Origin of the sequence: Pseudomethylobacillus aquaticus (genome assembly GCF_003730115.1) — a bacterium.
In the GTDB taxonomy this organism is placed as follows: domain Bacteria; phylum Pseudomonadota; class Gammaproteobacteria; order Burkholderiales; family Methylophilaceae; genus Pseudomethylobacillus; species Pseudomethylobacillus aquaticus.
This window is the reverse complement of record NZ_RJVP01000008.1, coordinates 1-57,671: the sequence shown is the minus strand read 5'-3', so window position 1 is coordinate 57,671 and position 57,671 is coordinate 1. Positions and strand designations below refer to the sequence as shown.

The following is a 57,671-nucleotide window of genomic DNA, read 5'->3' as shown; positions in this document are numbered from 1 at the left end:
CTTCATCGTACTCAGTGAAGAAACCGGCGATCTGCCTGCGCTGCAAACTGTGCAGGTACAACTGCTGGAAGGTTTGATCTAAGACCACGGTGAGACCGTCGTGGTGAACAGGACCGCGCGACACATGTGCTGTTGATGCGCGCGCATGTGCTGTCTGTCTTGTTGGCGCGTGTCTTCTGGACATTCACTATAAGGAATCATGATAATCCTGATGTATTTATAGCGCGGAATGTTATACGCTCCGCAGTCAAAAATTAATTGCATCCAGGTCTACCATGTTCACAAGAAAAACACTCCCCTGTGCCGTGCTGTTCGCGTGCGCTTTCTCCAGTTACAGCGTTGCTGAACCAGCCCAGCCAACCGCCGCTGCAGATAAACCGGCACCGGCTAAGACAGCCATCATCCTTGCTCCAGTGGTGGTGACGGCAACGCGACAAGCAACCGACAGCTTTGATCTGCCCGTGGCGATCGATCTGGTCGAACAAGACAAGATCCAGGATGGCCAGGCCAAGATGACCTTGTCTGAAAGCCTGATCCGCGTGCCCGGCATCACCGCCCAGAGCCGCACCCAGATGGCACAGGACCCGCAGATCTCCACACGTGGCTTCGGCGCACGCTCCGCATTCGGGGTACGTGGTGTGCGTGTCTATGTCGACGGCATCCCGTTGACCATGCCGGACGGGCAAGGTCAGCCCGGCATCGTGGACCTGGGCGTAGTCAAAGGCATCGAAGTCATGCGTGGCCCGTTCTCTGCGCTATACGGCAACTCCTCGGGCGGGGTGATCCAGATGCTGACCGAAGATGCACCGCGCTCACCTGAATTGTCCGGCGGCCTGTTATTGGGCAGTTACAACACCCATCAGGAAACGCTGCGCGCGGCGGGTACCGAAGATGGCATGGAATACCTGCTCAATTACTCTCAATACTCATCCGACGGTTACCGCGATCGCAGTGCCAACGAAAAAAAACAGGGCACTGCCAAATTCAGGTTCAACCTCAATGAAGACACCCAGCTGACCACGCTGGTCAACTGGTTCGAGCAGGATGCACAAGATCCACTCGGGCTGACGCGTGCGCAAGCCTTCAGCCAGCCCAAGAGTGTGGTCGATGCGGCCATCAATGCCAGAACCCAGGTCAGCCGCAGCCACGCGCAAGTGGGTTTCAAGCTTGATCATCAAGTGAACGAACACAATGCTGTGGTCATCACCAACTATCTGGGCACTCGCGAGAACGAACAGTTGCTGCCACGCAATGCCCTGGGCACGCTAGGCCGTACCAGCCAGATCTCGCGCGAGTTCTGGGGCATGGATGCACGCTGGGACAACCGTGGCATGCTGCTGGGCCAACCCTACAGCTTCAGCCTGGGCACCACGTACGGCAGGATGGAAGATGACCGCACCGACACCAACACCGCCAGCGGTTCCAACCTGGGGATATTGAACCGTGACGAAAAGAACATCGCGCGCAATTTTGATCAGTACGCACAGGCCAAATGGTCAGTGCGTGACGATGTGGACCTGCATCTGGGGGTGCGCCGCACCAAGATCAGCCTGGACATCGACGACCAGCTGATCAACAACGGCAGTGGCGATAACAGCGGTGGCGTCAGCTACCGCAAGACCACGCCAGTGATCGGTGCCGTCTGGAAACTCAACCCGGCCTTCAATCTGTATGCGAACTACGGCACCGGTTTTGAAACACCGACCTTTATTGAAGTGGCTTTCGCCAACCCCGCCAACACCAGTACGCCGAACCTGCGCCTCAAGCCCAGCGAAAGCCGCAATTTCGAGGTGGGTGCCAAGGCTTTCCTGAGCGACAACACACGCGCCAACCTCAGCCTGTTCAAGATCACCACGGACGATGAGATCGTACTGGACAACAACGTCAATGGCATCGCCACCTATGCCAATGCGAACAAAACCAGTCGCAACGGTGCCGAGTTGTCCATCGAGTCGCAGCTACCGCACAACGTCACGCTGTATGGCGCTTACACCCTGCTCAACGCCAAGTTCGACTCGGATTTCACCACGGCATCCGGCAACACCATCACCGCTGGCAACGTGATCCCGGGCACCTACCATACGCAGATCTATGCTGAAGCCGCGTGGAAACATGTCGCCAGCGGCTTCCGTACCGCCATCGAGGCCCGTCACAACAGCAAAGCCTACGTCAACGACACCAACACGGACAGCGCGCCGTCCTACACCATCTTCAACCTGCGCGCCGGTTTCGAACAGAAGCTGCAGAACTGGCGCTTCAGCCAGTATCTGCGTGTGGAAAACATCTTCGACAAGAACTACATAGGCTCGGTACGCGTCAATGATGGTAACGCCCGTTTCTTTGAACCAGCAGCGGGCACCAACTGGTTGCTAGGCCTGAATGCCACTTACCGTTTCTGATGATGATGCGGTATCGTATCTGGCTTAAGTAACCTAAGTCACAGACCAGTGCGCAGGTCTGGCCTATGCTTGATATTAAGTCTTGTGTAGCGTGTCTCAGCAAGGCTGGCGCTGGGAATCACAGGCGCTGGGAATCACATCCGCAGAGTAATGAACGACCGGCACGCACGACCAAGTGATAGCACGGCGTGTAATGCCCGCCTGGTGACTGGCTGGATACTAAAAATAGCGTATTAAGGAGATGGCAATCGTGGTCAAACATTTACTGTTCGTCAAAATCGCGTTGGCTGGCATGCTGGTCAGCCTGAGCTCTGGAGCGTGGGCTGAAGCCGACCCCAAGTTGTGGCCAGTGGTCAAAGAAGCGTTCTTTGCCCAGCGCCCCATCGAGGATAATGTACCGTTCATTGTGCTGACCGCACCCAAACGGGCAGAAAGCGGTGCTCAAGTACCGTTCTCTATCGCCGTCGACCAGACCCAGGCAGATGCCAACGCCATCAAAAAGATCTACATCATCGTGGATGCCAACCCTATCCAGCTGGCAGCCACTTACCATCTGACCGAGCAACTGGGCAAGTTCAACCTGTCCACGCGCATCCGCCTGGAAACTGATTCCTTTGTACGTGCCATCGGCGAAACGGCAGATGGCAAACTGTATATGTCGGCGATCCCTATCCGCGCTGCAGGCGGCTGTGGTGGCACCATAGATAACGACGAAGCCGCTGTGCGCGCCAGTGCCGGCAAGATCAAGATGAACATAGAAGCGCCAGCCAGCTTCGGCAGCCCAACCGCGGCCACCTTCATCATCAAGCATCCGATGCGCACCGGTCTGCAGCGTGATCTGGTTTCGCAAGGATTCCTGCCTGCGTTCTATATCAAGAAAGCTGATTTCGTCTATAACAAGAAGCCGGTGATGACCGTGGATTTTGGGGTGGGGACCAGTGAAGATCCTTATCTTAAGTTCAATTTCATCCCGGCCACCGCAGGCACACTGGAAGTTCAGGCCGTCGATAATGAAGGCAAGTCCTTCAGCCATCAGACCGAGTTGAAAAGCTAGGGTCAATCAGACAAAAAGGGCGCTGTGAGCGCCCTTTTTCATCTGCGGATATTCAATGTATCGACATGCGCTTCAGCGTATCGTCCCTATTGATGAATCTATGCTTGAGCGCACCCAGGATGTGCAACACGATGAAGGTGATGAACACAACGCCAACAAGCTCGTGCACCTCCACAAAGATCTCGCGCAAACCCTTGTCGTCCAGGCCGCTCAGCAAAGGTAGTCCGAACCATTTGACACCATATTTACTGGCCACCGCCATGATGAGACCGCTGACCGGCATCGCCACCATAAGCAGATACAGCAAGGTGTGCACCTTGTTGGCCAGTGCTTTTTCCCATGCCTTGAGCGTGCCCAGTAGCGCAGGTGGTCGATGCGTCAAACGCCATACTACGCGGATAAGGATCAATGCCAGCAAGGTCACGCCTATGGACTTGTGCAGGTTGAAATAGAAAGTGCGGGGTGAGGCTTCTTCTGCAAGATGCCAGGTATAGAGCCCCAGGTCGAACAGATCGTAGCTCATGGCTTTGGCGCCGTCCTTGGGCAGTTCGCTCATGTACCAGCCCAGCGCGAACATGAACAGCACGCCGAAGGCGATCAGCCAATGCAGTATCACGGCTGTTCGGGTATAGCGTTCAATGGATGCAGTCATTCACGTGTCCTCATATGGCTAAGATTGGATAATAAATTGGCAATAGACTCAGGCATTGCATCTAAGCTCATGCATACGCATGCGACTCTGCGCTGCAGGCTTGGTTCGCTTGACTACATTTTACCGGCAATTGTATGTCGATTTCATCAAAACCACGGCATCGCGCCATGGATACACTAGAATGCCCGACAACCCTGTTCTGCAAGGAGGCGCCATGTCAGCCCTGATCCGATTGCTACTATTATTGCTCGTGTCCACGAACGTGCACGCTGAACTGTTATTCGAACAGGCGGCCCCTGGCGTGTTCGTACACCATGGCGCCCATCAGGACCTGTCTGAAGGCTATGCAGGCGACATCTGCAACATCAGCTTCATCGTCGGCAGCAAGGGCGTGGCGGTCATCGACAGTGGCGGCAGCCTCAAGGTCGGACAACAACTGCACGCCGCCATCCGCAAGGCCACAGCACTCCCGATCCTGTATGTGATCAACACCCATGTCCACCCGGATCATATCTACGGCAACGCGGCGTTCCTCGCTGACCGGGCCACCTTCGTCGGGCACGCCAAGCTGGCTGGCGCGATGGAGCAGCGCAAGGAAGCTTATGCCCGCCTGAATCAGCAGTGGATGGGGGATGCGTTCGCAGGCAGCGAACTGGTCAAGCCTGCACTAGAGGTTGCTGACATGGCAACACTGGATCTGGGCGACCGCCAGCTGCAACTGCAGGCACATCCATTGGCCCACACCAACACCGACCTCACCGTGCAAGACAGTCTCAGCGGCACGTTGTGGACTGGCGACCTGCTGTTCGTGGAGCGTACGCCCTCCATTGATGGCGACATCAAGGGCTGGATAGCGGTCATCGATGGGCTTAAGAAAAGTACCGCCACGCAGATGGTGCCCGGGCATGGTCCGGTGGTAAAAGACTGGCTAAGCGCTTTGGATCGAGAACAAGGCTATCTGAAGCGCTTGCTGGACGATGTGCGTACCAGCATCAAGAATGGCGGCACCATGGAGAAAGCCATGGACACCGCGGCGGCGGATGAGAAAAACAACTGGCAGTTGTTCGACATCGTCAACCGCCGTAATGTGAACATGATCTACCCGGCGCTGGAATGGGAATAGCACCTCGTGTGGTAGCGGCGGCCAGCATGTATAATCCTTGAAAATAACGATGACGTTGCCTGGCAACGTTGCCAGATAAACCAGCCACATCGATTCAATCCTGCCACTTTAGCCGTGATGTCTGCCCATAGTCTGCCAGCTGCGCCGCAACCCAGGCTTGCCTGGATGATTGCTATTTCGCTACTGCTGCACCTGATCCTGGCTACACAGATGCCGAATCTTGACGCGCCTGTGCCAGAAAAGCCCAAGCCACTGACCATCACGCTGCTAGAACCACCACCGCCGCCAGCACCGGAACCTGTGGCTCCACCGCCACCGGAGCCACCACCACCTCCGCCGCCCAAGCCGGTTCCGGTGAAGACACCGTCACCGCCCAAACCTCAAGTCAAGCCGACTGAGATCGCGGAGCCTCCACCCACTAACACACCACCGGCTGAAGCCCCCAGCACGCCGCCTGTACCCGCCATTATTGCGACGGAACCCGTGCCTGATGCACCACCGCCGCCAGTGGTGGTTCCCCCTGCACCACCGCCACCGAAGCCGACCGGGCCAAGCCAGGTCGACCTGGATGCGGCACGCGCTCGCTATGGCAGTCTGCTCGGGTCCGAGCTTGCCAGACACAAGGACTACCCCCACATCGCCAGAGTGCGTAAATGGGTAGGCGTGGTGACGGTGTTCCTGGAACTGGATGACCAGGGCAGAGTGCTCAGCAGCAAGATCATCGAGTCTAGCGGTCACAACGTACTGGATAAACAGGCGCTGGAAATGGTGGCAAAATCCAGCTTCCCGCCCTTACCGGAGGTTCTTAAAGGCAGCAGCTTCGGGGTTAGCATTCCCATCAGCTTCGACCTCAAAGATTGAGGTCTGCCAATATGAAACGCACCCGATCACTCAAGCACCTGCTGCTGATACACGAGCTGGCGTTTATCGGCCTGATCGTGCTGGCAGGCGCTGCGGGGGTGCTTGGCATACGGCTATGGGACGACTCTTCGCAAGAGTCGCAGCGCATTCATGTGCTGGTACAGGAGATCCAGCAAACGCGCGGCGACCTGTACCGGCAGATGAAGGAACTGTTCGATGCTTTCTTCCTGGCTGACTCCACAGCGCAGATCGAGTACGACACTTACACCATCTCCATCCGTCAGCATTTCGAAAAGCTCGATGCACTCGCGGAGGGCGAGGCCGAGCATGCGGCGATCAACAATCTGCGCGCCAGCTATACTGAGTTTCTGGAATTGACCCGCGATATCTTCCGTCAACCCAGTCGACTTAGTGACGAGTCCCTGAACAAGACGCTGAATATCGATCTTGAGTCAGGCATCTTTCAGCGTTATGAGGATGTCGCGGCCGAAGCCGAACGTCTGCTCGCAGCCAAACAGCAGGAGTTGGAACAACGCCTGCAGGACGCCAAGCGCACCTCCATCACCCTGTTCATCATCCCGATTGCGTTTGCCATCCTGCTGCTGCTGTTCTCGCGCATGTTCCTGCTGCGGGCATTGGTGCGTCCTATCGAAGGTATCGTACATGCCACCACCGAGATCAGCGCTGGCCGCCTGGAACACAAAGCGCCTGAAGCGGGCGCAGCCGAACTGGCCACCCTGTCGCGGGCGATCAACCACATGGCCGAAGAACTGGCACATAGCCAGGAAGCCTTGATCCGCAGTGAGAAGCAGGCGGCCATGGGCTTGCTGGTACCCATGCTGGCACACAACATCCGCAACCCGCTGGCCAGCATACGTGCCACGGCACAAGTCGCTGACAGCGTAGAACTGGACCGTGACACGCGCGAATCACTGGAAGGCATCATCAGTAGTGTGGACCGGCTGGAGCGCTGGACTGGCTCACTGCTGGCATATCTGCACCCACTCAAACCGCAACTTAGCCACAGCCATTTGCGTCAGATCGTTGAAGGCGCGCTGGTTCCGCTACAACACCGTGTGCGCGAGAAATCGCTGAAATTAAAACTGCCAAGCTGGCAAAAACAGGATGACAGCCTGTTCACCGACGAGCATTTGCTGGAACAAGCCCTGTATAACCTGTTACAAAACGCCGTGGAGGCTGCGCCCAATCAGAGCGTGCTGGAGATCAATGTCTTGATGTCTGCGGCCACAGTACGCCTGCAGTTGGCAGACCGTGGCCCAGGCATGCCATTCAAACCAGACCCACATGCCATCAGCCCAGGCCCTTCTACCAAGCGCTTTGGTACTGGCCTCGGTATTCCGTTTGCGTTCAAGGTGTGTGAAGCGCTTTCCGGCAGCGTTGAGTTCAGTGAACGCGAAGGTGGTGGCACGCTGATCACGCTGGAACTGCCGCGCCGTCATCATGTCATCTGACCGTACTGCAAATTTGCTGCCCGGCATGTACCAGCTGGCTGTTTATCAGCCATAATGTACTTAATCGGGCGATTCCTTTAACTGCTAGTTAACGTTGATAAGCGAATACTTATAATGTCCGAACCTCAATTGCACGACTTCACGCTGGCCGCCACAAGCGGCAAATCCTTTCAGCTTGCCGCTTATCAAGGCAAGACGCTGGTGATCTACTTTTATCCCAAAGATGCCACGCCCGGCTGTACCACGCAGGCTGTCGCATTCCGCGATGCTTATGCTGAATTCCAGGCATTAGGCGTCGAGATCGTTGGTATCTCACGTGACAGCCTCAAATCACACGAGAACTTCCGCACCAGGTTCGGCCTGCCGTTCGAACTGGCGTCCGACAGTGAAGAGATCGCCTGCGGCTTATTCGATGTGATCAAAATGAAAAGCATGTACGGCAAACAGGTGCGCGGTATTGAACGCAGCACCTTTATCATCGGCCCGGATGGCCAGATTGCCAAAGCCTGGCGCAAGGTGAAAGTAGATGGCCACGCCGGGGATGTACTTGCTAGCTTGCGAGCTCTGTTGAATTCCTAACCCTTGTTCACCTGAAAGCTGGTATTGATGAGTCTACTGCGCACTGCCACCACCAAACTGTTCGTGCTCGACACCAATGTGCTGATGCACGACCCATCCAGTCTATTTCGTTTTGAAGAACATGACGTCTACCTGCCTATGGTGACGCTGGAAGAACTGGACAACCACAAGAAGGGCATGACGGAAGTGGCGCGAAATGCGCGCCAGGCCAGTCGCAATCTGGAGCAGATCGTCGGCGCTTCGCTGGACAAGCTGGAGAACGGCTCTCCGCTGGGCATCAATGGCAACACCTTCGTCACCGGCCGTCTGTTCCTGCAAACGGCCGCTGTGAGCGTGGAACTGCCCATGCTGGCGGGTGGCAAAGCAGATAACCAGATCCTGAGTGTAGTGGCAGACCTGCAGAAGCAATGCCCGCAACGCCAGGTCATTCTGGTCAGCAAAGACATCAATATCCGCATCAAGGCACGCGCGATCGGTGCGCCAGCGGAAGATTACTTCAATGACCAGGTGCTGGAAGATACCGACCTGCTATACACCGGTATACGCGAACTGCCGGAAGATTTCTGGGAAAAGCATAGCAAGGACATCGAATCCTGGCAGGAAGCCGGCCGCATGTATTACCGCGTCACCGGGCCGATCTGCAAGAGCCTATTGATCAACGAATTTGTGTATTACGAATATGACAAGCCTTTCCATGCCATCGTCCGTAATGTGAAGGGCAATATCGCGGTGCTGGAAGTGGTCAAGGACTACATGCAGCCCAAGCACAGCGTGTGGGGCATCACTGCACGCAACCGCGAGCAGAATTTCGCGCTGAATCTATTGATGGACCCGGAAGTGGATTTCGTCACCTTGCTGGGCCAGGCTGGTACAGGTAAGACGCTGCTCACACTGGCATCCGCACTGACGCAGACACTGGATAAAAAGATCTACAGCGAGATCATCATGACACGGGTGACCGTGCCCGTTGGTGAAGATATCGGCTTTCTGCCTGGTACCGAAGAAGAAAAGATGGCGCCATGGATGGGCGCGCTCGAAGACAACCTCGACGTGCTCAACAAGTCAGACGACGATGCTGGTGAATGGGGGCGCGCCGCGACACAGGATCTGATCCGCACACGCATCAAGATCAAGTCGCTTAATTTCATGCGTGGCCGCACTTTCTTGCATAAATTCCTCATCATCGATGAAGCGCAAAACCTCACGCCCAAACAGATGAAGACTCTGATCACACGCGCAGGCCCTGGCACTAAAGTCGTTTGTCTGGGTAACATCGCCCAGATCGATACGCCTTACTTGACGGAAGGCAGCTCTGGCCTCACCTACGTAGTAGACCGCTTCAAGGGCTGGGAGCACAACGGCCATGTGACCTTGATACGTGGCGAACGCTCACGATTAGCGGATTTTGCAGCAGAAGCACTGTAATGTTTCTACTGGCTGTCACACAGGCTAGGTAAGATGAGTTCACTGATGCAGTGCGGCGTTCGGCTCGCAGGCAATAATGGGTTGGAGCGCCGCAAACTGCGATGAATCTAGGTTTTTACACCATACTGTTGGCGCAGTTCCTGTCTGCGCTGGCAGATAACGCGCTGCTATTTGCCGCGATCGCCCTGTTACAAGCCCAGCATGCGCCAGACTGGCATACGCCGCTGTTGTTGCAGTTCTTTGTGATCTCCTACATCGTGTTAGCACCGTTCGTCGGTGCCATTGCAGACGCCTTCCCCAAAGGGCGTGTAATGTTCGTTTCCAACAGCATCAAGTTCGTAGGGGGTATCGCCATGCTGTTAGGCATGCCACCTTTATATGCTTATGGCATCGTCGGCATAGGCGCTGCAGCCTACTCACCTGCCAAGTACGGCATTCTCACCGAGTATCTGCCGCCCCATGCGCTGGTAAAAGCCAATGGCTGGATGGAAGGCTCGACCGTGATGGCGATCATTCTTGGTGCCATCGTAGGCGGCAAGATGGCTGCCGCTAATCCGGAGCAGGCGGTGTTACTGATCACCTTGCTCTACGTGGTAGCCGCCGTATTCAATTACTTTATTCCGCGTCTGCCCATCGACCACAAACCACCCAAGAAGAACCCGCTGTTCATGATCGCCGACTTCTGGCATTCCTGCAAAGTGCTGTGGCGTGATCCGCAAGGGCAGGTTTCGCTGGCGGTGACCACGCTGTTCTGGGGGGCTGGCGCCACCCTGCGCCTGGTCGTGCTTGCCTGGGCGGGGGTAGCGCTGATGTTTGATATCGAGCAAGCGACGCAACTGATCGCGATCGTCGCAGTGGGGATCGCCATCGGCTCTGTGATCGCGGCACGCTGGATCACGCTGGAGCAATCCACGCGCGTACTGCCGGCGGGCATCATCATGGGCATGCTGGTCATCGCCATGGCCGCCATCCATGACTGGCGTGCAGCGGGTGTGCTGCTGTTCGCGGTGGGCGTGCTCAGCGGTTATTTTGTTGTGCCGCTGAACGCCTTGTTACAACACCGCGGGCATTTGCTGATCGGTGCAGGGCATTCCATCGCCGTGCAGAATTTCAATGAGAATCTGGGCATTCTGATCATGATAGGGATCTACACCCTGATGCTCAAGGCAGAGATGCATATCAACTTGATCGTGGTGATATTCGGCTTGTTCGTGATGTTGAGCATGACGGCCATCACACGACTGTATAGACGCAAAGTCTGACGGTGCATTAATAACGTATAAAAAAACCACATGCGTTGAGCATGTGGTTTTTTTTAGCCTGCGATATGCAGGTACTACCCACATATCGCTAGTGCCCGGCTTTAGTGAAGCTTTACTTGCGCTTCCGAACGACGCGTGATGAGACGCGCGATGGTCTGCAAGAACACTTCAAAGAAGCCGTGCAAGGTCATCTGGTGCATCTTGTAGAGCGACTTGTACATAAGGCGTGCAAACATGCCTTCAATGTACATACTGCTGCCCGACAATGCGCCCATCAAGCTACCAACCGTGGAATAACGGCCCATGTTCACCAGGGACCCGTAATCACGGTAGGTATATTCCAGCAAGGGCTTGCCAGCCACGCGGCGCTTTAATGATTTGCATAGCATGGAGGCCTGCTGGTGCGCTGCTTGAGCGCGCGGTGGCACTGTTTCTGCGTGACCTGGCCACGGGCAGGCAGCACAGTCGCCAAAGGCAAAGATGTCATCGTCCAGCGTCGTTTGCAACGTACGTCTCACGACGAGCTGATTGATTCTGTTGGTTTCAAGCCCATCAAGCTCACTGAGGAAATTGGGTGCCTTGATGCCCGCAGCCCACACCACCAACGCGGATGGAATAAAACGACCGCTATGCGTGTGCACACCTTTCTGAGTCACCTCGGTGACGCGCTCCCCGGTGTAAACGTGCACGCGCAGCTTACGCAACTCGTAGTCTACGGCCTGTGAAAGCTTGGGCGGCAAAGCTGGCAACACACGGTCACTGGCTTCGATCAATGAGATCTTGATGTCTTTATCCGGATCAATCTTGTCCAGGCCATAGGCCGCCAGCTCACGTGTTGTATTGTGCAGCTCTGCCGACAGCTCGACGCCCGTGGCCCCTGCTCCCACGATGACCACTTCGAGCTGGCCTGCCTGTACCGGTGCCGCTTGAGTTTGCGCACGCACCAGCGCATTGTGCAAACGGCGATGGAAACGTTCAGCCTGGTCTTGAGTATCCAGTGCGATGGAATGCTCACGCGCCCCCGCGATACCAAAATCATTCGTGGTACTGCCTACAGCGATCACCAGCGTGTCATATTTGAACGTACGACGTGGAATGACTTCTGCGCCATCTTCGTCATAATTCGCCCCGATGTACACTTCACGCTTGGTGCGGTCTATGCCGTCCATATTGCCCAAACGGAAATGGAAATGGTGCCAGTGCGCCTGGGCCAGATACTCCAACTCATGTTTATCCGGGTTCATGCTGCCGGCTGCGATCTCATGCAGCAAAGGCTTCCAAACATGTGTACGGGTGCGGTCGATCAGTGTGATCTCCGCTTTACCTTTGCGACCCAGGCTGTCACCCAGCTTGGTTGCCAGCTCCAGACCGCCTGCACCACCGCCTACGATGACGATCTGGTGCAGATTTTTTTGCTTCATTTGCATCGAATACTTTCTATAAGCACATTCAGTGTGCTGATGTATGACCTGATTAGTTCAACCACGGGGTGTCGCCACCACCTTTATATTGAGTACGCAGGAAAGCAATGATCTTCAGGATGTCATCGGTCGGTACGTACTCCGGACCTGAAACCTGCTGGTGCCAGGCAAACATCCCGCCATTGCTACCACCGGCGATGGTTTCAAACATCCCCTTGTCGGTTGTATGTTTGGCATACTGCCAGCGCGCATCGGTGATCGCGACCGCAACTTGACCATCACCATTTGGACCATGGCACTGAGTGCAGGAGTAATAGCCAAATTTTTTCTTGCCTGCCTTTGCCATTTCCGCATCTGCGGCATATAGCTTGGTGTAGGGATTGATGCAGGTGGCCAAAAATTCTTTTGCTTCCGGCGTATCGGTATCGACCGCCTTGATAGGCAATGGGCTGCCATCCTTGGTGGAGACCAAAGCGCACTGTCCGCTAGAAGAGCCAGCATCCGCCTTCTTTTCGCTACTTGCAGTGCCTGCACTTCCGGATGCATCTTTGTCGCCACATGCCGCCAACATGGTGATCAACAATACTGAAATCAAGGTTCTTGTAGTTTGCATCGCAACTCTCCTGAATAGGTATGACAAGATTTTACCTCAAATCATGCAGACATAAAAAAGCCGGTCACTGCTTGCGCAATGACCGGCTTTTCAAACTTGAACTGATCAGTTCAACCAGGGCTTGTCGCCGCCGCCTTTGTACTGGCTACGCAGGAAAGCAATGATCTTCAGAATATCGTCCGTTGGGACATACTCAGGACCAGAAACTTGCTGATGCCAGGCGAACATGCCGCCATTGCTACCACCAGCGATTGTCTCAAACATACCCTTGTCGGTCGTATGCTTGGCATATTGCCAGCGTGCATCCGTGATCGCTACCGCAACTTGACCATCGCCATTAGGGCCATGACACTGGGTGCAGGAGTAGTAACCAAATTTCTTCTTACCTGCTTTAGCTTTCTCAGGATCAGCAGCATAGACTTTGGTGTACGGATTGACACAGGTTTCCAGGAATTGCTTGGCTTCCGGAGTGTCGGTATCAACTGGTTTGATTGCTAATGGGCTGCCATCTTTAGTCGATACAAAGTTACATGCTGCATTTGCTTGCAAAGGCAGCAAACTTGCCAATGCCAGCAATGATACAAAGAAAGTAGCCTTTACTGCTTTATTGCCTAACATGTCATCTCCTCGTTTTGAAATTCATGCCGCTTCGATTGATGCTATACAAAAACCGACTCGCATCTCGAATAACGAACCATGATTTACTTGGTTGACGCCGCTTCCAAGTAAAAGAGTATTTTATTATTCATTCTTGGGAATTGCATCCCCACGAGCATCTTTTTTCTTGCCTTTTGTTGCTTGTACGACAGGTACATGCGGGATGCCGTACTCATCGAGGATTTTCAGGATGTCAGCTTGACGTCGATCCAGCACGCCTTGAATCTCGGCCAGTCGTTCGGTCTCTTTCTTACGCACACCAACGGAGATGTTATAACCCAACTGACCGGACTTATCGATATCACCGTATTCAGGCGCAGGTACAACCACCATAGGCACCGTGGATTTCTTGGCATAGTAACCAGCGATCGGACCCCACAGGATCGCAATATCGATATCACCATTGGCCAGATCATCAACGATAAAGCTAGGTGGCAGGTTCAGGTCACGCATCAGTCGATATGGACGTGCATTCGCCATTAAATCCTTATCAAACAATGGGCGTGCTACTGGCGCCTTGTCCACCACACCGATGACGCCCTTACGCAAATCCGGGGAATCCCAGTCCGTGATATTGAATCCACTCTCCTTACGCCAGATGAACACATGGCCGGAGCGGTAATAAGGTTTGGAAGTCAACAAAGCATCGTTGCCTGTATTGGTACCGATGATGACATCACAACGGCCAGCATTCAGCGTATTACGCAGGAATCCGAAACGGTCGTACCAGAACTGGTAAGAGAGTTTTTTGCCTAGATCATTGGCGATCAATTCAGCGATCTTGTTTTCAAAGCCTTCGAGCTTTGCATTGGAGAATGGCAGGTTGTCTTGGTCTGCACATACTTTGAATTCTGACGGATCTGGGATGCGGCGCGCTTCGCCACCCCGGCCCGAGTTCAGGTCTACTGCGATTGAAGCATCTTCCTCGGCATGTGCTATCGAAGCCATTGCTGCGAGCACAAGCATTAAGGAAAATTTATGTAGGTTTTTAAGCATTGTTATTTCCTTATCGTCAGTTAGCTTTTTCGATCCCCATATAAAAAGCACCCCGCGTAAGCGGGGTGCTTTTAGGACAAACTAACTAACGGTTAGTTCTGAAAACCAAGTCTCTCGACTAGATTACAGAGCGAACACGTTCAGTGCACCGCCGCCAGGAGCAGCGTTGTACTTGGTCAGTTCCTTGTAACCACCAGCGGCACCCAGAGCATCGGTGTCGTTCTGCAGGCCCAGGTTCATCGCAACGCCAGCCCAACCGCCGATACCGGACAGTACGCCAACGTATTGTTTACCCTTGTGACCGTAGGTGAATGCGTTACCAATCACGCCGGAACCAACTTGATGCTTCCACAGTTCCTTACCGGAGCTAGCGTCAACAGCCTTGAACCAACGGTCCAGGGTACCGTAGAACACCAGGTTGGAAGCGGTCGTCAGAGCACCACCCCAAGCAGAGAACTTCTCTTTGTTGTACCAGACGCTCTTGCCGGACATTGGGTCATAAGCAGCGAAGCCACCCATTACACCGTCAGGACCTGCAAACATGGTCAGGGTAGCACCAACCCATGGTTGACCAGCAACATACTTGGACTCAACTGGCTCGTAGGTCATACAAACGTGGTTGAGTGGGCTGTATACCAGGCCGGTCTTAGGCGAGTAAGCGGCTGGCTGTTGGTCCTTGGTACCCAATGCTGCTGGGCAGATACCCTTGGCATTGTAGTCTTGGTGGGTCGAAGCAGAAGCCAGCTTGTTTGGCACGCCGGTCTTCAGGTCAACATCGGTTGCCCAGTTAACGAAGGAGTGAACCTTTTCAGCTTGAACCAGAGCACCGGTAGCAGCGTTCCAGGTGTAGTGGAAGCCGTTACGGTCATGGTGCCAAGCGTAGGTCTTGCCGCCCTTGTCGAACAGGATGACTTCGTTGATGCCGTCATAGTCCCACTCATCGTGTGGGGTCATTTGCATGCCCCAACGTGCCATACCGGTGTCAACATCACGTGCGAACACAGTCATGGACCACTTGTTGTCGCCAGGACGTACGTCTGGGTTCCATACGGATGGGTTGCCGGTACCGTAGTAAACCAGATTGGACTTAGCGTCATATGGCCACCAGCCCCAAACAGAGCCACCACCATGTTGCCAGCCGTCCTTGACAGCTTGTGGCTTCAGCCAGGTCTTAACGCCCAGGTCTTTTTCGCCAATCTTCAGCTTGTCGTTAGGGATCTTCTTGAAGGAACCGCCTTCTTTGTTACCACCGTTCACGTCTTCATAGACGGACAGAGCGGAGTACTGTGGGGTATCCTTGTTGAAGTCAGCGCCGATCAGAACTTCGCTGTCTGGACCAGTGGAATATGCCTTCCATGCCAGGGAGCCGTCCTTGATGTTGTATGCAGCGATGAAGCAGCGAACACCGAATTCAGCACCGGAGCAACCGGTCAGAACCTTGTCCTTGATGACGTGTGGAGCGTTGGTGTTGGTAGCGCCGACCTTAGGATCGGTGTTTTGCAGATCCCAAACCTTAGCACCGGTCTTCGCATCCAGAGCGACCAAGAAACCGTCATTCTGTTGCAGGAAGATCTTGCCGTCGCCGAAGCCCAGACCACGGTTCACGTTATCGCAGCACAGAACTGCTTGTACGGATGGGTCTTGCTTAGGGAAGTAGGACCAAACGATCTTTTGGTTGTCGTTCAGGTCAAGAGCGTAGACGTTGTTCGGGAAAGCGGTGTGAACATACATCATGTTGCCAACAACGACTGGGGAACCTTCGTGACCACGGTTAACACCGGTAGCGAACGACCAAGCACCCTTCAGGTTCTTGACGTTACCCTTGTTGATTTGGTCCAGTTGGCTGTAGCCCTGGTTGTTGTGCTGGCCACGTGGATGTGCCCAGTTGTTCTTGTCCTTCATTGCAGCTTCTTGGTCAGCAGCAGCGGAAGCAACCATAGGCATTGCCATGGTTACAGCTGCGAGGCCCAGAGCCAACTTGATTTTGCTCATCTCCATTTTCAATCTCCGTAGTGATTAATACTAAGGGTTATATCCAAACCAGACGCAACATTTACACTCTTTTGTTTTGACGGCTGAGAGTTCATCTAAAATAGCTTCTGATTCTCGCTGCACTTTCATGCGCGTGGTGCATATTAGAACAGTCAAAAATGTTTTGCAATACTCTATTTACAATTTGTTTACAATTTCCGATAAAACCACCTGCTTCAAGGCCAAGGATCGCGCGAACCGACCAATAAAAACCGACAACTCATTGATTAATATAAGAACCAGCCTATGTGTAACGACACTTACAATTTGTATCCTCCGCTTGAGCCCTACCACAGCGACTGGCTGAAGGTTGGCAACGGCCACGCCATTTATTTCGAACAATGTGGAAACCCGGAAGGAATCCCGGTGGTTTTCCTGCATGGCGGCCCCGGCAGCGGCTGCAACCCTGGTCAGCGTCGCTTCTTCGATCCGGCCGCCTACCGCATCATCCTGCTGGATCAGCGCGGGTGCGGACGCAGCACGCCTCATGGTGAGACCGAGCACAACAGCACGTATGAGTTGGTGGATGACATTGAACGTTTGCGTGCGCACCTGGGCATTGAGAAATGGCTGGTATTCGGCGGCTCCTGGGGCAGCACGCTGGCACTGGCCTATGCGTTAGCTCATCCAAGCAGGCCATCGGGTCTGATATTGCGTGGCATCTTTCTAAGCCGCCAGCATGAGATCGACTGGTTCTTGGGCGAATCGCGGCAGTTCGTGCCCGAAGCCTGGCAAGCCCTGCTGGACTACCTGCCCACGCCTGAACAGTCCGAGGTACTGGACGCTTATTCCCGTCGCATCTTTTCAGCCGACCCCGCAGTGCATTTTCCCGCAGCGCGCCGCTGGAACGACTATGAAGGCAGCATCATGACCCTGCTACCCGCAGAATCAGCCGGCACTCCGGCGAGTGATGAGGTACAGCTGGCCAGGGCCAGAGTGCAGATCCACTATATCAAGCAGCTGTGTTTTGTAGGCCACCGCAACTTGTTACAAGAGGCATGCACACTGGCCCATATCCCGACCTGCATCGTACAAGGTCGTTATGATCTGGTTTGCCCGCCTCTGACAGCATGGGAATTGCAACAAGCCATGCCACATGCCACGCTGGAGATGATTGCAGACGCTGGCCATTCAGCAATGGAACATGGCACCCGTCATGCACTGATTGCTGCCACCGAACGCTTCAAGCACCTGCTCACCAATGCCTGAGATTTTGCGCACACTGCAGCGCCTCATACACCACCCGACCATCACACGTTCACGTGATGCGTATGCCAGCAAGCGCTACAGCACGCCTTTGTTCATCCTGTTCGAAACACTGAATGCGTTTCGCATGCACAATGGATTCAGCATCTCGGCGTCACTGGCTTTCTATGCCATGTTTGCCATGATCCCGCTGGTGCTGTTGATGTTCTTCATGCTAAGCCACCTGATCGTCTCGTCCGATTATGCCATCATCAAGCTCGCCATCCTGACCAGCAACCTGCTACCGCAGCTCAGCAATCGCATCATGATAGAAGTGTATAACGTCTCCAGTCATCAGGCCGCCTGGGGGCTGTTCGGGATTCTGGCCCTGCTGTGGATCGTAACGCCGCTGGCAGCTGCATTACGCTCGGCGTTCTACACCATGGCTTCGATGGTAGAGGTACCCTCTTTCCTGAAGCGCAAGTTCAAAGATATCCTCGCTGTACTTGGCATCCTGCTGTTATTGTTCGCGTTCACTGCAGCAGGTCTGATGCTGGAGAAGGTGTTGCATTTCCTGCATCCTAACGCGACCTACTTTCGTGCGCTGAACTCAGCCAGCTCATTAGTCCTGACCACGCTGCTGGTGGCGGTGTTCTACCGGCTGTTCTTCCCGGCAGCAGTAGCACTCCAGCATATCCTGTTCAGCGCATTGGTCACCGCTTGCCTGTGGGTCGCCATGCAACCTGCGTTCAGCCTGTTCCTGTCCATCAACCCGTCTTATGGGGCCGTATTCGGCGGCATGAAGACCATCTTCATTTCGATCGCATGGCTTTACTACACTTTCGCTGTGTTTTTACTGGGCACCGAACTGATCGCCACATTGAGAAGAAAAGATGTGCTGCTATTGCGTGGCTTGTTTGCCGGGATACCGAATACGGACCGCCACTATTTGCAGGCCTTGCTGCAACAGTATGGTAAGACCCTCCAAGCCGGTGACTATGTGTTCCGGCGCGGCGACCCGGGTGGCGATCTTTACTACCTGATTTCTGGAGAAGTGTTGCTTGAAAGCGAGAAAAGACGTTTGGTAGTTGCTGGCGACTATTTTGGCGAAATGGCGATGCTGGCAGAGGCGCCGAGACTAAGTGACGCTTATGTGCAATCGCCTCAAGCCGAGCTGATCATCATCAGCGAATCCACCTTCGAAACACTGCTGCTCACCGACCCTCAGCTCGCCATGCTGTTTCTGAAAGGTCTGGCACGCAGACTACGCGAGCAGATCAGTCATCATAACCTGGCTGAAAACGCGCTGACCTGAGCAAATTACTTAGTTGAGTGGCAACGCGAAGTTGACGGTGAACACGTAGTCCTGCGAAGAATCGATGCGCTCATCCCGCCCTGCGATGGCTTTGGATACAGCGAAGTCTATATTAGAGAAACTGCTGTCATCACTGATCAGACGCAAACCCAGGGATGCCGCACCAATGTCATCAACTGGCCTGCCGTTCGACTCATTGTAGGTACGTGCCGATTCCAGCAGGAAGAACGGCTGGATACGACTGAAACTGTAGATCGGCAACTGCAGACCATAGGGCAGCAGCTTGTTAAGCTCCAGCGAAACACCCCAGCCCGAATCCCCTGAGATACGACCGGGACGGAAGGCACGGCCAAACTGCAAACCACCGAATGCGACCCGCTCTGATATGGGGAGAATATCGTCACTATGCTGGACGCGCGTCATCGCCGCCACGCCCCAGCCGTTGGCAAACACATTCTGCTGGGTGAAACTGAACACCGTCTTGGTGAAATCAAGCTTTACCGGACTGTCAAACTGTTGATTGGTTGGTGTCAGCAGTATGGATTTATCTGCCCCCAGGCTATCCAGACCACGTGACAACGCCAGCTGGAAGCGACGCACCTGTCCTAGAGCAGAGGTAGTGTAGTTCAGGCCTGCGGTCACGGCACGTACATCCGTGGTTTGACTGAGTTTGGCGGTACTCGATTGCGACACATCATCAAAGTTGGTCGCCGCAAAGCCGACGGAGCCGACCAGGTTCTTGCCACGCTTGACCATCAATGGATATGAAAGTGTCGTGCTCAGCCGCAAGGAACTCACATCCCGTTCAACGCCAGGCAGGTTATTGCTGTCTTGTGGATTACCGTTGTAATGCGATGCGTCAAAAGCCAGCTGCATGCCATTGCGCCCGATCGGCATGCTATAACCCAGCGCGTAATACTCTTCATCGCGCTCAGACAACAAGGTACTGAAGGTCACATCTTCCGCCAGCGAGGTATTGCCACTGGCACGAGCCGTGATAATGGCACGCGCCGTAGGCTCGAGCGCCTCGATACGTCCACTCAAACCAATGGCTTTGCGACTGACGTCCAGCGTCAACTCGGTTGAACCATCGATTTTCTTTGGCACGGGCAGTGAAGCTTGTACCGTCAAACCGGGAATCTGTGCCAGCAAGCCGGTATAGCGCTCCAGGGTCTTTTTAGTCAGTGGCTTCTCTTCGATCAGCGGGGCCGCGATCTGACGGATCTTGTTCTCGGTCTTGTCCGGGTTGCCAGTAATCACGATAGACGAGATATACCCTTCCACCACCATCACTTGCACATTACCGTCTTTGAAGGTTTGGGCTGGCATGAAACAGAAGGACAGCGGGAAACCACGATCCTGATAAAGCTTGGTGACCTGATTACACGCCTGGATCAGATCGGCGACCTTGATCTTCTTGTTCACAAAGCCGTTGAAATAGGTGCCGACTTCCTCAAAAGGAATTGCGCGCGCACCGTTGATGGCGATCTTTGCCGGGACCAACTCAGTGTCCAGTATCTTTTTGACCTCCGGAGATACTTCTTGAGTGCCTTGAATCTCGACTGACTTTTGCGGCTTGGGAGCGGTATCTGTAGTACTGGGCAGCGAGCTGACTGGATTATCCTCAGCCAGCAAGGAAGTGCTGACGAGCGGAACGATGACCACCCATGGCCAGACTAAAAAAGACTTCAACAGCACAGATCTGCTATGGGGTTTACGCATCGATGACCAAATCAGCACACAAAAAACGGATCCCGGCCGCTTTACAACGCAGCCGGGAATGACACTTGCAAATTACAGTGGCAGCAAGGCGGTAACCGTTGCCAGCGTACCATTGATGGTATCGCTAACGTCTGGCAAATTGACCAGACCCTTTACCGTACCCAGCGTACCGTTAACGGTATCACTCACATCAGGCAACACAACCAGACCAGTTACGGTGGCAACTGTGCCATTGACCAGACCGCCAACATCAGGAACGTTGACCAGACCGGTCACTGTGATCAACAAACCGTCGACCGTGTCCCCAACCAGCGGAGTCAGGTCAGGCAAAGCCACTGGCAGTGCAACTGGCAGCGCAGGCAATGCTGGCAGCAAGCCCGTCACCGTATCCAGCGTGTCATTCACGATACCACCCACGCTAGGCACATTCACCAGACCAGTAACGAAAGCCAGTTCAGCATTCAGCAAACCGCCTACGTCTGGCACAACAACCAAACCCTTGACGGTATTGATGGTACCTTCCAGCGTACCGCCTACATCAGGCACATTCACCAGGCCAGTTACCGTCGTAACCAGACCTTCAACCGTCGCGCCTACATCAGGCAGCGCTGGCAAGCCAGGCACTCCTGGTAAAGCAGGCAAGGCCACTGGAACTGGAACCAGAGCCAATACACCAGTCAAAATGCCACCGACGTCAGGCAGTGCAGGGGCTGGCGCTTCTGCAGCTGCAGCGTTAGCAGCAAAGCTTAATGCAGAACCCAGAACAGCCAGCTGAACCGCACGATTAATTTTATTGATCTTCACAACCATCTCCTCGTCAGTTGAACAAAAATTGTCATATGCAGACCAGTTGGAGTCTACAAGACAGCGTCAGCATCGGCAACCGGTACGCCATCATCGTTTGTGTCAAATGATGTGTATTGATATGTTTACAACAAGTTAATTTCGGGCTTTCCAATCTATTTGGCACAACAACATATAAAAAACCCACCAAAAGGTGGGTTTTTTATTTTTACGTCTTAACTGTTAGCGCTCGTGTTATGGTGCCAAACCGCCGAGCAAACCAGTGACTGGGGCCAGAAGACCGCCGGTGTCAGGCAAACCGCCGCCCAGCAGGCCGGTTACCGGAGCCAGCAAATCACCACCCAGAAGATCCGTCACTGGAGTCAACAGACCACCGGTATCCGGCAAACCACCGCCCAGCAAGTCGGTCACGGGAGCCAGCAAGTCACCACCCAACAAGCCAGTTACAGGTGCCAGCAAGCCACCTGCATCAGGCAAACCACCGCCCAGCAGATCGGTCACGGGAGCCAAGAGGTCACCGCCAAGTAAGCCAGTTACTGGAGCCAGCAGGTCACCACCTAACAGATCACCGCCAAGCAAGCCGGTCACTGGAGCCAGCAAGTTGTCACCATCGACTTCACCATCGGTAAGCGGCAGCAGTCCAGTTGGACCCACGACAGGATCCAGTAGAGCTGTGCCGTCTGGGGAAGTCAGAGGCAACAAACCACCCGTAGCGATAATAGGATCCAGCAAACCATCCACGCCCGGCAAGCCACCACCCAGCAGATCAGTTACTGGAGCCAACAAATCACCACCCAGCAGGCCAGTTACAGGGGCCAGCAGGTCCCCACCGAGTAGATCACCGCCCAACAAGTCAGTCACTGGCGCTAGCAAATCGCCACCCAACAGGTCACCACCTAGCAAGCCACCCAGCAGATCACCGCCGTCCGCGCTACCCGTCGTCAATGGCAGCAAGCCATCTGGACCAACCAGAGGGTCCAGCAGAACTGAATCACCGCCGGCAGGCGTGGTAAGCGGCAACAGACCACCCTGACCGATTACCGGATCAAGCAAGCCACTGGTGATTGGCAGCAAACCGCCCAGCAGATCACCGCCAACCAAGTCACCTACAACAGGCAGACCACCCAGCAGATCACCGCCAACCAAGTCACCTACAACAGGCAGACCACCCAGCAGATCACCACCCAGCAAGTCACCTACAACAGGCAGGCCACCCAGCAGATCGCCGCCTATCAAGTCACCACCCAACAAACCTCCGAGCAGATCACCACCAAGAAGATCGCCACCGAGCAAGTCGGTTACTGGAGCAAGTAAGCCACCACCATCACCACCTGCCAGCGGCAAGATGCCATCTGGGCCAATCAGCGGATCAAGCAATGTCACGTCACCTGCATCACTGGTCAAAGGCAGCAGCCCATCTTCGCCGATAATCGGGTCCAGCAGCGTGTCTGTACCTAAAGTGTCATCCAACAAACCAGTGACTGGAGTCAGGATTGGACCGGTTGCATCGGTCACCACTTCAACCACTTCTTCAAGCACACCTGGACCTGTAGCGCCAGTCGGGCCGGTTGCACCCGTAGGGCCAGTAGCGCCGGTTGGGCCGGTTGCACCCGTAGGACCTGTAGCGCCAGTCGGACCTGTAGCACCGGTTGGACCTGTAGCCCCAGTCGGGCCCGTTGCACCGGTTGGGCCTGTAGCACCCGTACCGCCAGTAGCACCGGTTGGACCTGTAGCACCCGTGCCGCCAGTAGCACCGGTTGGACCTGTAGCACCCGTGCCGCCGGTAGCACCGGTTGGGCCAGTTGCCCCCGTACCGCCAGTAGCCCCGGTTGGGCCCGTACCGCCGGTAGCACCTGGGGTGCCATCAAAACGACGTACCTTATCGCTACCGCATGCCGTCACCAGCAAAGAAACCGTGATCAGCGCAAGCGCAACGACGGCCCTTTTATTGGTGGATTTTGTTTTCTTAATTGCCATGGTTTTTACTCCCGAAAAATTCGTTCATAGTTAATACAGTTCCACCCACTATCTTTTTATCACCATTCAAGTTTGCTTAGCAATAGCCGATATTGTTTTTTATACGCTGAATCTCCGATTGTGGCGCTTGATACAACTGAAGCAAGCGCTGCCAGAGCTGTTTGGCTTTGGTTTTGTCATTTGTATAAAAAAATACCAGTGCGAGCTCATCGGCACGGCGCCATTCATAGCAGTCCTGCTCAACGAACAATCTGTCATCCGTCGTGGCTATTTTGAGCAATGGCTCCAGGAACAGCGCAGCCAGTCTCCAGCGTTGCTTGCTGCGTAAATATGCTAATAACCAGACCATGGATTCCGCACGTTGCGGCCTCAACTCATAAGCACGCAAGTAGGCATTCAATACCAAAGACTCTTCATAGCCCGCCTGTTCCATGAGGCGCGCCACTTGATAACAGGCATACCAGGTTTCTTCATCCCAGCCCGGCAGCTGTGCACGATGCTGGTAACAGCATATGGCCTGCTCCAACTCGCCGCAGTCACGCCAACTCTGCGCAAGATAGAACCAGTAACGTTCGTTCTGGGGCTCATCGCGCAACGCCTGCTCAAACACCTTGGCATCATCGCGAAATTTATTCGGGTTCTTGCTGCGCGCGCCCTGCGTGGTGTAAAGCACCGACAAACCATCCATGACTTGCGGGATACACGGCTCGCCCATATCCGGGTACTCATGCAACACGCCCTTGTAGCACCAGGGTTTGCGTGTCGAGAACAGGCAAGTACGCTGATAACGCAAGGTCTCACCATGCTCGATCAGCACCGAATAAGCATCTGCATGCATCTCGGGCCAGGAGAATCCTTTGCGTACTTGGAACACTTCATCGGCATCGATCACCAGTAGATAATCCGCATGCGGCCGGGCTAGCTGAAGCGCTTCCGTACGGTTATGCCCAAAATTCTTCCAAGGCCTCTCATGTAAAGCCCCTTCCAGGCCCTGCATCGCCTGGCGGATCAGGGCCTGGGTACCGTCCGTCGAGCCCGTATCCACGATGGTCCAGTGACTTATCCATGGACGCACCGAAGCCAGGCAACGCCGGATGACATCGGCTTCATTCTTGACGATCATGCACAGACCGATGCGTACATCGACTGTGCTGATTTCATGTGTTTTTATTTTTGATATCACCATTTGTCTACCGCTTAAAAATAAACCCGCAAAAGCGGGTTTATTTAACGATGATCAACTCAAATCAACAGTCTGGGTATAGTCAGTTGCCCAACAGGCCACCGAGCAGACCACTCAGCAGGTCAGGGCTGGTCGGGCTGGTCGGACTTGCGATCGGAGCCACAGTACCCAGCACGCCAGACACCACATCACCTACCGCCACTGTCACGGGCGTGAGCAACTCACTCACCGGGACCAGAGAAGGCCCCAAGGCCTCGGCTAGCGGTTCCAGCCCTCCCTCCAGAGTCACCACCACAGGCGCGATGGCATCAGAGACAGGAGCCAATAGATCACCAGTTTGTGCCAGCACTGGCGTCAATACGCCACTCAATGGTGCGACCACAGTCGTTACCACATCACCAAGAGGCGCCAGCGAGTCCGTCACCGGCAGCAAGAGATCGACCACGGGGTCCAGTACAGGGTCCAAGGTCAGGCCCAACGGGTCAGTGATCGAATCGAGGGCACCAACCACTGGATCAGCCACGCCGCCAGTTGCGGTTGAAACCGATTCCAACAGACAGTCAAGTGCAGGCGCGCAAGCTTCCGGGGGTGGAGGCGGCGGTGGTTGATTGATCAAACGCCCGCCACCACATGCAACCAGTGTAAAACTGCTGACACCTATTGCCGCATACAGAAAGATTCTGTTTAACGCTTTCGAGGCCATGAAAGTCTCTCCCTTAAATAAATAATCTAGTCACAAAACTTGTAACAGATAGCAGCTATGCAGAGACATGCGCAGCAATATACTGGCGACTCAACCTACTACTGAGGTTAACAACTATCTTAACAAACTCTATATTAAGACAAATTCGGGCAAATCGTGACTTGATTGCATACAACATATCAAAAACAAAGGCCCACTACATGAGCGGGCCTTTGCAATACGACACCCAGCTTGAATCGCAGGGTACTTCTAACGTTTAGAGCGGGTTCAGCAAACCACCCAGCAAACCGGTCACAGGTGCCAGAACACCTGCACTGCTTGCAGTGCCGTCATCGGTCAAAGGCAGCAAGCCGGTTGGACCAACCACAGCATCCAGCAAGCCGGTGTTGTTAGGCGAGGTCACTGGCAGCAGACCATTCTGGCCAATCACAACATCCAGAACGTCACCACCGCCCAGCAGACTGCCGCCGAGCAAGTCACCGCCCAACAAGCCGGTCACAGGGGCAAGCACATCGCCTCCCAACAGGTCGCCGCCTAGCAGGCCAGTCACAGGAGCCAATAGTTCGCCGCCCAACAGACCGGTCACGGGGGCAAGCAGACCGCCGCCCAACAGACCTGTGCCGCTAGACAAACCATCGTCAGTCAAAGGCAACAACCCGGTCGGACCAACCAGCGGATCGAGCAGGCCGGTATTGTCTGGGGAAGTCAGTGGCAACAGTCCGTTTTGACCAACGACAACGTCCAGCACATCACCACCGCCTAACAGACTGCCGCCACCCAACAGGTCGCCGCCAAGCAAGCCACCTACGACAGGCAGACCACCGAGCAAGTCACCACCCAGCAGGTCGCCGCCAAGCAAGCCACCTACGACAGGCAGACCACCGAGCAAGTCACCACCGAGCAAGTCACCACCCAGCAGGTCGCCGCCAAGCAAACCGCCTACGACAGGCAGACCACCGAGCAAGTCACCACCCAGCAGGTCGCCGCCAAGCAAACCGCCTACGACAGGCAGACCACCGAGCAAGTCGCCGCCCAGCAGGCCACCATCACCCAGCAAACCGCCCAACAAGTCGCCGGTAGGTGCGGTAGATACCAATGGGATCAGACCTGCCGGACCAACCAGTGGGTCAAGCAGCGTATTCACGCCACCAGGAGCACTGGTCAGAGGTGCCAGGCCACTAGGGCCGATAACGGGATTCAGTATGGGTTGCAACAAGCCACCAGCGGTATCACTCACCGTAGCCACCAGATCATCGACCACAGGGGTCACGCCATCCAGGACTGGGGCAACGGGCGCCAGCAAACCATCTACCGTACCCACCACAGGACCCAAACCTGCGAGCAAATCGTCAAGGGTGTGGCCCAGATTAGTCGTTACAGGCACGAGCACGCCAACGGTATCCACAACCGGACCAAGCGTGTCAGCCAATGGTCCAAGCGTGTCACTCAAACCGACTACGGTGGGGCCGAGCGCATCGGACACTACCTGAACCACTTCGCCAACTGCGCCCAATGTCGGGGTCAGCACACCACCCAGAGGGGCAGTCAAGTCAGCGATCACATCACCTACGGGCTCCAGAGCATCGGTGACAGGCAACAACACATCGGCGATGGGGTCAACAATGGGGTCCAGCGCCTGGCCCAGCGGATCGGTCACTGGAGACAAGCCATCCAGAACCGGGTCTATGCCGTTACCGGTACCATCGGCGACAGACTCGAGCAGGCAATCCAGCCCGGTAGCACAAGCAGCTGGACCGCCACCGCCACCGCCACCGCCACCGCCACCGCCACCGCCACCGCCACCGCCACCACCGCCGCCACCACTATCACCTCTGAATAAATTACCACCACTACAACCACTGAGTGCCAGCATGCCCAAAATGAGCGCCAAGCCGGCTACATTGGCAGCCTTTTGCTTCGATTTCATGATTAATGCTCCTGATCTGAGTGATTCAAAATGAATCATCTACATAAAGAAATTTTTTACTCGCTGCGCCACATGAAAAGCAACATACATGCCATTTGCAAAAACTGAAATATTCAGCCTTGCAATCAGGTGAAACCGATGCGTAATACATGTGCACGACAGCAATATCGGCAATGCTTGTTAAAACTTTAGACTTAAGGGGAAATTCATTTCGACGAGCTAACACTATCGAATCAACCATCCAAAGAAAAGCCTACTTCAAGGCTATTGAAATTCTAATATACCCTTAAGCTTAAAACCTAAGTAAATCAACGTATGGAAAAATCCTCGATCTGCAAAGACAGATTGGGATTGTAATAAGGATCGTTGCGCAGCCGATCGCCCCATACTTTCTGCATGTAATCCACCTCACGCCGAAAACGCGCCAGCTTGTCCGGCGTGTCCTCGCGCCCTCTGGTCTTGGATTCGTGGTGGTAGAGCTCCGCGTACGGAGTCCACAGATTACGATACCCGGCCGCACCTACGCGCAAACAAAAATCCACATCATTATAGGCGACCTGCAAGGCGGTTTCATTAAATCCTCCCACCTCATTGAACACCTGCTTGCGCACCAGCAGACAAGCGGCCGTCACGGCGGACAGGTTCTGGACCAGCTGCAGCCGGTCGCAATAGCCGTTTTCGCTGCGATGGAAATATTTATGCGAGTGCCCAGCGATGCCGCCTATGCCGAGAATGACACCAGCGTGCTGCAAGGTGTCGTCATCAAAATAGAGCTTTGCGCCCACACAACCGATCTCGGGACGCAGCACCTGACTCACCATCTCGGTCAGCCAGTCCGGGCTGATCACTTCCGTGTCGTTATTGATGAGACCGATAATGTCACCAAACGCATGATTTACGCCAAAATTGGTCAGTGCGGAATAGTTGAACGGGTAAGGGTAGGGCAACACGCGCACGCGCGCATCTTGTTGCTGCAGCTGGGCGAAATAGTCCAGCGTCTGTGCTTGCACACTTTGATTGTCGAGGATCACCAGCTCGAAATGCTGGTAGCGGGTCTTTTCAAGGATGCTATCCACACAGATACGCAGGATATCCAGCATATCGCGCGTCGGAATCAGCAAGCTCACCAGTGGTTCAGGGGCGGGCACCGGGTATTGAATACGGTAAGCGCCTGCCACTGATCCGGGCCCGACCTTCACTCCATGCTGACCCGCCGCAAGGAAATGCGCCGCGAGTGCCTGCTCGCGGCCCGGCGTTCCGACCGACTCGCTGGCAGCGTGATACAGCACATGCGGAATATGGGTCACGGCCTGCGCTGGCAGGGCCGCGAAATGCTGTAACACCCATCCATCCGCCTCGCGGTACTGCGATGCGGCCGCGCGCAAGGCAAACGGGTCCTGCATGCGACACAACACCGCACGGCCAAGATACGGTTGCGACAAGAACAGATCCGGGCTCCAGTCCGGCTTGAAGCGCGGCGCACAACGTGCATTTTTATCATCGAGACGATCTTCATCGCTGTAGATCAACGCAATGCCAGGCTGAGCCGCCTGCGCGAATTGCTGCAGCGCATGAACGGGCAATCGGTCGCCTGCATGCAACCAACCCAGCCAGCAGCTGCCCGTGTGCGGCACCAGGTCCGCCCATGATGCCGGCTGTGCTAAGCAGTGGATGCGCTCATCCTCCTGCGCCTTCACCCACTCCACCAAGGTGGAGGCCTGCTCCGCCACCTCGGCATGAAGCAACAAGGTCCAATGCGGGTAGGTCTGCGCTTGCAAAGCATGCAGCGTGGCCTGCAACTGCGCAGCCGCGGTGTCAGCACGCACCGTCAACACCCAGACGAGGTTTGCCGTTGCAGGCACCGCAGGCCGTTGCAGGCGCTGTATCGTCAGGGCCTCCACGCGGGATATCCAGTCCGCATAGTGGTGCTGCTCGCCTATGCGACCACTCAAGGGGAAGGTCTGGTCATATAACTGGGTCAGCAACTGTCGCACCGGCACACCCTGCTGGCGCGCCAGCTGCCGCACACTGCGGCGCACCTGGGCTATGGGCTGCTGTTGAAACTGGCGTGATTGCTTGCTGAGCCGCAGACACATGCGGTCATAGGCAAAGAACGCCGGGATAGGTGAAAAATGCAGATGCCGGATGGAGAAGCTGGCATCGCCATCGATCGCCACCAGTCGGGCACCACGTGGCCGTTGATGCAAAAAACACAAACGCTTGACCATGCTGCCATTACGGAACGGCAACACCAGGTCAGGCTCAGCCGCATAGCCATCGCCCATGTCCAGGAACAAGGCAGCATCCGCATGGCGACGGTTGGAAAAGATCTGCAGCTCCACCATGTGCCAGCCGACCTTGGCGACGCGCACGATGTGCGGGATGTCAAAGATGGCAGGTCCGCCGTCGGTCTGCCAGCGAAAACCGGCGATGCCGGACGTGGTCAGTTCACGCACAGGCTGCAAATCCCTGACGTTGCCATTCAACCAGTTGAGCTTCTCGTATTCAAGCTGCAGCGCGCGCGGGATGGCACTGGCCTCGTTCACGCTGTCCAACGGACGCTGCCAGCGCAAACGCAAACCGGCTGACGGTGTCGTCTGGGGCAGATGCAGATAGAGCCCGCTACACGCATGGGGGATATATAGCGGCACTCGCTGTGACCCAGCCACCAGCGTCAGTTCGATATGGATATCCGCGTGCCCATGACGCTGGTAATGCAAGGTTGCCAACAGGTCAGCATGGCTATGCATCCAGCACCAGTACCAGCGCCCGCCGCCACGCCACAAGGCGGGCCTGCCAAGCTGGAACACCAGCTTGTCTGTGTCGTGCTGATGGCGATGACGTACTGGCATCAGGGCACGCCAGTAGGCAGGCAGAAAAACGAAACGCAGCCGGTTGATCGCAGTGGCTATCAATGGGTAGGCGACGACGCGACGCCAGCCTTGCTGGGCCAGCCAGACGGCCGTGCGGGAGGACGCGGCCCACCATGAAACCTGTTCATTCGAGGTGGAATGCTTCATGCAGCCTCGCTTGCTACAGGCTCGCTTGCTACAGGCAAAAGTCGACATGGAAGTGTGGCGTGGAGCAGCGGCCAGCAGTAGGAAGACCTAAGAGGAACCATGCCTGAGTACATGAACGCGGTGATGGGGTGATGGCTATTCATACTGATAGCTAAGCATACTACAAGCTGGCTGCGCTGCCGCAATCCGACCTGGTTGCTGGTTCGCCCGCATGCCTGCAGTGCACGCTGGCAAGCCGCCGCATGGCCGGCTCAGTCACCATCATCAGGCGCGTCATCACCTGCTCAGCGCAACAGATGACCGAGGCCGACCAGGCCGAACCCCAGGATCAAGCCACCGCTCAGACGCCGCAGCCAGGCCTGTTGCAGCCAGCCCTTGATGCGTGCTGCGGCCAGCCCCATGCCCAGCAGCGCGGGCAAAGTCCCCAAGCCGAAGGCCAGCATCAGCGCCATGCCTTGCAGCGGGCTGGCGCTGGCCATGGCCACCACCAGCACACTGTAAACCAGCCCGCAAGGCAACCAGCCCCACACGGCACCCACGGCAAAGGCTTGCGGCAGCGAGCGTACCGGCAGGCAGCGCTTGCCCAATGGTTGCAGCCAGCGCCAGACCTGACTGCCCAGACGCTCCAGCCAGGTCAGGCCATGCCAGACACCGGCCAGGTACAAACCCAGCAGTATCAGCATCAGATTGGCCAGCCCGTACAACACCCTCTCGATCGGCAGGATATGCTGGACGAACACCGTGCTGGCGCCCAACAGGCCAGCCAGAAAACCAGCCAGCGCATAGCTGCTGATACGACCAAGATTATAGGACAACAGGAACGGCAGCCTGGGACGCTGGCCAGGCAAGGTCATGCTGACAGCGCCCACGATCCCGCCGCACATGCCGACACAGTGCCCGCCACCCAGCAAGCCCACCAGCAAGGCCGATAACAGAGAAAGTTCAGGCATGATCCAGCGCCTGCAGACGTTCACGCAAGCGCCACAGCAGCAGCAGCCCCGGCAGCGCGATCAGAAACGTCAGGCCAAAGAACGTCACCCAGCCTATGGATTCCACCAGATAGCCGGACACGGGCCCCACATACACGCGCCCTACCGCAGCCAGTGCCGACAACAAGGCGAACTGGCTGGCCGTGAACCGGGGGTTGCACAAGGCCATCAGCAAGGCAACGAAAGCGGCGGTGCCCATGCCGCCGGCCAGGTTCTCGATGCCCACCGCCAGCGCCATGATCCAGTAACTTTTGCCCACTGCGGCAAGCCACATAAACGTCAGATTAGACACCGCCTGCAGAATGCCGAACAGCAGCAAGGAGCGAAACAAGCCCAAGCGTATCATCAAGGTTCCACCCACCACCACGCCCACCAGCGTGGCGATCAAGCCCATGCCCTTATTGATGGCCCCCACTTCCGTCGCCGTGAACTCGACGCCACGGATCAAAAATGCGGTGGTCAGGGAGCCTGCGAAGGCATCACCCAGTTTGTAGAGCACGATCAATAGCAGCAAGGCCCAGGCACCATGGCGCGAGAAGAATTCACGCAAAGGCTCCACCACGGCTTCGGCCAGCGTGCGTGGCGGCGTGATCTGTGTCTCCGGCTCGGGGCCGAACAGGGTGGCGGCGATGGCGCCCAGCATCAGCAGGGCCATCAGCCAATAGGTCTGCTGCCAACCGATGAGGTCAGACAGGATCAGGGCCAGTGCGCCCGACACCAGCATCGCCAGGCGGTAGCCCAGCACCGAGACCGCCGCCCCGATGCCGCGCTCAGCCGGGCGCAAGACATCAGCCCGGTAGGCATCGAACACCACATCCTGCGAGGCGGAACTGAACGCCACCAGTACCGCCAATCCCGCCAGCGCCCAGGGCATGTTGACCGGGTCCATGGCACCCATCGCCGCGATGCCCAGCGCCAGCAGTAATTGGGTCGCCGCGATCCAGCCGCGTCTGCGTCCCAGCAAAGGCGGCACGAAGCGGTCCATCAGCGGCGACCAGAGGAATTTCCAGGTATAAGGCAGACCAACCAGCGTGAAGATACCGATGGTGGCGAGATCCACCCCTGCCACCGTCATCCAGGCCTGCAAGGTGCCACCGGTCAGCGCCAAAGGCAGGCCGGAGGAAAAGCCAAGCAGAAAGATCACCGCCACGCGGCGGCTACGGAAAATTTCCAGATAGGAGGTCATGACGCGTGCAGTCCAGTGAAATCGCGAGCTAACAGCATGATAGCGGATGGCCGCCATTCCCGCCTGCCTGCTGCAAATCGGCAGGCCAAACGCGCATTCTGTAAGCCTGACGCACGTGCGGCGACCAATGGCAACATCAAGGAGATTCCCCATGCGCCCTCTGTCCAGCCTCAACCTGATCGCCCTGAGCCTGCTTGCCCTGCCCTTGATCACACAAAGTGGTCAGGCCTACGCTGAATGCAGCGCCGCTAGCGGCGACCAGCGTGTGCCCTTGGTGGAGCTGTATACCTCCGAAGGCTGCAGCAGTTGCCCGCCCGCCGATAAATGGCTGAACAGCCTGCGCAGCTCCGGCTTCGACCAGAACAAGGTGATCCCGCTAGCCTTCCATGTGGACTATTGGGATTACATAGGCTGGAAGGACCCCTACGCCAGCCCACGCTACTCGGCCCGTCAGCGCCTAGCGGCCGCTCGCGGCGGCGCAGGCTTCGTCTACACACCGCAAATCATGTTGAACGGACGCGACTACCGTGGCTGGAGTCGCGATAGCCAGTTCACGCGTGACGTGAACGGCACGCTGAAGCAAGCCGCACGCGCCAGGCTTGGCATTCGCATCAGCCAGCTGCCTTCCGGCGAACTCGGCCTCAAGACCAGCGCCAGCGTTGCCCCAGGCAACGATGCCAAACAGGCGGAATTGTTCGTCGCCGTGTATGAGAACAGCTTGCGCAGCAGCATCAAGGCGGGCGAGAACGCAGGCCGCGAGCTCACGCATGACCATGTGGTACGCGAGTGGATGGGGCCGTTCAGCCTGGACACGGCAGATAAAACACTGGAAAAACTACTGATCCTGAATGCCGGTTGGCAGCAGCGTGATGCCGGTATCGTGGTCTTCGTGCAGGACCGTGGCAATGGGGACGTGTTGCAAGCGCTGGCCATGCCACTGTGTAAATCATGAGCAGTTTGTGCTCAATGTGTTGGCCTAGATGTCTAGGCCTAGATGTCAGGGTCTGGATATCAAGGAATGCGCAGCTGCTGAAAGGCAGTAATATCCAACACTAGCCAATCCAGCGATCATGGCACTGAACTGTCGCCTGCGTGGCAGACGCTGATCACGTAACCCTGATCACGTATAGAACTCACGCATAAAATTCACCTATAGAACCGACAGATCAAGCCTTGCTCCAGCCAGTTTGCCAGCAAGCGTGCCGCCACCATCACCGTTTCGTTATCGTCGGCCTCGGCATGCGAAGCCACACCATCACAGATCTCGGCGAAGCTGGCACCGCGTTGCAACAGCGTAAATGCACATGCTTCGACCGCGTCCAGGCTGCAAAAATGAGCGTCCAGCTGCTGACGCCAGATCAGGCAAGACTCCGCCTGATCCAGCATCACGGGACTAGGAGGCACCTGCTCCTGATTCAGTGCGTGCCACACGGCGATGGTGTTCCATCGCAAAGGCAGTTGACGCACCGATGGTTGCAACTCAAAACGCAATCCAGCCCAATCCTCAGCAGGCACTGCGGCCAGATCAGCCAATTGCAGCAAGGCGGTGTCGGCTGCATCGAAGGCATGCGCCAGTTGCCACTCAAAATCAGCCAGTTCGGCAGCGACCGGATGCTGTGGCAATGCCGTGCCCAGATAGTCAGCCAGCTCAGCGCCATACCAGCGCAGATTGCGGAACGCTGAAGGATATTGCGCCACATAGCCCTGGGCCAGTTGTTGAAACAGCGTATCCCCCAGCAACTTGAACAAGATGGGATAACTGGTGGCCAGCGCTTCGATGAGCCGCAAGCGGTAAGCGTCGTGATAAATAGCGAGACGGCGCGACGCGCTGATCTTGCCATCGGCCTGTATACGGCGCTCAAAATCCACCGCCAGTGTGCTACCACCGAGATAAGACTGAAAAGCGGATTGCAACTCGGCCAGCTGGCTCATACGCTCATGGCCATCGGCAAACCCAGCTTGCTTGAAAGATCCGCTTGCTGCCATGGGAGTGGATGATTCAAATAGGGCTGCGCGATCTGACGTGCCTTAGCCAGCTCTTCAACCAGCTCGATCAGCGGAGGTATCTGGTCATCGCGCTCTATCATGGTGGCGACCGGCCCCAGATGTGCCAGCGCATGCGCATACAAGTCCCATACCGGATCGATCACCGGCGCATCGTGCGTGTCGATGATGTAGTCGCCGTGATGATGGTGTCCGGCCAGATGGATCTGCTGTACGCGCTCGGCCGGCACGCCAGCGATGAAATCGCGCGGGTCGAACGCATGGTTATAGCTGCTGACATAGATATTGTTCACGTCCAGCAGCAACAGGCAGTCTGCCTGCTCGCAAACCAGCGAGATAAACTCCCACTCGCTCATGCAGGAATCCACATAACTCGCGTAGCTGGAGACGTTCTCCAGCAGGATGCGTCGCCCCAGCAGGTCCTGAACCTGACGTACGCGGCTGGCCACGTGATAGGCCGTTTCTTCGGTGTAAGGCAGTGGCAGCAGGTCATGCATGTTCTGACCGTGGATGCCGGTCCAGCACAGGTGATCGGAGATCCAGGCTGGCTCGATGCGGTCGGCCAGTGTGCGCAGATCACGCAGATAATCGAGATCTAGCGCATCGGTAGAGCCGATGGACAAGGACACGCCGTGCATGACCATGGGATAACGGGCACGCAGGCGATCCAGATAATGCAGCGGCTTGCCGCCCGGGATCATGTAGTTCTCGGAGATGATCTCCAGCCAGTCGATGGCGTGATCATCATCAAGCAAGGCCTGATAATGCGGTGTGCGCAAACCCAGGCCGAAACCCAGGAAATCATCCGTCAAGGGATGCGGTGGCGAAGTGATCATGGCTTGAATATGAAAGATGGGGTACCAGGATCCGGGGGCACAAGGCCGGCCCGGATGCAGGCACCCCGCCAGACTTAGATGATCTTGCCACCCTTGGAGGTGCATTCCGCTGCCGTCATGCTCAGGAAGCCATGGCCTTTACAGGCGTTCTGGCCTTTGCAGGCGTTTTCTGCGGTCTTGCAGTCACTGGTGCCCTTACAGGAATTCAGGCCAGCGCAATGGACTTTGGCAGACGTGCTGGCGGTATTGGTGCCGGTACTGGCACAGCCTGCCAGGATCAGCGCAGCAGCGCCGAGTGCGATCATGGTGCCTTGACGTACCTTGGATTGGGTTTCGGTCGACATGGAATGTCCTCTCTTGATTTGATATGGATGGGATGAACCGGTCGCAGCCTGTGGCCGCCGCTTCATCATCGAAAGAGTCACACCCACACAGGCGCCAACTCACGACTTTCATCAGTCGCAGTCAGCCTCAGGGACTTACAATTATTTTGAGCAAGAGGAGTAAAACAGATGTGACGTTCAGGTCAGCAACACCAGCAGGCTGCCCGCGATCATCACCAGACTGGCCAGCAGCCTTCTGATGACATGTGGCTCGCGGAATATTCGATAACCCAGCAACACCTGCAGCAGCATGCCCATCTGGAACAGAGCCAGCGCATAGGCCACCAGCATCTGCGACAGCAACACCAGCGTGCAGTACTGCATGACGAACACAGTCACGCCCACCACCAGCACCCGTCCCGGATGTTGCTGCAACTCCTGCACACCCTGCTTGAGCGTGCTCTGTCCGAACGCGGCATTGGCCAGCAACAGCATGGGCAAGCCGCTCAGACACCAGAAAATGAGCGTGGTCAGCGCATCGCTGGCCAGCAAGGCCCCCTTCAGGAACAGGGTACCGATAGAAAACAGCAGGATGGAAGCAAAGCGCGCCTGCACGCCTTTGTCGCGCCATAACAACTGCCAGCGTGCCGTCCCCGCCTTGGCGGCAGGCATCAGCAAAAAGCTGCCGCCTACGATGATGGTTACCCCTGCTAGTCCCTGCAGGCTGGGAACCTCATGCAGGAACACCAGCGCCAGCAACATGGAGGCCACCACTTTATAGGCGTTGAGCGGCCCGAAGATGGACAGATCGGTTCTGGACAGTGACAACACCAGCAGCAACCAGCCGCCCACATCGAACAAGGACGCCAGTGCGATGTTCCACCAGAAGGTGAACGCCAGATCTCCCGCTGGCAGCCAGAACACCCAGGGCAAAGCCAGCAGCGCCAGCCCGTAATAAGTACCGACCACGATCAGGTAGGGATGCAAACCAAACCCGGCCAGCTGCTTCTGTATCACGTTGGAGAAGGACGAGAACAGGATGCGTCCACCCACCAGCACTAATTCCACACAGCACTTTCAGTAGCGCCGCTGGCGCCATACAAGCAGTTCATCAAGCGATCACACTGCGTAATCAACGATCAGCGGGGCATGGTCGCTAAAACGCTCCGCTTTGTAGATGCTGGCACTGCGCGCCAGCGCCGCGATGCCCGGCGTGGCGATCTGGTAATCGATACGCCAGCCCACGTTCTTGGCCCAGGCCTGGCCGCGGTTACTCCACCAGGTGTAACAATCGTCGGTGGTCTCCGGATGCAGGCTGCGGTACACATCCACCCAGCCCACACTGTCGAACAACTCGGTCAGCCAGGCCCGTTCTTCAGGCAGAAAGCCGGAGTTCTTCTTGTTGCCTTTCCAGTTCTTCAGGTCGGCTTCCTTGTGTGCGATGTTCCAGTCGCCGCACACGATCACTTCGCGTCCACTGGCTTTCAGCGCCTGCAAGTGCGGCAGAAAACGCGCCATCACGCTGAACTTGAAGGCCTGACGCTCTTCGCCGCTGGAACCGGACGGCAGATACAGCGACACCACACTGAGCGGCCCGACTGGCGTGTCGTTGAACTGCGCTTCCAGATAACGGCCTTCGTTGTCGATATCCGCGATGCCCAAGCCCTGGACCAGCACATCGGGCTGACGCTTTGCGTAGACGCCCACACCGCTGTAGCCCTTCTTCTCGGCATAGTGGAAATAACCCTGATAGCCGTCCGGGTTGTGCATCTGGGCGGTCATGTCGGCCGCCTGTGCCTTGATCTCCTGCATGCAGACGATGTCCGCCTGCTGGCCAGCCAGCCAAGGGTAATAGCCTTTGCTAGTGGCAGAACGGATGCCGTTGAGGTTTAACGATATAATGCGCAAGATCAATTTCTCATTTCATGTCATGAACGATTTCACTCAGGATTTCATCCGTTTCGCCATTCAAAAGCAAGTGCTGCGCTTTGGCGAATTCAAGACCAAGGCAGGCCGCCTGAGTCCGTATTTTTTCAATGCCGGCTTGTTCAATGACGGCGAAAGCCTGATGAAACTGGGTGAGTTCTACGCCGCTGCCATTCTTAAATCCGGTCTGCAGATCGACATGCTGTTCGGCCCGGCGTACAAAGGCATCACGCTGGCGGCCAGCATCAGCATCGCACTGGCCCGCCAGGGTCGCAATCTGCCGTATGCCTACAACCGCAAGGAAGCCAAGGACCACGGCGAAGGCGGCAGCATCGTGGGGGCACCGCTGGCGGGACGTGTGCTGATCGTGGATGACGTGATCTCGGCCGGCACTTCGGTACGTGAATCGGTGGACATCATCCGTGCGGCTGGCGCGACGCCCGCCGGCGTGGCCATCGCCATCGACCGCCAGGAACGTGGCCTGGGTGCTTTGTCAGCAGTGCAGGAAGTGGAACAGACCATCCCGGTCATCAAGATCGCCACTCTGGCGGATTTGATCCGCTACCTGGACGATGCACCAGAACTGGCGGGCTTCAAACCTGCGGTACAAGCCTACCGCGCACAATACGGCGTGGTCTGACCAATACGGCTTGGCCTGAATAGCCCGTCATTCCAGTGCAGGCTGGAATCCAGAGAATCAGAATTATCTAAACCCTACCTGGATCCAGGCCTGCGCCGGGATGACGCGTCTGAAAATCGACACTTGGTTAGCCGTCACACATGCACTGGCTGCCAATAAACAACTGCTGGGGCGGCGCGCTTTGGATCTTCATCCTGGATTTTCCATCCTGGATTTCTAAAACACGGGGCACGTCCGGATAGCGACAGTGACTAGCCCAGCTTCTTCTTCAATATCTCGTTGACCTGCGCCGGATTGGCCTTGCCCTTGGAGGCCTTCATGGCCTGCCCCACCAGCGCGTTGAACGCTTTCTCCTTACCTGCACGGTATTCTTCGACCATGGCAGCGTTGGCGGCCAGCACGCCGTCGATGATGGCTTCGATGGCACCGCTATCGGTCACCTGCTTCAAACCCTTGCTGTCGATGATGCTGTCCGCCTCGCCCTCGCCCGCCCACATCGCTTCGAACACTTCCTTGGCGATCTTGCTGGAGATGGTGTTGTCGGCGATACGCTTCAACAGGCCCGCCAATTGGGCTGGCAATACCGGTGACGCGCTGATGTCGAGATCGGCTTCATTGAGCTTGGCTGCCACGCCACCCATCACCCAGTTGGCGGCCAGCTTGGCTTCGCCACCGAAGGCCGCCAGTGTAGCGGTGAAATAATCGGCGATGGCACGCGCGGCTGTCAGCGCCGATGCGTCATAGGCAGAAAGGCCGAACTCGGCTTCAAAGCGCGCTTTCATGGCTTGCGGCAGTTCCGGCATATCAGCACGCACAGCGTCCTTGTCCGCTTCACTGATCACCAGTGGCAACAGATCCGGGTCCGGGAAATAACGGTAATCGTTGGCTTCTTCCTTGGAGCGCATGGCACGCGTTTCGCCGGTATCCGGATTGAACAGCACCGTGGCTTGCTGGATGGTGCCGCCGTCTTCCAGGGTTTCGATCTGCCAGCGGGTCTCGTATTCAATCGCCTGCTGCATGAACTTGAACGAGTTGAGGTTCTTGATCTCGCGGCGCGTACCCAGCGTGTCGGTTCCCTTGGGGCGCACCGACACGTTGACGTCGCAGCGGAACGAGCCTTCCTGCATATTGCCGTCGCAGATGCCTATCCATTGCACCAGTTCATGCAGTTTCTTGGCATAAGCCACCGCTTCAGCGGCTGAACGCATGTCCGGCTCGGTGACGATCTCCAGCAATGGCGTACCGGCACGGTTGAGGTCGATACCGGACATGCCTTCCACCGCACCATGCACGGATTTGCCAGCATCTTCTTCGAGGTGGGCACGCGTGATGCGGATGACCTTCTCGGTATCGCCAAGCTGGATGGTCAGCGCGCCTTTACCCACCACAGGCAGCTCATACTGGCTGATCTGATAGCCCTTGGGCAGGTCCGGGTAGAAATAATTTTTACGTGCGAACACCGAACGCGGCGCGATCTCGGCATTGACGGCCAGACCGAACTTGATGGCGCAACGCACCGCTTCCTGATTCAGCACCGGCAGCACGCCGGGCAGCGCGATGCTGACTTCACAGGCTTGCGTATTCGGGGCCGCGCCATAGGTGGTCGAAGCGCCCGAGAAGATCTTGGAGTTGGTTTTGAGCTGCGTGTGCGTTTCCAGCCCGATGACGACTTCCCATTCCACCTTAAACACCCTCCGGCATGCGCGTATGCCAATCCGTGACCTGCTGATAGGCATGGCCGATATCCAGCATGCGTGCCTCATCAAAATAATTACCGATCACCTGCAAGCCGACCGGCAGGGCTTTGCCTTCCACCTCGGCAAACCCGGCCGGGATGCTCATGCCGGGCAGGCCGGCCAGGTTGACGGCGATGGTGTACAAATCTTCCAGATACATGGCCACCGGGTCATCCGCCTTTTCTCCGGAGCGGAACGCGGTGCCGGGGGCGGTCGGGCCCATGATCACATCGCACTGCGTGAACGCGGCGGCGAAGTCATCGGCGATCAGGCGGCGGATCTGCTGTGCCTTGAGGTAATAGGCATCGTAGTAACCGGCACTCAATACATAGGTGCCGATGAGGATGCGACGCTTCACTTCCGCACCGAAGCCCTGCGCACGCGACTTGCAGTACATGTCCATCAGGTCGGTGTATTCAGGCGCACGGTAGCCATAACGCACCCCGTCGTAGCGCGACAGGTTGCTGGAGGCTTCTGCGGGCGCCAGCACGTAATACACTGGGATGGACAGACGCGTGTTGGGCAGGCTGATGGCGACGATCTCGGCACCCAGCTTGCGGTATTCATCGATGGCCGCTTGCACCACGCTACTGACTTGCGCATTCAGGCCGTCGGCGAAGAATTCGCGCGGCAGGCCGACCCGCAGGCCTGCCAGCGGCTTGTCGCCGGTCATGGCGGGCAAACCACGCGTGTAGTCTTCCTTGTCGCGCTGCAGACTGGTGGAGTCACGCGCGTCGAAGCCGGTCATGACGTTCATCATCAACGCCATGTCTTCACAGGACTTGGCCATGGGGCCAGCCTGATCCAGTGAGGAGGCAAAGGCGATCATGCCGTAACGCGACACCAGACCATAGGTGGGCTTGAGTCCGGAAAAGCCGCACAAGGAAGCAGGCTGACGGATGGAACCACCGGTGTCGGTACCCGTCGCTGCGGCACACAGGCGCGCAGCCACGGCCGCCGCAGAGCCACCCGAGCTGCCACCCGGCACGCGGCTGCGGTCCCAGGGGTTCTTAACGCCACCAAAATAAGAGGTTTCATTGGAGGAGCCCATCGCAAACTCGTCCATATTGGTCTTGCCCAGGTTGACGGCACCCGCTGCATCGAAGCGCTCGATGACCCCGGCATCGTAAGGGCCGATGAAGCTCTCCAGCATCTTGGAACCGCAGGTGGTCTGCCAGCCCTTGGCGACGAAGATATCCTTCTGCGCGATGGGGATGCCGGTCAGCGGCTCGGCGGTGCCTGCGGCGATGCGCGCATCGGCAGCGGCGGCCTGGGCCAGCGTACGCTCACGGTCCAACGCGATGTAGGCATTGATGTCCGGGTTGTGCTGATCGATGCGATCGAGGAACTCCGTGGTCATTTCCACGCTGGAGATCTGTTTGCTGGCGAGCATCGCCCCCAGCTGTTTCAGGCTGTTGTTGATCATGTTTCGGGACTACTCGATGACTTTAGGGACGAGATACAATCCATCTTCCACTGCCGGGGCAATGGACTGGAACAGCGCGCGCTGATCGGTTTTGGTGACCAGGTCGGGGCGCAGGCGCTGCGTCACATCCTGCGAGTGTGACATGGGCACGATGCCCGTGGTGTCCACTGCCTGCATCGCTTCGATGAGGCCCAGAATGCCCGACAGTTTATGCAAAGTCACTTCCGCCTCGGCATCACTGACTTCGATACGGGCCAGTGTCGCGATACGTTTGATGTCAGAAATACTCAAGGACATTTATCCACCTGAATCTTAATCTTCAATAGGTTTTCAGTTATTATACCTCGATTTCACACGGCTCTAAGGCGCGAAGCGGCGTGCATTCCACAGGGTGGCACGCTGATGATGATTGGGCTGTATTGCTGATTAGCCCGATTTAATCCAAGCCAGTTTGTTTTAGTGCGCAAGCTCTTAGTGCACATGCTCAGGGAACGATCCAAACCATGTTCGGTATTCTAAATAGTTATTTCTCCAACGACCTCGCCATCGACCTCGGCACTGCCAACACCTTGATCTACGTACGCGGCAAGGGCATCGTGCTGGATGAGCCCTCCGTCGTGGCCATCCGCACCGAAGGCGGCCCTGGCGGCAAAAAGACCATCATGGCGGTGGGCCTGGAAGCCAAGCGCATGCTGGGCCGCGCACCGGCCAACATCGCCGCGATCCGCCCCATGAAGGATGGCGTGATCGCCGACTTCACCGTCACCGAGCAGATGCTGAAATACTTCATCCGCCGCATCCACGAATCACGCATGTTCTCGCCCAGCCCCAACATCATCATCTGCGTGCCGGTCGGCTCTACTCAAGTGGAACGCCGCGCCATCCGCGAATCCGCGATCGGTGCCGGTGCGCGTCATGTCTATCTGATCGAAGAGCCGATGGCGGCTGCGATCGGTGCCGGCCTGCCGGTTGCCGAAGCGACCGGTTCGCTGGTGGTCGATATCGGCGGCGGCACCACGGAAGTCGGGGTGATCTCGCTGGGCGGCATCGTCTACGCCAAATCCGAGCGCGTCGGTGGCGACAAGTTCGACCAGGCCATCATCGACTACATCCGCCGCAACTACGGCATGCAGATCTCCGAGCCGACTGCTGAACTGATCAAAAAGAAGATCGGCTCCGCCTTCCCGGGCTCCGAAGTGCTGGAACTGGAAGTCACCGGCCGCAATCTGGCCGAAGGCCTGCCACGCAAATTCACCATTTCCAGCAACGAGATCCTGGAAGCGCTGACCGAGCCCTTGAACGCCATCGTCGGCGCGGTGAAATCCGCACTGGAACAAACACCACCTGAACTGGGTGCCGACATCGCCGAAAAGGGCATGGTGCTGACCGGCGGTGGAGCATTGCTGCGCGACCTGGATCGCCTGCTGGTGGAAGAGACCGGCCTGCCGGTGATCGTGGCGGAAGACCCGCTCACCTGCGTGGCACGTGGTTGCGGACGCGCACTGGAAGAAATGGACAAACTGGGCAATGTATTTGCCAACGAGTGATGCCGCGTCAGTGATTTTGTTCAAGTTTCAGGCCGTTCCATCACGGCCTGATTTTTTATTGCAACCGCCGCTAACGCAACAAGAACTAGCGCAACAACCTCTCACATAAGCCCGGATCAACGCCTGACGAGCCCGCCCAATGGAGCAACCCACCACAGCCTTTTTTGTGCGCGGCCCGCAGCCTTTCACGCGGCTGGTGTTCTTCAGTATCCTGTCACTGGTACTGATGGGCGTTGATGCGCGACTGCATTACCTTACCGAGGTCCGCCAGGGCTTCATGGGCCTGCTGCACCCCCTGCAAGTCGCTGCCAACATGCCGGGCTACTGGTACCGCCAGACCGCGGAATACTGGCAAGGGCATGACGCCATGCTGGCGGATAACCGTCGCCTGCGCATCGTCAATCTTCAGCAAGGCGTCGATCTGCAGCGCCTGCGCAGCATGGAAGAAGAGAACATGCATCTGCGCCAGTTGCTGGGTGCAGTGCAGGAGATCAAACAGCCTGCCCAACTGGCCGAGATCATGAATGTGGACCGCGACCCGTTCACCCAGCGCGTGGTGGTGAACCTGGGCAGCCGCCATGGCATCATGACCGGCCAGGCCGTCGCGGACGGCATGGGCGTCATCGGCCAGGTCACGCGCACCTATCCATTCAGCAGTGAAGTCACGCTGGTCACCGACAAATCGCTGGCCATCCCTATCCAGGTCGAGCGCAGCGGCCTGCGCGCCATCGCGTTCGGGCACGGCCGCGATAACATCATCGACCTGCCCTATCTGCCGACCAATGTGGATATCCAGGAAGGCGACGTGCTGGTCACCTCAGGCATCGACGGCGTCTACCCGCCTGGCCTGGCTGTTGCGAGAGTCACTTCGGTGGAACGTGACAGCGACCTGACCTTCGCGCGCATCGTATGCGAACCAGCTGCTGGCATAGAGCAACATAGACAAGTACTGCTGCTCAAAACGCCGCTGGTCGCTGCAGCGACGCCCATCCCGGACACCCCAGCCGTGAACACCCCGTCCGGCAAGGCGCCGACCCCGACGGCGAAACCCAAGCCCTCCTCGCCTTCCAGCACCACTGCTACACCAGCCTCCAGCACGCCTGCCACCTTGCCAGCGGCCCCAGCCAATGGAGGCACTTGAGCATGTACACCACCAAATCACGCTTCATCTACCTGTCATTGCTGCTGGCATTGTTCATGTCCATGTTGCCCTGGTCTGGCAGCGGCTTGATGCTGAGGCCGGATTTCGTGATGGTGACGCTGATCTTCTGGCTGTGCCGTGCGCCGCATCTTTGTAATATCGGTACGGCCTGGATGGCAGGGCTGCTGATTGACCTTGCCACAGGCGGCCTGTTCGGTGCCAACGCCTTCGCCTACTCACTGACCGCCTTCTTTGCAGTGATCTACCAGCGTCGCCTCACGCTGTTCAATATTCCGCAACTGGCTTTGTTCGTGGGTGCCTTGCTGGCCGTGACCCAGATCACCCAGCTGCTGCTACGGCTGTTCGCGGGCGGCAGCATCCCGGATTGGCACTACTTCCTGCCCAGCCTGACCGGCACATTGTTATGGATCGTCCTGGCCCTGCTGTCCGCTTCGGGCACTGCGCCCACCGGTGCCGCCAGCAACAAACGCAGAAGCTGATCCGCACGGCATGCCCAGCTACCTCGAATTCCGCAACCATCAGCGCGAGCAATACGATTTTCGCTGGCGCCTGCTGGCCGCCAGCATCCTGGTGCTGTGCTGTTTCGGTATCCTGGCCAGCCGTTTCTATTATCTGCAGGTGATGCGTTACGAGCATTATCAGACGCTGGCAGACAACAACCGCATCTCCATCGTCCCTACCGTGCCGAATCGCGGCCTGATCTTTGACCGCAACGGCGTGGTGCTGGCGCACAACTATTTCGTTTATACCCTGGAGATCACGCCAGGCAAGGTGGACGATCTGGAACAGACCATCGCCGATATCAGCGCACTGGTCCCGGTCAGCAAGCTGGACCGCAAACGCTTCAACAAGCTGCGCGCCGAGAATCACAATTTCATCAGCGTGCCTTTACGCAGCCACCTCACTGAGACCGAAGCGGCCAGGTTCGCCGTGCACCGCTACCGCTTCCCCGGCGTCGAGATCCGTGCCCGGTTGTTCCGGCACTACCCGCAAGGCACACTGGGCGCGCACCTGATCGGCTACATAGGCCGCATCAACGACAAAGACATCAAGAACCTGACCGAGGCTGGCGACCTGTCCAACTACAAGGGTTCCGACCATATCGGCAAGGGCGGTATCGAACAATATTACGAACGCGAGCTGCACGGCGTCACTGGCAGCCAGCAGGTAGAGATCGATGCCGACGGGCATGCGGTACGCGTGCTGTCCAGCGTGGCGCCGGTGGCTGGGGAAAACCTCATCCTGTCCATCGACAGCACCATGCAGAAGATAGGCGAAGAGGCGTTTGCCGGACGGCGCGGCGCGCTGGTGGCCATCGACCCCAAGACCGGCGAGATCCTGTCTTACGTGAGTCAGCCCAGCTTCGATCCCAATCTGTTTGTGGATGGCATCGACAGCGAAAACTGGAAAGCGCTCAACGAATCGCTGGACCGGCCATTGGTGAACCGCCCCTTGCACGGCGTGTATCCGCCCGGCTCCACGCTGAAACCCTTTGTGGCGCTGGCCGGCCTGGAGGCAGGCAGACGCGAACCACCCTTCAGCATCAGCGACGCTGGTTACTTCAGCCTGCCCGGCAAGACCCACCGCTATCGCGACTGGAAGCCTGCCGGCCATGGTCAGGTGGACATGCGCAGAGCCATCACTGTGTCCTGCGACACCTTCTTCTATGGCCTGGCGCACGAGATGGGCATAGACCGGCTGACCGACTTCCTGCAGCACTTCGGTTTTGGCCAGAAGACCGGCATCGACATCCAGGGCGAGAATGGTGGCCTGCTGCCCACACCGGCCTGGAAATGGAAACGCTGGAAACAACCCTGGTATCCGGGCGAGACGGTGATCACCGGCATAGGCCAGGGCTACACCTTGGTGACACCCCTGCAACTGGCACACGCTACCGCGATCTTTGCCAACAACGGGGTGGCCATGCGGCCGCACCTGGTCACCAGCATACAGAACAACCGCACCGGCATCTCGCGCCCGGTCAAACCTCAAGTGATGGACCAGATCGCGCTGGCGCCCAAACACATCGACCTGGTCAGAGAAGCCATGGTGGATGTCACGCGCCCCGGTGGCACGGCGGTGATCGTAGGGGCAGGCAGCCCCTATTCCATCGCCGCCAAAACAGGGACGGCACAGGTGATCGGCATCAAGCAAAACGAAAAATACGATGAAAAGAACATCGCCGAGCGGCACCGTGACCATGCGTTGTTCATCGCCTACGCCCCAGCGGAAGATCCCAAGATCGCTGTGGCGGTGATCGTCGAGAACGGCAGTCACGGTGGCTCTACCGCCGGCCCGATCGCACGCAAGGTGATGGATTACTACCTGCTGGGCAAGCTGCCGGATGCGCAGCCAGCCGCAGCTGCAGCACTGCCAGCGCCCGAACCCATAGAAGAGGAGCACAGCGAAGCACATGATTGAGCGCATCTACCTGTCGCTGAGCAAGCATATCGATGGCTTTCTGATGAGCACCATCATCCTGGCGCTGGTGGTCGGCATGGCGGTGCTGTACAGCGCAGGCGGCCACAGCGTGGGCCGGATGCAGGCACAGGCCATCAATATCGTCATCGCGCTGTCCGTATTGTGGGTGACTGCCAACGTGCCGCCACAACACCTGCAAAGGCTGGCACTGCCCATCTATGTGCTAGGCCTGCTGCTGCTTGTTGGCGTTGCCCTGTTCGGCGAGATCAGCAACGGTGCACGGCGCTGGCTGCATCTGGGCGTGGTGCGTATCCAGCCTTCCGAGATCATGAAGATAGGCGTTCCCATGTTGCTGGCCTGGTACTTTGCCCGCCATGAAGCCAGCCCGCGCTTGCAGCATCACTTGATGGGTGCGCTGCTGCTGGCGGTGCCGGTGGTGCTGGTCATGAAACAGCCCGATCTGGGAACTTCCCTGCTCATCGCGGCATCTGGCTTCTATGTGCTGTTCCTGGCTGGCTTGAGCTGGCGTTTCATACTGGGCGTGGGTGCCAGCATCGCGGTCGCAGCGCCGATTTTGTGGACCATGCTGCACGATTACCAGCGACGCCGTATCGAGATCCTGTTCGACCCGTATCAGGATCCGCTAGGCGCCGGTTACCACACCATTCAGGCCACCATTGCGCTAGGCTCGGGGGGGCTGGCCGGCAAAGGCTGGCTGAATGGCACACAGGCGCAGCTGGATTTCATCCCGGAACGCACCACTGACTTCATCTTTGCGGTGTTCGGCGAAGAGTTCGGCATGTTGGGCAACATCCTGCTGTTGCTGCTCTATCTGCTGATCATAGGCCGCGGGCTGTTCATCGCCGCCTACGCACAAAGCACGTTCGGACGCCTGCTGGCAGGCAGCATCACCATGACCTTCTTCACGTACGCCTTTGTGAACATCGGCATGGTCAGCGGCATCCTGCCAGTGGTGGGTGTGCCCTTGCCGCTGATCAGTTACGGCGGCACTTCACTGGTGACACTGATGTTGGGCCTGGGCATCCTGATGAGCATCAAAACCCACAAAAAACTGGTATCCAGCTGATGAAAACCACCTTACTGCTGTTTATATGTGCATTACTAGTGGCCTGTGGCAGTGCCCCCAAAAAGCCCAGCCCGGCGCCTGGCGGCAAAGGCGGCGGCTATTACCTGGATGACGGCCCGGGAGACAACGCACCTGCCAATCTGGACAGCATCCCGGACGCCGTGCCGCGCGCCGAACCGCTGATGGACCGTGCCAACAAACCGTATATGGCACTGGGCAAGCGCTATGTGCCCATGACCAGCCACACGCCCTACAAAGCGGAGGGCATCGCCACCTGGTATGGAAAGCGCTACCACGGCAGCAAGACCGCCAGCGGTGAGGTGTATGACATGTATGCCATGACCGCCGCCCACCCGACCCTACCGCTGCCCAGCTATGCGCGTGTGACCCATGCCAGCAACGGGCGTAGCGTGGTGGTACGCATCAACGACCGCGGGCCTTTCGTAGCGGGCCGCGTGATCGACCTTTCCTATGTGGCCGCGCATCGCATCGGCCTGCTTGGCCCGGGTAGCGCCAAGGTGATCGTCGAGGCGATCGATACCAGCGGCGGCTCGGCAAGCGCTACGGCGTCCGCTACTGCAGCCCCCATGGTGAACAGTTTTTCAGCTGGCGTGTATCTGCAAGTCGGTGCTTTCAATGAAGAAAGCAATGCAGATCGCCTGCGCCAGCAACTGAATCAGCTGCTGGATAACCCCGGCGTGCAAAAAGTGAATATTTCAAGCTGGTATAATAGGAACTTGTATCGTGTACGCTTGGGTCCTTACAGCGACCGTGAACAAGCCGAGCAAGTGCAAGCCAAAATCCGTCAGTCCCTGGGGATAGACGCCATCCTGCTTTATCAGCAATAACGCGAGAAGACTATTTATGCCTTTATTCAAAGCCCTGACCGCCACCGCCCTGCTCCTGATCGCCATGAGCAGCCTGGCAGCCCCTATCCCGCCACAGCCCACACTGGCGGTCAAATCCTATGTATTGCGTGATTTCAACAGTGACAGCGTGCTGGCTCAACAAGCCGGTGACGAGCGGGTAGAACCGGCTTCGCTGACCAAGATCATGACCGCGTACATGGTATTCAAGGCATTGAAGAACGGCCATCTGCAGTTGACGCAAACCCTGCCGGTCAGCGTCAAGGCCTGGAAGGTGGAAGGCTCCAAGATGTTCATCGAGCCCAACAAGCCGGTCACCGTGGACGAACTGCTGCACGGCACCATCATCCAGTCCGGTAACGACTCTTCCATCGCGCTGGCCGAAGGCATAGGCGGTACTGAAGAAGTGTTCGCCGAACTGATGAACAAGGAAGCCGCCCGTCTGGGCATGAAGAACAGCCATTTCATGAACGCCACCGGCCTGCCCGACCCGCAGCACTACACCACCGCGACTGATCTGGCCATTCTGGCTGCAGCCCTGATCCGTGACTTCCCGGACGATTACAAGCGCTTGTACTCGGTCAAGGAATACACCTATAACAAGATCACCCAACCCAACCGCAACACGCTGCTGTGGCAGGACCCGTACGTAGACGGCATGAAGACCGGTCACACCAAATCGGCAGGTTACTGCCTGATCACCTCGGCCAAGCGCGGCGATACGCGCATGATCTCGGTGGTGCTGGGTGCCGGCTCCTCCACCTCGCGTGCCACTGAAAGCCAGAAGCTGCTGAATTACGGCTTCCAGTTCTACGAATCCACGCTGGTTTACAAGCGCGGTCAGAAGGTCAACAACTTGCGCGTCTGGAAAGGCGCTGAGCCTTCTATCGACGCCACGCTGGCACGTGACCTGTCGGTTACCCTGCCCAAAGGCGATTACGCCCGCGTGAAAGCCAGCATCACCAGCACGCAACCTCTGGTTGCCCCTATCAGTGCCAATCAAGCCATCGGCAAGATCACGCTGACCCTGGACGACAAGGTACTGGTTGAGCGCAACCTGATCGCCAGCAAGGCGGTGCCTGCGGCTGGCATCTTTGGTCGCCTGGTCGATAGCGTCAAACTCTGGTTCGAGTAAACCCTCAACCTTGAGCCAGACCGTCTACCTGAATGGTGAATTCCTGCCCTTGCATCAGGCGCAGGTCTCGGTTCTGGACCGTGGGTTCATCTTCGGCGATGGCGCTTACGAGATCATCCCGGTCTATTCGCGCCATGCATTCCGGCTACAGCAACACCTGCAGCGCTTTGCCGCCAGCCTGACGGCACTGCGGCTCAGCAACCCGTACAGCAATGCGCAATGGGCGGCACTGGTACAGACCCTCATCGCGCGACAGGATGAGGCAGATCAGTCTATCTATCTGCACGTTACACGCGGTGTAGCGCCACGTGACCATGCGTTCCCGGCTGGCGTCAGCCCTACCGTGTTCATGATGAGCAACCCGCTGATCACGCCTTCGGCAGCGCAGATCAGCCAGGGGGTGAGTTGCATCAGCGCAAGCGACATACGCTGGGACCGCTGCGACATCAAAGCCATCGCCCTGCTAGCCAATGTGCTGTTGCGGCAACAGGCTGTCGATGCCGGTGCCGTGGAGACCATCCTGTTCCGTGACGACATCCTCACGGAAGGCGCGGCCAGCAATATCTTTGCAGTACGCAACGGGGTCATCCTCGCACCGCCCAAGGATCAGCACATGCTGCCCGGCATCACCTATGATCTGGTACTGGAGCTGGCCGCCCAGCACAGCGTGCCGGTCGAGATCGGTTATTTTGCTTCCAGCGTCATACGCAGCGCTGATGAGCTGTGGATCACCTCGTCCACCAAGGAGGTGCTGGCCATCGTCACACTCGACGGTCAGCCCATCGCCAACGGCCAGCCCGGTCCGCTGTTCAAACGCATGCTGGGCTGGTATCAAGACTATAAACAACAGGTAATGCGACATGGCTGAACAGGAAACCCTGATTGAATTCCCCTGCGACTTTCCCATCAAGGTCATGGGGGAGACGCATGATGACTTTGCCGCCACCATCGTGGCGCTGATCCGCCAGCAGTTGCCAGAGTTCGATGCCAGCCGCGTGGAGATGCGTGCCAGCTCCGGTGGCCGTTACATCAGCCTGACCTGCACCGTATACGTGACCAGTAAGCCGCAACTGGACGATATCTACCGTACGCTCAGTGCACACCCCATGGTGAAGTTCACGCTCTGAGGCCATGGTCGAATCGACGGGATTGATATGACCATGCTAACGCCGTTGCTGCGGCGACTGGGGCGCAGCGATTATCTCGCCACCTGGCAGGCCATGCAGGCGTTCACGGCGGCACGCGATGCCAGCACTCCTGACGAGCTGTGGCTCACCGAACACCCACCCGTCTACACGCTGGGCCTGAACCGCAAGGACGCACGCCCACCCAGCCGTCAGGACATTCCGCTGCTGGAAGTGGATAGAGGCGGCAAGATCACCTACCATGGTCCGGGCCAAGTGGTGATCTACCTGCTCATCGACCTGCAACGCCGTGGCTTGACGGTGCGCCAGCTGGTGAGCTGTATGGAGCAGGCCGTGATCGCCCTGCTCAGCCAGTACGGCATCAGCGCCCAGGCGCGCAGCGATGCGCCAGGCGTCTATGTACAAGATAGCAAGATCGCCTCGCTGGGGCTGCGCGTCAAACAGCAGCGCTGTTATCATGGCCTGGCGTTGAATGTCGCCATGGATCTCGCCCCATTCGCCGCCATCGATCCATGCGGTTATCGCGGCTTGCAAGTGACCCAGCTCAGCCAACTGGGCGTGCAACAGCCCGTAGATCAGGTCGCAGAACAGTTACTGTCCCTGCTGACCGCCCAATTTGAGCAGTATGCAGACCAGAAAGCCATAAGCACATGACCGAAACGCTCATCACGCCAGCGCAGCGCAAACCTGCGGGCGTCAAGGAAACCAGCGCCGAAAAGACTGCGCGCATCCCGATCAAGATCATTCCGCAGCCCGCCTTGCGCAAGCCGGAATGGATACGCATGAAAGTGCCGGATTCAGCGCGTTTTCAGGAGATCAAACAGATCCTGCGCGACAACAAGCTGCATACCGTCTGCGAAGAAGCCTCCTGCCCCAACATCGGCGAATGCTTCAGCGGCGGCACCGCCACCTTCATGATCCTGGGGGATATCTGCACACGGCGCTGCCCGTTCTGCGATGTATCGCACGGCAAGCCATTGCCACCGGACACGCAGGAGCCCGAGAACCTGGGACGCACCATCGCGCAGATGCGCCTCAACTATGTGGTGATCACCTCGGTAGACCGCGACGACCTGCGCGACGGCGGCGCCCAGCATTTTGTCGACTGCATCACCGCGGTCAGAACGCATAGCCCGGCGATCAAGGTGGAGATCCTGGTACCTGATTTCCGTGGACGGCTGGACCGCGCCATCCAGATCCTCACGCTGGCGCCACCCGATGTCATGAACCACAACCTAGAGACGGTGCCGCGCCTGTACAAGGAAGCGCGCCCGGGTTCGGATTACCAGAACTCGCTGAACCTGCTCAAAGTGTTCGGCGAACAACACCCGCACGTGCCGACCAAATCCGGCCTCATGCTGGGCCTGGGCGAAACCGACGAAGAGATCCTGCAGGTGATGCAGGACCTGCGTAACCACGGCGTCACCATGCTGACGCTGGGGCAGTATCTGCAACCCAGCCCGCACCACCTGCCCGTCAAACGCTTTGTTACGCCGGAACGCTTCCGACAGTTCGAGGCCGAGGCGACGGCAATGGGGTTCACGCATGCCGCATGCGGGCCTATGGTGCGCAGCAGCTATCACGCCGACCAGCAGGCGCATTCGGCCGGGATCAGTGTGTAGAAGTACGCGAATCTTTATTTGATGATGTGGCTACATCAAGACGTGTAACTCAAGTACCCATAAGCTCCGTACCAGACTTTAGAATAAGGTACTTAAATATCTAATCGGCACTCGGCCTTGGAGTAAGGTTTTTAAAATTACACATTGGGGAGTTATCAATCACTTGATTATTCACATCAAGCCACTGTATCTGGAATCCACTTTTAGACACAAACAGCCCTACTGAAATTGCCGTCTCTGGAGCCGATGATCCCCAGGTTAGAACTTCCGTAGGTAACGGCATTCCCATCAATACACCGCCTGTATTTTTAAGAACAGCATATACTGCCCAATCATTTATTGATTGATCAAGTATGGTTACCGTACCAATAACCGTTCCGTTAGTGACCTCCGCAACAAACAAATTTTCAGCAGGGGAGATTTCCCCTTCAGAAATTGTTTGATGACTCATCCATAGCCGGTCCAATGTACTTCCAGTAGTAGAATCACTGTAATGGAGTTTCACGTCATAACTATTAGCACTCGTCATTTTGATCATTCCTATCATTTATTAGCACCGGTTACGATAAAGGATTATTTCCAATGAATTGCTGTGTACTCCAGGCAGTTAGGTTGACAAGCAAGTTGTAGTCTTCCGCCGAATATTGTGTTGTAAATGTTCCGATATTTGGAAAATCACTCGACGGGGTATTGGCATCAGGCGGGACTAAGTCACTCCAGGAGGCTACTGGACTTAAATAGAACCAGTAAATCTCTACGGTGCGTTCACCTTCAACATTAAACAACTCATTGGCCAACGTCGTAAGTGTTTGTTTATAAGCAGCAGGATGCTGCAATACAGGCGCCTTGGGCAAGACATAACGGCCATTTTGACTTACATTACCTCCAGTGGCGGCCTGCCATAGCCCCTGCAGCACCTCAGCAAAATCTTCGCTTGGGAAAATCTGGGCCGTCATTGCTGATTGCTTTTCAAACCATTGCAAATGCTTATCTGGATTTGTTTTCGGCATCAACACATACCCGCTGCCAGGCACATAGCCCTGATACCCAAATAATCTGGATATCTGGTCATCCACCTTGACATTGGTACAGTCGATTATTTGGCCATCACTATCAACGATACCTGCAGTAACTGAGTCGCCATCACATAAGGACAACGCACTGCCTGTGTTCACAAACACCAGAGCAGTGTCAATGTCAGTGTAAGAAAGCAATGAAGCAAGCCCAGTATTCTCAAGTAAGCCGCCATCATAATAATGTGTGACGTATGATTTAGGCGTAACCGAGCTTTCTGGTAAATTGGCTGGCGTCCAATAAGGATACATAGGCACAATCAGTTCGGCCAGTTTCTCTAGAATCTTCATTATTTCATCTAGTAGCTTATTGAGAAGCCACTTCAATATCTTTTGCTCAATTGGCCCGAAACTGATACTCAGAACGATGTCCCGCTCTTTTTTGAAATCGTCCAAACTGACAATTTGAAAAGTCAGAGGAAGACTTGCCATCAGATCTTCATCTGTCATCCTCAGCAAGCGATGCGCAAACTGCTCGTCTGTCAGCTTGGCAATTTCCTCTGCTGTGTGTTTTGATAAACAAGACGATAAAAACCGTGCTGCATCAGCACCTCGCTCAATTAACAAATCAGCGAGTTCATCTGACGCTCGATCACCTATATATTTTGCGATGGCAGCAGCAATAAATGCTGAACTGACGCCTATGCTGTCTTCCAGTCCCCAAGGACTCGCCTGCTTGACATGAATATACTCAGGGACGCTATCGCCTGCGTGTAGGCAAGGGATTGAGTTATACGCAAATGTAGCAATCTGTGCCCCACCCACGGGTAGTCCTGAAGAATTTACAATTCCTGCAGCGGTAAGTGGAACACCCGTAAAGATCGGCGTTGCTTGCGCAAGAACGGCAAATGAGTTTTTCGGATTCTTTGCCTGACTTGACTCAATAGCCTGCATTGCCATGTTGCATACATGGAAAGGCCTGGAACCACGGAAACCATCGTCCACCGCTGGATAGAAAGATGCATCCAACGCGTCTGCGTTTCCACCTATTGTTTGTAACGAATAACTATAGGTGGATATTGGAACGCTATATCGATCTTCTTCAAGCAAGCCGTATGGCTTCAAGAAATGTTGACCTACGATGGTTTGCCACATTCTGGACAGATTATTGAATTTTCCATGCCCGAATGCATCATCCAGCACCAGAAGCACCATTTGGACAGCCAATGACTTGAATGCGAAATTATCATTAGTAATCACTGCCCCGATATTTCCATCAGCTGGCTTTGTCCCTACAATCAATGGCGTCAAAGACTGTGGAGATGCATAAGTTCCAAGAAATTGACTATCTGAAATAGTGGGTTGATCAAGGTATGTGAAGGGGCCCGACAACCAGCTTCCTCCAGAAACAGATGACAAAATACGGACCTGATCCAGAAGTGGTTTGTCATTGTATTGGATGAGGCTCAGTGCTTGTAATTGCCCAACACCCGCTGTCATCGCTCGCGACCCACCGCCACTAATGCAGACTCCGATTGGTACCTTATCGCCTGGATACTCGGTTGAGGCTCCAATTGCATCAAACGCAGCCCTGACCGTATTGGGCTGACTCAGTTTATAAGCGACAAGCAAAGCAGAAGACTGTAGCCTTACTAAAGAAAATATTTCAGGGCTAGCACTGCCGTTCTGATAGACATTAAGAGAGAACCCCATCGGGGTCTCAATTAATTCAAGAACGATCCCATAGTCCGCCGGAGCTGCTCCATAGGGTTGTTCAACATAGAGAGACTTGGTCGTCATTGGGCTTGATTTAGGCCCATACAGCATGTTTGTCTTGGAGTGCCGGAAATAGACTCCCCAATCATTTAAATTTGATGTCCCCTGGTCTGTCTGGTCATCGCTGTAATTAAAATAAACATTGGGTAACTGAATCACCTCTTTGGCCGCAATCGAGCTACCACCGCGTCGCTGGAAGTAATACATCAACGGCAAATTATCTTGTAGCTTGCCAGAACTTGTTGCACCCTGTTGATGGGTTATCCATATCTCAGCTATTTCTTGTGATGTCGAATTTATAAAATAACAAGCAGCAGAGTCTGAAAGTCTTTGTGCTTGGTATGCATCGTCACTACCTGGAGGATTTGACATGTTCTGACCTCTTAGTTGTTACTGGGCAAATTATTCTCGGAATTAGTAACCTCCAAGAACGTGACGGTTAACGATTTATCATCTGAACTACTTTTGAACGTATAAGTGCCTTGGTCATAACTCAATTTCGAAGTTGTCCCGTTAAATTCAATCTGGTAACCAATAAACCTTGGCGACACCGTCAGCGTTACAATTTCCCCTGAAGATCCGGAACTAGAAGGATAGTGATAGTCAAAATCCACGCCAATCTTCGGGTTGTCCTGACTCACCCAGGAGAAGGTACCTTGTGGCCCGCTTTGAAAATTACCTCTCTGATCCATATACACCTGACTGGACTGATAAGTCTGATCACCCGAGCTGTCTATAATTGAGACAGCAGGCAGCAGCATGGAAGGTGGCGTGCAAACCGGAGTTGTACCGTTGTGTTTCCCATCATTTCCAATTTCGACAGAGAAATTGGTGGCTATAAGGTCGAAGCTAGTTTTATTGACACAGATAATATTTAAGTAATGCATACCTTCTCCTATGCGTTCTTATCCAGCGTTACATATCCACTTGCCATAACCCGATGCTGTCTTAAATGGTTAGCCTATTGCTCAGCTTTCCGCGAAGACTTGATCAAGCGGTTCACCAGAACATCCCTAAGCGTTCCTTGATCCGGCATTAAAGACGTGTCAAGAACTGCCTGCAGTACCTTGTCAGCCTGCTCAGCTTGCCCCTCATATTCAAGCAGCTTGGTTTGCGCGTATTGTCCAGAGAACGAATGCGGATCCAGCTTTAATGCCCGGCGAATCGACGATTTCGCCTCCGTCACTTGTCCTTTGTTAAGCTGGATGATAGCTAAAGCGCCATGGCTTTCCGAAAACGTATCATCCATCGCCATGCTCTTTTGCACATACTCTTCTGCTAAAGACCAGTTGCCTTGAGCAATACAGCACCAAATCAGCGCCTGCCATGTACCAAGGTGGTTCGGCATGTATTTCACGGCATGATCAAAGCTACCTTGCGCTTCAGGCAAACGATTCTGCAACATCTCCGCCAGGCCCTTACCCAACCATGCGCGACCATTATTTACTTTACGCTGAATAGCCTGCTCAAAGCAGGAAAGTGCTTGATCATCGTCTTGATCAATAAGGTAGAGCGATCCCTGACTTGCATAGGTATCGGCAGATGGATTTCCGCTCTTCATAGCCACCGCTACATAGTAGGCTGCTGCTTGATAATCCTCATTATCGATATGAAGTGAAGAAAGCATCCCTGCCAGTACGGCATCATCAGGATGCTGTGAAATAACAGCCTGTGCCAGATCAATCGCCTCGGAAACCTTAGCCAGATGATGTAAAGCGGCAACTTTCAAATGCAGCATCTGTGGAATATCTTTGTATTGAGCCTCCGCATCATCCAGCAAAGCAAGTGCCGCCTCGAAATCCCCATCCAAAGCCCGGCAATAAGCCAAATTGTAACGAATCACAGGGGCACCTTGACCTTCCGAAATCAGCGCCTCAAATTCAGACTGTGCAAGCCCCACATGGTGAGTACTCAGGTTGACAAGGCCTCGCAACGCCTTCAATTCAGCATGGGCTGGCGCAATTGTTAAGCCTCGCTCAGCAAGTTCCAATGCTTGATCAAAGAGCCCCAGTTCATACGCCATATTGCCTGACGCTATGATCAGGCTGAGATTGCCCGGATCGACTTCCAAGAATTGAAGATACCGGCTGAGCTGTTCTTTTGTCGCCATCTATGTGCTCTTGTAAAGGTTTCAGAAATAAGTAAGTCGTGACTTATTGAATCGAGTTTATCGTAATTCAAAGCTTTGAAATAAATTTCAGCGGTCCCCTAAACCGCAGGAGATAAGAGGAGACCTATTGAGTTGGTAGGTCATGATGCGTTACGCCATGGCACTTAACGAAGACAAGGGGACGTCATGGTAGGGGTTGTCACTGGAAGCGGGTTGGGGTTGGCGGGGAGTTCAGCGAATGTGCTGGGCAGTGGCGGCCAGTTAGGTCTTCCGGTGGTGACGGCGCATGGGGATGCGGCGTATGTGAATGCGCAGACTGGCAATCTTGTTGTGCAGCGTC

At 56.2% G+C, this 57,671-nt stretch carries 51 protein-coding genes (1 of these 51 running past the window's edge); 24 read left to right on the top strand and 27 right to left on the bottom strand.

From position 1 onward, the window contains the following. The 3 genes from moeA to ED236_RS11920 all read left to right on the top strand — a co-directional run. Window positions 1-82, top strand: partial view of a molybdopterin molybdotransferase MoeA gene (gene moeA, locus ED236_RS11930; protein ID WP_123238214.1) — the 3' portion only. The gene continues 1,199 nt to the left of window position 1, outside the view; 82 of the gene's 1,281 nt are visible here — the last part of the coding sequence; its start codon lies off the left edge, out of view; the stop codon is at window positions 80-82. Window positions 83-275: 193 nt separating this feature from the next. Next, complete coding sequence (locus ED236_RS11925; protein WP_123238213.1) at window positions 276-2,399, top strand: TonB-dependent receptor family protein; 2,124 nt, start codon at window positions 276-278, stop codon at window positions 2,397-2,399. A gap of 241 nt (window positions 2,400-2,640) precedes the next feature. After that, entirely contained in the window at window positions 2,641-3,453 is an 813-nt protein-coding gene (locus ED236_RS11920) for a quinoprotein dehydrogenase-associated SoxYZ-like carrier (RefSeq protein ID WP_123238212.1), read from the top strand. Between the two features lie 52 nt (window positions 3,454-3,505). Here the strand turns inward: ED236_RS11920 and ED236_RS11915 are convergent, their stop codons facing one another. Continuing rightward, window positions 3,506-4,105 (bottom strand): cytochrome b, encoded by a 600-nt coding sequence (locus ED236_RS11915; protein ID WP_123238211.1) that lies wholly within the window; start codon window positions 4,103-4,105, stop codon window positions 3,506-3,508. Between the two features lie 214 nt (window positions 4,106-4,319). Here ED236_RS11915 and ED236_RS11910 point away from each other — a divergent pair, with 214 nt between their 5' ends. The 6 genes from ED236_RS11910 (at window position 4,320) to lplT (ending at window position 10,827) form a co-directional block, all read left to right on the top strand. Then, complete coding sequence (locus ED236_RS11910; RefSeq protein WP_123238268.1) at window positions 4,320-5,228, top strand: quinoprotein relay system zinc metallohydrolase 2; 909 nt, start codon at window positions 4,320-4,322, stop codon at window positions 5,226-5,228. A 165-nt stretch (window positions 5,229-5,393) separates the two neighbouring features. Continuing rightward, on the top strand, window positions 5,394-6,089 hold the full coding sequence (locus tag ED236_RS11905; RefSeq protein WP_123238210.1) for an energy transducer TonB: 696 nt from the start codon (window positions 5,394-5,396) through the stop codon (window positions 6,087-6,089). Between the two features lie 11 nt (window positions 6,090-6,100). Further along, window positions 6,101-7,561: a sensor histidine kinase gene (locus ED236_RS11900; protein ID WP_123238209.1), complete on the top strand. Its 1,461-nt coding sequence runs from the start codon at window positions 6,101-6,103 to the stop codon at window positions 7,559-7,561. Window positions 7,562-7,675: 114 nt separating this feature from the next. Then, window positions 7,676-8,140 carry a peroxiredoxin gene (locus ED236_RS11895; protein ID WP_123238208.1) on the top strand — a complete coding sequence of 155 codons (465 nt, stop codon included), beginning with the start codon at window positions 7,676-7,678 and terminating at the stop codon, window positions 8,138-8,140. A gap of 27 nt (window positions 8,141-8,167) precedes the next feature. Next, window positions 8,168-9,565 carry a PhoH family protein gene (locus ED236_RS11890; RefSeq protein WP_123238207.1) on the top strand — a complete coding sequence of 466 codons (1,398 nt, stop codon included), beginning with the start codon at window positions 8,168-8,170 and terminating at the stop codon, window positions 9,563-9,565. A gap of 101 nt (window positions 9,566-9,666) precedes the next feature. Beyond that, window positions 9,667-10,827 carry a lysophospholipid transporter LplT gene (gene lplT / locus ED236_RS11885; protein ID WP_123238206.1) on the top strand — a complete coding sequence of 387 codons (1,161 nt, stop codon included), beginning with the start codon at window positions 9,667-9,669 and terminating at the stop codon, window positions 10,825-10,827. 101 nt (window positions 10,828-10,928) lie between these two features. Here lplT and ED236_RS11880 read toward each other — a convergent pair whose 3' ends face one another. From ED236_RS11880 to ED236_RS11860, 5 genes are all read right to left on the bottom strand, one after another. Further along, a complete protein-coding gene (locus tag ED236_RS11880; protein ID WP_420820426.1) occupies window positions 10,929-12,248 on the bottom strand; it encodes an NAD(P)/FAD-dependent oxidoreductase in 1,320 nt (439 codons plus the stop codon). 52 nt (window positions 12,249-12,300) lie between these two features. Then, a complete protein-coding gene (locus tag ED236_RS11875) occupies window positions 12,301-12,861 on the bottom strand; it encodes a c-type cytochrome (RefSeq protein ID WP_123238204.1) in 561 nt (186 codons plus the stop codon). Window positions 12,862-12,966: 105 nt separating this feature from the next. Beyond that, the gene (locus tag ED236_RS11870) at window positions 12,967-13,479 is read right to left on the bottom strand and encodes a c-type cytochrome (protein ID WP_123238203.1); all 513 of its coding nucleotides are present in this window, start codon (window positions 13,477-13,479) and stop codon (window positions 12,967-12,969) included. A 123-nt stretch (window positions 13,480-13,602) separates the two neighbouring features. Beyond that, the gene (locus ED236_RS11865) at window positions 13,603-14,514 is read right to left on the bottom strand and encodes a quinoprotein dehydrogenase-associated putative ABC transporter substrate-binding protein (protein ID WP_123238202.1); all 912 of its coding nucleotides are present in this window, start codon (window positions 14,512-14,514) and stop codon (window positions 13,603-13,605) included. 123 nt (window positions 14,515-14,637) lie between these two features. Then, entirely contained in the window at window positions 14,638-16,512 is a 1,875-nt protein-coding gene (locus ED236_RS11860) for a methanol/ethanol family PQQ-dependent dehydrogenase (RefSeq protein WP_123238201.1), read from the bottom strand. Window positions 16,513-16,791: 279 nt separating this feature from the next. Between ED236_RS11860 and pip the strand changes: the two genes are divergently transcribed. Together pip and ED236_RS11850 are read left to right on the top strand one after the other, a co-directional pair. Next, window positions 16,792-17,754: a prolyl aminopeptidase gene (pip, locus tag ED236_RS11855; RefSeq protein WP_123238200.1), complete on the top strand. Its 963-nt coding sequence runs from the start codon at window positions 16,792-16,794 to the stop codon at window positions 17,752-17,754. Further along, complete coding sequence (locus tag ED236_RS11850) at window positions 17,747-19,045, top strand: YhjD/YihY/BrkB family envelope integrity protein (protein ID WP_123238199.1); 1,299 nt, start codon at window positions 17,747-17,749, stop codon at window positions 19,043-19,045. The genes pip and ED236_RS11850 overlap by 8 nt, the downstream gene beginning before the upstream one ends. A gap of 9 nt (window positions 19,046-19,054) precedes the next feature. Here the strand turns inward: ED236_RS11850 and ED236_RS11845 are convergent, their stop codons facing one another. The 9 genes from ED236_RS11845 to ED236_RS11800 form a co-directional block, all read right to left on the bottom strand. Next, complete coding sequence (locus tag ED236_RS11845; RefSeq protein ID WP_162299626.1) at window positions 19,055-20,737, bottom strand: ShlB/FhaC/HecB family hemolysin secretion/activation protein; 1,683 nt, start codon at window positions 20,735-20,737, stop codon at window positions 19,055-19,057. A 102-nt stretch (window positions 20,738-20,839) separates the two neighbouring features. Then, window positions 20,840-21,382: a hypothetical protein gene (locus ED236_RS11840; protein ID WP_123238197.1), complete on the bottom strand. Its 543-nt coding sequence runs from the start codon at window positions 21,380-21,382 to the stop codon at window positions 20,840-20,842. 423 nt (window positions 21,383-21,805) lie between these two features. Then, window positions 21,806-23,110, bottom strand: a complete 1,305-nt coding sequence (locus ED236_RS12520; RefSeq protein ID WP_162299622.1) for a hypothetical protein — start codon at window positions 23,108-23,110, stop codon at window positions 21,806-21,808. Window positions 23,111-23,624: 514 nt separating this feature from the next. After that, window positions 23,625-24,671 carry a tetratricopeptide repeat-containing glycosyltransferase gene (locus tag ED236_RS11830; protein WP_162299625.1) on the bottom strand — a complete coding sequence of 349 codons (1,047 nt, stop codon included), beginning with the start codon at window positions 24,669-24,671 and terminating at the stop codon, window positions 23,625-23,627. 142 nt (window positions 24,672-24,813) lie between these two features. After that, window positions 24,814-25,284, bottom strand: coding sequence for a hypothetical protein (locus ED236_RS11825; RefSeq protein ID WP_123238195.1), 471 nt, complete (start codon window positions 25,282-25,284; stop codon window positions 24,814-24,816). 406 nt (window positions 25,285-25,690) lie between these two features. Further along, window positions 25,691-27,361: a hypothetical protein gene (locus tag ED236_RS11820; protein ID WP_193726108.1), complete on the bottom strand. Its 1,671-nt coding sequence runs from the start codon at window positions 27,359-27,361 to the stop codon at window positions 25,691-25,693. Window positions 27,362-27,669: 308 nt separating this feature from the next. Beyond that, a complete protein-coding gene (locus ED236_RS11810; protein ID WP_162299624.1) occupies window positions 27,670-30,381 on the bottom strand; it encodes a glycosyltransferase family 2 protein in 2,712 nt (903 codons plus the stop codon). A gap of 284 nt (window positions 30,382-30,665) precedes the next feature. Then, on the bottom strand, window positions 30,666-31,331 hold the full coding sequence (locus ED236_RS11805) for a sulfite exporter TauE/SafE family protein (protein ID WP_123238191.1): 666 nt from the start codon (window positions 31,329-31,331) through the stop codon (window positions 30,666-30,668). Continuing rightward, window positions 31,324-32,556 (bottom strand): AmpG family muropeptide MFS transporter, encoded by a 1,233-nt coding sequence (locus ED236_RS11800; protein WP_123238267.1) that lies wholly within the window; start codon window positions 32,554-32,556, stop codon window positions 31,324-31,326. Before ED236_RS11800 ends, ED236_RS11805 begins: the two co-directional genes overlap by 8 nt. A 151-nt stretch (window positions 32,557-32,707) precedes the next feature. Here ED236_RS11800 and ED236_RS11795 point away from each other — a divergent pair, with 151 nt between their 5' ends. Further along, a complete protein-coding gene (locus tag ED236_RS11795) occupies window positions 32,708-33,508 on the top strand; it encodes a DUF1223 domain-containing protein (protein WP_123238190.1) in 801 nt (266 codons plus the stop codon). A gap of 194 nt (window positions 33,509-33,702) precedes the next feature. On the opposite strand, the gene ED236_RS11790 is transcribed toward ED236_RS11795, so the two are convergent. The 5 genes from ED236_RS11790 to ED236_RS11770 form a co-directional block, all read right to left on the bottom strand. Beyond that, complete coding sequence (locus tag ED236_RS11790) at window positions 33,703-34,488, bottom strand: HvfC/BufC N-terminal domain-containing protein (protein ID WP_162299623.1); 786 nt, start codon at window positions 34,486-34,488, stop codon at window positions 33,703-33,705. Continuing rightward, a complete protein-coding gene (gene bufB, locus ED236_RS11785) occupies window positions 34,485-35,396 on the bottom strand; it encodes an MNIO family bufferin maturase (protein WP_193726107.1) in 912 nt (303 codons plus the stop codon). The genes ED236_RS11790 and bufB overlap by 4 nt, the downstream gene beginning before the upstream one ends. Before the next feature lie 74 nt (window positions 35,397-35,470). Continuing rightward, window positions 35,471-35,740 carry a BufA2 family periplasmic bufferin-type metallophore gene (gene bufA2, locus ED236_RS11780; protein WP_123238188.1) on the bottom strand — a complete coding sequence of 90 codons (270 nt, stop codon included), beginning with the start codon at window positions 35,738-35,740 and terminating at the stop codon, window positions 35,471-35,473. Between the two features lie 177 nt (window positions 35,741-35,917). Next, window positions 35,918-36,787: an EamA family transporter gene (locus ED236_RS11775; RefSeq protein ID WP_123238187.1), complete on the bottom strand. Its 870-nt coding sequence runs from the start codon at window positions 36,785-36,787 to the stop codon at window positions 35,918-35,920. 51 nt (window positions 36,788-36,838) lie between these two features. Next, the gene (locus tag ED236_RS11770; RefSeq protein ID WP_123238265.1) at window positions 36,839-37,627 is read right to left on the bottom strand and encodes an exodeoxyribonuclease III; all 789 of its coding nucleotides are present in this window, start codon (window positions 37,625-37,627) and stop codon (window positions 36,839-36,841) included. On the opposite strand from ED236_RS11770, the gene pyrE reads away from it, so the two are divergent. Further along, window positions 37,620-38,285: an orotate phosphoribosyltransferase gene (gene pyrE, locus ED236_RS11765; RefSeq protein WP_420820425.1), complete on the top strand. Its 666-nt coding sequence runs from the start codon at window positions 37,620-37,622 to the stop codon at window positions 38,283-38,285. The genes ED236_RS11770 and pyrE overlap by 8 nt on opposite strands. Window positions 38,286-38,536: 251 nt before the next feature. Here the strand turns inward: pyrE and gatB are convergent, their stop codons facing one another. The 3 genes from gatB to gatC are packed head-to-tail and all read right to left on the bottom strand — an operon-like array spanning window position 38,537 to window position 41,744. Further along, a complete protein-coding gene (gene gatB / locus ED236_RS11760; RefSeq protein ID WP_123238263.1) occupies window positions 38,537-39,967 on the bottom strand; it encodes an Asp-tRNA(Asn)/Glu-tRNA(Gln) amidotransferase subunit GatB in 1,431 nt (476 codons plus the stop codon). Between the two features lies 1 nt (window position 39,968). Beyond that, the gene (gene gatA, locus ED236_RS11755) at window positions 39,969-41,447 is read right to left on the bottom strand and encodes an Asp-tRNA(Asn)/Glu-tRNA(Gln) amidotransferase subunit GatA (protein ID WP_123238186.1); all 1,479 of its coding nucleotides are present in this window, start codon (window positions 41,445-41,447) and stop codon (window positions 39,969-39,971) included. 9 nt (window positions 41,448-41,456) lie between these two features. After that, complete coding sequence (gatC, locus tag ED236_RS11750) at window positions 41,457-41,744, bottom strand: Asp-tRNA(Asn)/Glu-tRNA(Gln) amidotransferase subunit GatC (RefSeq protein ID WP_123238185.1); 288 nt, start codon at window positions 41,742-41,744, stop codon at window positions 41,457-41,459. A gap of 206 nt (window positions 41,745-41,950) precedes the next feature. Between gatC and ED236_RS11745 the strand changes: the two genes are divergently transcribed. From ED236_RS11745 to lipA, 11 genes are all read left to right on the top strand, one after another. Continuing rightward, a complete protein-coding gene (locus tag ED236_RS11745) occupies window positions 41,951-42,994 on the top strand; it encodes a rod shape-determining protein (protein ID WP_123238184.1) in 1,044 nt (347 codons plus the stop codon). A gap of 139 nt (window positions 42,995-43,133) precedes the next feature. Next, entirely contained in the window at window positions 43,134-44,135 is a 1,002-nt protein-coding gene (mreC, locus tag ED236_RS11740; protein WP_123238183.1) for a rod shape-determining protein MreC, read from the top strand. A gap of 2 nt (window positions 44,136-44,137) precedes the next feature. Next, entirely contained in the window at window positions 44,138-44,635 is a 498-nt protein-coding gene (gene mreD / locus ED236_RS11735; protein ID WP_123238182.1) for a rod shape-determining protein MreD, read from the top strand. Window positions 44,636-44,645: 10 nt separating this feature from the next. Next, window positions 44,646-46,577 carry a penicillin-binding protein 2 gene (gene mrdA, locus ED236_RS11730; protein ID WP_123238181.1) on the top strand — a complete coding sequence of 644 codons (1,932 nt, stop codon included), beginning with the start codon at window positions 44,646-44,648 and terminating at the stop codon, window positions 46,575-46,577. Next, window positions 46,570-47,664, top strand: coding sequence for a rod shape-determining protein RodA (gene rodA / locus ED236_RS11725; protein WP_123238180.1), 1,095 nt, complete (start codon window positions 46,570-46,572; stop codon window positions 47,662-47,664). Before mrdA ends, rodA begins: the two co-directional genes overlap by 8 nt. After that, complete coding sequence (locus tag ED236_RS11720) at window positions 47,664-48,512, top strand: septal ring lytic transglycosylase RlpA family protein (protein ID WP_123238179.1); 849 nt, start codon at window positions 47,664-47,666, stop codon at window positions 48,510-48,512. The genes rodA and ED236_RS11720 overlap by 1 nt, the downstream gene beginning before the upstream one ends. A 16-nt stretch (window positions 48,513-48,528) precedes the next feature. After that, entirely contained in the window at window positions 48,529-49,665 is a 1,137-nt protein-coding gene (locus ED236_RS11715) for a D-alanyl-D-alanine carboxypeptidase family protein (protein WP_123238178.1), read from the top strand. 10 nt (window positions 49,666-49,675) lie between these two features. Further along, window positions 49,676-50,533, top strand: a complete 858-nt coding sequence (locus tag ED236_RS11710; RefSeq protein WP_123238177.1) for a D-amino acid aminotransferase — start codon at window positions 49,676-49,678, stop codon at window positions 50,531-50,533. After that, a complete protein-coding gene (locus tag ED236_RS11705; RefSeq protein WP_123238176.1) occupies window positions 50,526-50,792 on the top strand; it encodes an HP0495 family protein in 267 nt (88 codons plus the stop codon). Before ED236_RS11710 ends, ED236_RS11705 begins: the two co-directional genes overlap by 8 nt. A gap of 33 nt (window positions 50,793-50,825) precedes the next feature. Then, window positions 50,826-51,464, top strand: coding sequence for a lipoyl(octanoyl) transferase LipB (gene lipB / locus ED236_RS11700; RefSeq protein ID WP_123238262.1), 639 nt, complete (start codon window positions 50,826-50,828; stop codon window positions 51,462-51,464). Beyond that, window positions 51,461-52,432, top strand: coding sequence for a lipoyl synthase (lipA, locus tag ED236_RS11695; RefSeq protein ID WP_123238175.1), 972 nt, complete (start codon window positions 51,461-51,463; stop codon window positions 52,430-52,432). Before lipB ends, lipA begins: the two co-directional genes overlap by 4 nt. Window positions 52,433-52,532: 100 nt before the next feature. Here the strand turns inward: lipA and ED236_RS12420 are convergent, their stop codons facing one another. The 4 genes from ED236_RS12420 to ED236_RS11685 all read right to left on the bottom strand — a co-directional run bounded on the left by ED236_RS12420 (window position 52,533) and on the right by ED236_RS11685 (window position 57,331). Next, window positions 52,533-52,883, bottom strand: a complete 351-nt coding sequence (locus ED236_RS12420) for a hypothetical protein (protein ID WP_148042302.1) — start codon at window positions 52,881-52,883, stop codon at window positions 52,533-52,535. Window positions 52,884-52,992: 109 nt separating this feature from the next. Next, on the bottom strand, window positions 52,993-55,593 hold the full coding sequence (locus ED236_RS11690) for a hypothetical protein (RefSeq protein WP_123238174.1): 2,601 nt from the start codon (window positions 55,591-55,593) through the stop codon (window positions 52,993-52,995). 11 nt (window positions 55,594-55,604) lie between these two features. Further along, window positions 55,605-56,108, bottom strand: coding sequence for a hypothetical protein (locus ED236_RS12415; RefSeq protein ID WP_148042301.1), 504 nt, complete (start codon window positions 56,106-56,108; stop codon window positions 55,605-55,607). Window positions 56,109-56,182: 74 nt separating this feature from the next. Then, window positions 56,183-57,331: a tetratricopeptide repeat protein gene (locus tag ED236_RS11685; RefSeq protein WP_123238173.1), complete on the bottom strand. Its 1,149-nt coding sequence runs from the start codon at window positions 57,329-57,331 to the stop codon at window positions 56,183-56,185. Between the last annotated feature and the right edge of the window lie 340 nt (window positions 57,332-57,671).

Coding starts and splice junctions, on each gene's coding strand:
- gatA (WP_123238186.1), bottom strand. CDS start 41,447: ATGATCAACAACAGCCTGAAACAGCTGGGGGCGATGCTCGCCAGCAAA.
- bufA2 (WP_123238188.1), bottom strand. CDS start 35,740: ATGTCGACCGAAACCCAATCCAAGGTACGTCAAGGCACCATGATCGCA.
- mreD (WP_123238182.1), top strand. CDS start 44,138: ATGTACACCACCAAATCACGCTTCATCTACCTGTCATTGCTGCTGGCA.
- ED236_RS11690 (WP_123238174.1), bottom strand. CDS start 55,593: ATGTCAAATCCTCCAGGTAGTGACGATGCATACCAAGCACAAAGACTT.
- ED236_RS11895 (WP_123238208.1), top strand. CDS start 7,676: ATGTCCGAACCTCAATTGCACGACTTCACGCTGGCCGCCACAAGCGGC.
- ED236_RS11795 (WP_123238190.1), top strand. CDS start 32,708: ATGCGCCCTCTGTCCAGCCTCAACCTGATCGCCCTGAGCCTGCTTGCC.
- ED236_RS11870 (WP_123238203.1), bottom strand. CDS start 13,479: ATGTTAGGCAATAAAGCAGTAAAGGCTACTTTCTTTGTATCATTGCTG.
- ED236_RS11860 (WP_123238201.1), bottom strand. CDS start 16,512: ATGGAGATGAGCAAAATCAAGTTGGCTCTGGGCCTCGCAGCTGTAACC.
- pip (WP_123238200.1), top strand. CDS start 16,792: ATGTGTAACGACACTTACAATTTGTATCCTCCGCTTGAGCCCTACCAC.
- ED236_RS11790 (WP_162299623.1), bottom strand. CDS start 34,488: ATGAGCCAGCTGGCCGAGTTGCAATCCGCTTTTCAGTCTTATCTCGGT.
- ED236_RS11805 (WP_123238191.1), bottom strand. CDS start 31,331: ATGCCTGAACTTTCTCTGTTATCGGCCTTGCTGGTGGGCTTGCTGGGT.
- ED236_RS11865 (WP_123238202.1), bottom strand. CDS start 14,514: ATGCTTAAAAACCTACATAAATTTTCCTTAATGCTTGTGCTCGCAGCA.
- ED236_RS11880 (WP_420820426.1), bottom strand. CDS start 12,248: ATGAAGCAAAAAAATCTGCACCAGATCGTCATCGTAGGCGGTGGTGCA.
- ED236_RS11745 (WP_123238184.1), top strand. CDS start 41,951: ATGTTCGGTATTCTAAATAGTTATTTCTCCAACGACCTCGCCATCGAC.
- bufB (WP_193726107.1), bottom strand. CDS start 35,396: ATGATCACTTCGCCACCGCATCCCTTGACGGATGATTTCCTGGGTTTC.
- ED236_RS11830 (WP_162299625.1), bottom strand. CDS start 24,671: ATGATCGTCAAGAATGAAGCCGATGTCATCCGGCGTTGCCTGGCTTCG.
- rodA (WP_123238180.1), top strand. CDS start 46,570: ATGATTGAGCGCATCTACCTGTCGCTGAGCAAGCATATCGATGGCTTT.
- ED236_RS11705 (WP_123238176.1), top strand. CDS start 50,526: ATGGCTGAACAGGAAACCCTGATTGAATTCCCCTGCGACTTTCCCATC.
- ED236_RS11850 (WP_123238199.1), top strand. CDS start 17,747: ATGCCTGAGATTTTGCGCACACTGCAGCGCCTCATACACCACCCGACC.
- lplT (WP_123238206.1), top strand. CDS start 9,667: ATGAATCTAGGTTTTTACACCATACTGTTGGCGCAGTTCCTGTCTGCG.
- ED236_RS11925 (WP_123238213.1), top strand. CDS start 276: ATGTTCACAAGAAAAACACTCCCCTGTGCCGTGCTGTTCGCGTGCGCT.
- ED236_RS11920 (WP_123238212.1), top strand. CDS start 2,641: ATGGCAATCGTGGTCAAACATTTACTGTTCGTCAAAATCGCGTTGGCT.
- ED236_RS12415 (WP_148042301.1), bottom strand. CDS start 56,108: ATGCATTACTTAAATATTATCTGTGTCAATAAAACTAGCTTCGACCTT.
- gatC (WP_123238185.1), bottom strand. CDS start 41,744: ATGTCCTTGAGTATTTCTGACATCAAACGTATCGCGACACTGGCCCGT.
- ED236_RS11915 (WP_123238211.1), bottom strand. CDS start 4,105: ATGACTGCATCCATTGAACGCTATACCCGAACAGCCGTGATACTGCAT.
- lipB (WP_123238262.1), top strand. CDS start 50,826: ATGCTAACGCCGTTGCTGCGGCGACTGGGGCGCAGCGATTATCTCGCC.
- ED236_RS11905 (WP_123238210.1), top strand. CDS start 5,394: ATGATTGCTATTTCGCTACTGCTGCACCTGATCCTGGCTACACAGATG.
- ED236_RS11820 (WP_193726108.1), bottom strand. CDS start 27,361: ATGAAATCGAAGCAAAAGGCTGCCAATGTAGCCGGCTTGGCGCTCATT.
- mrdA (WP_123238181.1), top strand. CDS start 44,646: ATGCCCAGCTACCTCGAATTCCGCAACCATCAGCGCGAGCAATACGAT.
- ED236_RS11685 (WP_123238173.1), bottom strand. CDS start 57,331: ATGGCGACAAAAGAACAGCTCAGCCGGTATCTTCAATTCTTGGAAGTC.
- ED236_RS11890 (WP_123238207.1), top strand. CDS start 8,168: ATGAGTCTACTGCGCACTGCCACCACCAAACTGTTCGTGCTCGACACC.
- ED236_RS11800 (WP_123238267.1), bottom strand. CDS start 32,556: ATGACCTCCTATCTGGAAATTTTCCGTAGCCGCCGCGTGGCGGTGATC.
- ED236_RS11720 (WP_123238179.1), top strand. CDS start 47,664: ATGAAAACCACCTTACTGCTGTTTATATGTGCATTACTAGTGGCCTGT.
- ED236_RS11715 (WP_123238178.1), top strand. CDS start 48,529: ATGCCTTTATTCAAAGCCCTGACCGCCACCGCCCTGCTCCTGATCGCC.
- ED236_RS11810 (WP_162299624.1), bottom strand. CDS start 30,381: ATGAAGCATTCCACCTCGAATGAACAGGTTTCATGGTGGGCCGCGTCC.
- ED236_RS11900 (WP_123238209.1), top strand. CDS start 6,101: ATGAAACGCACCCGATCACTCAAGCACCTGCTGCTGATACACGAGCTG.
- lipA (WP_123238175.1), top strand. CDS start 51,461: ATGACCGAAACGCTCATCACGCCAGCGCAGCGCAAACCTGCGGGCGTC.
- ED236_RS11910 (WP_123238268.1), top strand. CDS start 4,320: ATGTCAGCCCTGATCCGATTGCTACTATTATTGCTCGTGTCCACGAAC.
- ED236_RS11875 (WP_123238204.1), bottom strand. CDS start 12,861: ATGCAAACTACAAGAACCTTGATTTCAGTATTGTTGATCACCATGTTG.
- ED236_RS12420 (WP_148042302.1), bottom strand. CDS start 52,883: ATGAGTCATCAAACAATTTCTGAAGGGGAAATCTCCCCTGCTGAAAAT.
- mreC (WP_123238183.1), top strand. CDS start 43,134: ATGGAGCAACCCACCACAGCCTTTTTTGTGCGCGGCCCGCAGCCTTTC.
- pyrE (WP_420820425.1), top strand. CDS start 37,620: ATGCGCAAGATCAATTTCTCATTTCATGTCATGAACGATTTCACTCAG.